The sequence below is a fragment of the Aliivibrio sifiae genome (assembly GCF_002954705.1).
Classification (GTDB): domain Bacteria; phylum Pseudomonadota; class Gammaproteobacteria; order Enterobacterales; family Vibrionaceae; genus Aliivibrio; species Aliivibrio sifiae_A.
This window is the reverse complement of the sequence record NZ_MSCO01000001.1, coordinates 1,616,978-1,674,648: the sequence shown is the minus strand read 5'-3', so window position 1 is coordinate 1,674,648 and position 57,671 is coordinate 1,616,978. Positions and strand designations below refer to the sequence as shown.

Annotated in this window: 39 protein-coding genes and 1 pseudogene (1 of these 40 cut by a window edge); 20 read left to right on the top strand and 20 right to left on the bottom strand. The window is 38.8% G+C overall.

The features are described from left to right. Together BTO22_RS07415 and udp are read left to right on the top strand one after the other, a co-directional pair. Window positions 1-1,196, top strand: partial view of a zinc/cadmium/mercury/lead-transporting ATPase gene (locus tag BTO22_RS07415; RefSeq protein ID WP_105054939.1) — the 3' portion only. Its footprint begins 1,117 nt before the window's first position; only the last 1,196 of its 2,313 coding nucleotides appear in the window; its start codon lies beyond the left edge, outside the window; it ends in the stop codon at window positions 1,194-1,196. A gap of 232 nt (window positions 1,197-1,428) precedes the next feature. After that, entirely contained in the window at window positions 1,429-2,187 is a 759-nt protein-coding gene (gene udp / locus BTO22_RS07410; RefSeq protein WP_105054938.1) for a uridine phosphorylase, read from the top strand. Window positions 2,188-2,316: 129 nt separating this feature from the next. Here udp and BTO22_RS07405 read toward each other — a convergent pair whose 3' ends face one another. Continuing rightward, entirely contained in the window at window positions 2,317-3,468 is a 1,152-nt protein-coding gene (locus BTO22_RS07405; protein ID WP_105054937.1) for a DUF1887 family protein, read from the bottom strand. A 244-nt stretch (window positions 3,469-3,712) separates the two neighbouring features. On the opposite strand from BTO22_RS07405, the gene BTO22_RS07400 reads away from it, so the two are divergent. Then, window positions 3,713-4,186 carry a DUF2947 domain-containing protein gene (locus BTO22_RS07400; protein ID WP_105054936.1) on the top strand — a complete coding sequence of 158 codons (474 nt, stop codon included), beginning with the start codon at window positions 3,713-3,715 and terminating at the stop codon, window positions 4,184-4,186. 75 nt (window positions 4,187-4,261) lie between these two features. On the opposite strand, the gene BTO22_RS07395 is transcribed toward BTO22_RS07400, so the two are convergent. From BTO22_RS07395 to BTO22_RS07380, 4 genes are all read right to left on the bottom strand, one after another. Then, window positions 4,262-4,564 (bottom strand): hypothetical protein, encoded by a 303-nt coding sequence (locus tag BTO22_RS07395; RefSeq protein WP_105054935.1) that lies wholly within the window; start codon window positions 4,562-4,564, stop codon window positions 4,262-4,264. Between the two features lie 119 nt (window positions 4,565-4,683). After that, window positions 4,684-7,500 carry an Hsp70 family protein gene (locus tag BTO22_RS07390; protein ID WP_105054934.1) on the bottom strand — a complete coding sequence of 939 codons (2,817 nt, stop codon included), beginning with the start codon at window positions 7,498-7,500 and terminating at the stop codon, window positions 4,684-4,686. A 155-nt stretch (window positions 7,501-7,655) separates the two neighbouring features. Beyond that, window positions 7,656-9,476 carry an Hsp70 family protein gene (locus BTO22_RS07385; RefSeq protein ID WP_105054933.1) on the bottom strand — a complete coding sequence of 607 codons (1,821 nt, stop codon included), beginning with the start codon at window positions 9,474-9,476 and terminating at the stop codon, window positions 7,656-7,658. Beyond that, the gene (locus BTO22_RS07380) at window positions 9,476-10,108 is read right to left on the bottom strand and encodes a DUF2760 domain-containing protein (protein WP_105054932.1); all 633 of its coding nucleotides are present in this window, start codon (window positions 10,106-10,108) and stop codon (window positions 9,476-9,478) included. Before BTO22_RS07380 ends, BTO22_RS07385 begins: the two co-directional genes overlap by 1 nt. Window positions 10,109-10,423: 315 nt before the next feature. Between BTO22_RS07380 and BTO22_RS20160 the strand changes: the two are divergent. The 3 genes and pseudogenes from BTO22_RS20160 to BTO22_RS07370 all read left to right on the top strand — a co-directional run. Then, a pseudogene (locus BTO22_RS20160) lies at window positions 10,424-11,089 on the top strand (CHASE domain-containing protein); the annotation flags it as partial. Window positions 11,090-11,496: 407 nt separating this feature from the next. Beyond that, window positions 11,497-11,880, top strand: coding sequence for a GGDEF domain-containing protein (locus BTO22_RS20155; RefSeq protein ID WP_258132502.1), 384 nt, complete (start codon window positions 11,497-11,499; stop codon window positions 11,878-11,880). Between the two features lie 90 nt (window positions 11,881-11,970). After that, the gene (locus tag BTO22_RS07370) at window positions 11,971-12,501 is read left to right on the top strand and encodes a 3'-5' exonuclease (RefSeq protein WP_105054931.1); all 531 of its coding nucleotides are present in this window, start codon (window positions 11,971-11,973) and stop codon (window positions 12,499-12,501) included. Window positions 12,502-12,888: 387 nt separating this feature from the next. Here BTO22_RS07370 and BTO22_RS07365 read toward each other — a convergent pair whose 3' ends face one another. Next, the gene (locus BTO22_RS07365; RefSeq protein ID WP_105054930.1) at window positions 12,889-14,259 is read right to left on the bottom strand and encodes an L-cystine transporter; all 1,371 of its coding nucleotides are present in this window, start codon (window positions 14,257-14,259) and stop codon (window positions 12,889-12,891) included. A 257-nt stretch (window positions 14,260-14,516) separates the two neighbouring features. Between BTO22_RS07365 and BTO22_RS07360 the strand changes: the two genes are divergently transcribed. Continuing rightward, window positions 14,517-15,158: a thiopurine S-methyltransferase gene (locus BTO22_RS07360; RefSeq protein ID WP_105054929.1), complete on the top strand. Its 642-nt coding sequence runs from the start codon at window positions 14,517-14,519 to the stop codon at window positions 15,156-15,158. 77 nt (window positions 15,159-15,235) lie between these two features. Here BTO22_RS07360 and BTO22_RS07355 read toward each other — a convergent pair whose 3' ends face one another. Further along, entirely contained in the window at window positions 15,236-16,330 is a 1,095-nt protein-coding gene (locus BTO22_RS07355) for a YdcF family protein (RefSeq protein WP_105054928.1), read from the bottom strand. A 325-nt stretch (window positions 16,331-16,655) separates the two neighbouring features. Between BTO22_RS07355 and glpT the strand changes: the two genes are divergently transcribed. Next, window positions 16,656-18,011 (top strand): glycerol-3-phosphate transporter, encoded by a 1,356-nt coding sequence (gene glpT / locus BTO22_RS07350; protein ID WP_105054927.1) that lies wholly within the window; start codon window positions 16,656-16,658, stop codon window positions 18,009-18,011. Window positions 18,012-18,073: 62 nt separating this feature from the next. Here glpT and BTO22_RS07345 read toward each other — a convergent pair whose 3' ends face one another. Next, a complete protein-coding gene (locus BTO22_RS07345; RefSeq protein ID WP_045102277.1) occupies window positions 18,074-18,424 on the bottom strand; it encodes a DUF2750 domain-containing protein in 351 nt (116 codons plus the stop codon). Window positions 18,425-18,644: 220 nt separating this feature from the next. On the opposite strand from BTO22_RS07345, the gene BTO22_RS07340 reads away from it, so the two are divergent. Continuing rightward, the gene (locus tag BTO22_RS07340) at window positions 18,645-31,910 is read left to right on the top strand and encodes a retention module-containing protein (protein ID WP_105054926.1); all 13,266 of its coding nucleotides are present in this window, start codon (window positions 18,645-18,647) and stop codon (window positions 31,908-31,910) included. Window positions 31,911-32,004: 94 nt separating this feature from the next. Here the strand turns inward: BTO22_RS07340 and BTO22_RS07335 are convergent, their stop codons facing one another. Together BTO22_RS07335 and BTO22_RS07330 are read right to left on the bottom strand one after the other, a co-directional pair. Beyond that, window positions 32,005-33,195 carry a class I SAM-dependent methyltransferase gene (locus BTO22_RS07335; protein ID WP_105054925.1) on the bottom strand — a complete coding sequence of 397 codons (1,191 nt, stop codon included), beginning with the start codon at window positions 33,193-33,195 and terminating at the stop codon, window positions 32,005-32,007. A gap of 179 nt (window positions 33,196-33,374) precedes the next feature. After that, on the bottom strand, window positions 33,375-34,778 hold the full coding sequence (locus BTO22_RS07330) for a methyl-accepting chemotaxis protein (protein WP_105054924.1): 1,404 nt from the start codon (window positions 34,776-34,778) through the stop codon (window positions 33,375-33,377). Between the two features lie 83 nt (window positions 34,779-34,861). Between BTO22_RS07330 and yccX the strand changes: the two genes are divergently transcribed. Continuing rightward, window positions 34,862-35,134, top strand: coding sequence for an acylphosphatase (yccX, locus tag BTO22_RS07325; RefSeq protein WP_105054923.1), 273 nt, complete (start codon window positions 34,862-34,864; stop codon window positions 35,132-35,134). A 17-nt stretch (window positions 35,135-35,151) separates the two neighbouring features. Here the strand turns inward: yccX and BTO22_RS07320 are convergent, their stop codons facing one another. After that, entirely contained in the window at window positions 35,152-35,478 is a 327-nt protein-coding gene (locus BTO22_RS07320; protein ID WP_105054922.1) for a TusE/DsrC/DsvC family sulfur relay protein, read from the bottom strand. Window positions 35,479-35,774: 296 nt separating this feature from the next. On the opposite strand from BTO22_RS07320, the gene hrpA reads away from it, so the two are divergent. Both hrpA and BTO22_RS07310 read left to right on the top strand, forming a co-directional pair. After that, window positions 35,775-39,611 carry an ATP-dependent RNA helicase HrpA gene (gene hrpA, locus BTO22_RS07315; RefSeq protein ID WP_258132557.1) on the top strand — a complete coding sequence of 1,279 codons (3,837 nt, stop codon included), beginning with the start codon at window positions 35,775-35,777 and terminating at the stop codon, window positions 39,609-39,611. Window positions 39,612-39,719: 108 nt separating this feature from the next. Then, entirely contained in the window at window positions 39,720-40,193 is a 474-nt protein-coding gene (locus BTO22_RS07310) for an outer membrane beta-barrel protein (protein WP_105054920.1), read from the top strand. A 72-nt stretch (window positions 40,194-40,265) separates the two neighbouring features. Here BTO22_RS07310 and BTO22_RS07305 read toward each other — a convergent pair whose 3' ends face one another. Beyond that, window positions 40,266-41,369: a phosphoribosylaminoimidazolesuccinocarboxamide synthase gene (locus tag BTO22_RS07305; RefSeq protein WP_105054919.1), complete on the bottom strand. Its 1,104-nt coding sequence runs from the start codon at window positions 41,367-41,369 to the stop codon at window positions 40,266-40,268. 175 nt (window positions 41,370-41,544) lie between these two features. On the opposite strand from BTO22_RS07305, the gene BTO22_RS07300 reads away from it, so the two are divergent. The 4 genes from BTO22_RS07300 (at window position 41,545) to BTO22_RS07285 (ending at window position 44,977) form a co-directional block, all read left to right on the top strand. Beyond that, entirely contained in the window at window positions 41,545-42,291 is a 747-nt protein-coding gene (locus tag BTO22_RS07300) for a YggN family protein (protein WP_105054918.1), read from the top strand. 24 nt (window positions 42,292-42,315) lie between these two features. Then, window positions 42,316-42,603: a glutaredoxin domain-containing protein gene (locus tag BTO22_RS07295; RefSeq protein ID WP_105054917.1), complete on the top strand. Its 288-nt coding sequence runs from the start codon at window positions 42,316-42,318 to the stop codon at window positions 42,601-42,603. A 68-nt stretch (window positions 42,604-42,671) separates the two neighbouring features. Then, window positions 42,672-44,351 carry a DUF342 domain-containing protein gene (locus tag BTO22_RS07290; RefSeq protein ID WP_105054916.1) on the top strand — a complete coding sequence of 560 codons (1,680 nt, stop codon included), beginning with the start codon at window positions 42,672-42,674 and terminating at the stop codon, window positions 44,349-44,351. Window positions 44,352-44,596: 245 nt separating this feature from the next. Further along, a complete protein-coding gene (locus BTO22_RS07285) occupies window positions 44,597-44,977 on the top strand; it encodes a transporter (protein ID WP_105054915.1) in 381 nt (126 codons plus the stop codon). Between the two features lie 33 nt (window positions 44,978-45,010). Here the strand turns inward: BTO22_RS07285 and BTO22_RS07280 are convergent, their stop codons facing one another. Further along, window positions 45,011-45,394: a hypothetical protein gene (locus BTO22_RS07280; RefSeq protein WP_105054914.1), complete on the bottom strand. Its 384-nt coding sequence runs from the start codon at window positions 45,392-45,394 to the stop codon at window positions 45,011-45,013. Window positions 45,395-45,620: 226 nt separating this feature from the next. Here BTO22_RS07280 and miaE point away from each other — a divergent pair, with 226 nt between their 5' ends. After that, on the top strand, window positions 45,621-46,406 hold the full coding sequence (gene miaE / locus BTO22_RS07275; protein ID WP_105054913.1) for a tRNA isopentenyl-2-thiomethyl-A-37 hydroxylase MiaE: 786 nt from the start codon (window positions 45,621-45,623) through the stop codon (window positions 46,404-46,406). Window positions 46,407-46,468: 62 nt separating this feature from the next. Here miaE and BTO22_RS07270 read toward each other — a convergent pair whose 3' ends face one another. Then, window positions 46,469-47,233 (bottom strand): DNA repair protein, encoded by a 765-nt coding sequence (locus tag BTO22_RS07270; RefSeq protein WP_105054912.1) that lies wholly within the window; start codon window positions 47,231-47,233, stop codon window positions 46,469-46,471. A 292-nt stretch (window positions 47,234-47,525) separates the two neighbouring features. Here BTO22_RS07270 and cysB point away from each other — a divergent pair, with 292 nt between their 5' ends. Continuing rightward, the gene (cysB, locus tag BTO22_RS07265) at window positions 47,526-48,500 is read left to right on the top strand and encodes an HTH-type transcriptional regulator CysB (protein WP_105054911.1); all 975 of its coding nucleotides are present in this window, start codon (window positions 47,526-47,528) and stop codon (window positions 48,498-48,500) included. 33 nt (window positions 48,501-48,533) lie between these two features. Beyond that, on the top strand, window positions 48,534-49,730 hold the full coding sequence (locus BTO22_RS07260; protein WP_105054910.1) for a methyltransferase: 1,197 nt from the start codon (window positions 48,534-48,536) through the stop codon (window positions 49,728-49,730). Between the two features lie 70 nt (window positions 49,731-49,800). On the opposite strand, the gene BTO22_RS07255 is transcribed toward BTO22_RS07260, so the two are convergent. Both BTO22_RS07255 and purT read right to left on the bottom strand, forming a co-directional pair. Next, window positions 49,801-50,991, bottom strand: coding sequence for an amino acid aminotransferase (locus BTO22_RS07255; RefSeq protein WP_105054909.1), 1,191 nt, complete (start codon window positions 50,989-50,991; stop codon window positions 49,801-49,803). A 199-nt stretch (window positions 50,992-51,190) separates the two neighbouring features. Beyond that, complete coding sequence (purT, locus tag BTO22_RS07250; protein ID WP_105054908.1) at window positions 51,191-52,366, bottom strand: formate-dependent phosphoribosylglycinamide formyltransferase; 1,176 nt, start codon at window positions 52,364-52,366, stop codon at window positions 51,191-51,193. 217 nt (window positions 52,367-52,583) lie between these two features. On the opposite strand from purT, the gene BTO22_RS07245 reads away from it, so the two are divergent. Then, complete coding sequence (locus BTO22_RS07245; RefSeq protein ID WP_105054907.1) at window positions 52,584-53,747, top strand: amidase family protein; 1,164 nt, start codon at window positions 52,584-52,586, stop codon at window positions 53,745-53,747. Between the two features lie 71 nt (window positions 53,748-53,818). Here BTO22_RS07245 and cdd read toward each other — a convergent pair whose 3' ends face one another. The 4 genes from cdd to sbcB form a co-directional block, all read right to left on the bottom strand. Continuing rightward, the gene (gene cdd / locus BTO22_RS07240; RefSeq protein WP_105054906.1) at window positions 53,819-54,727 is read right to left on the bottom strand and encodes a cytidine deaminase; all 909 of its coding nucleotides are present in this window, start codon (window positions 54,725-54,727) and stop codon (window positions 53,819-53,821) included. 150 nt (window positions 54,728-54,877) lie between these two features. Then, window positions 54,878-55,552: a CidB/LrgB family autolysis modulator gene (locus BTO22_RS07235; RefSeq protein WP_105054905.1), complete on the bottom strand. Its 675-nt coding sequence runs from the start codon at window positions 55,550-55,552 to the stop codon at window positions 54,878-54,880. Then, entirely contained in the window at window positions 55,552-55,902 is a 351-nt protein-coding gene (locus BTO22_RS07230) for a CidA/LrgA family protein (protein ID WP_105054904.1), read from the bottom strand. The genes BTO22_RS07235 and BTO22_RS07230 overlap by 1 nt, the downstream gene beginning before the upstream one ends. Next, entirely contained in the window at window positions 55,899-57,323 is a 1,425-nt protein-coding gene (gene sbcB, locus BTO22_RS07225; protein WP_105054903.1) for an exodeoxyribonuclease I, read from the bottom strand. The genes BTO22_RS07230 and sbcB overlap by 4 nt, the downstream gene beginning before the upstream one ends. Window positions 57,324-57,671: the final 348 nt, after the last annotated feature.

Here is a 57,671-nt window from a genome sequence, read left to right as displayed (position 1 = left end):
CACCGTTAGAACGTTTTCTTGATAAGTTTAGTCGTTGGTACACACCTGCGATGATGCTGCTTTCTTTATTAGTTATCATTATTCCACCATTGATGTTTGGTCAATCATGGGACACTTGGATTTACCGTGGTTTAGCTATGCTATTAATCGCATGTCCTTGTGCATTAGTAATATCAACACCAGCAGCGATTACTTCAGGTCTTGCGACTGCAGCAAAACGTGGAGCCTTAATTAAAGGTGGTGCAGCATTAGAAGAGTTAGGTCATATCCAAAATATTGCTTTTGATAAGACGGGGACCTTAACGCAAGGTAAACCGGTGTTAACTGATATTCGTGTTTTGGTGGAAGCAGAAACAGAAGAGAGTATTCTTTTCCAGTCAGCTGCAGTAGAAATGGGATCATCGCACCCACTAGCAAGAGCCGTTGTTATCAAGGCGCAAGAACAAGGCTTAACAGTAATTGAAGCGAGTGAGCGTGAAACAGTTGTAGGTAAAGGGATCAAAGGATTTGTTGATGAAAAACAAATCGCACTTTATGCACCTCAGCAGTTTGACGGTGAAGTTGTTCCTGAAATTGAAAGCCAAATTGCATTCTTAGAACAACAAGGAAAAACGGCGGTACTAGTACTAATTAATGAGCAGATATCAGGGTTACTTGCATGGCGTGATGAACTTCGTCCAGATGCGAAAATAGCCGTTGAGAAACTAGTTAAATTAGGTATCAAACCAATCATGCTGACAGGTGATAATGAGCGAGCAGCCAAAGCAATTGCAACAGAGTTAAATATTGATTATAAAGCAGGTTTATTGCCATCTGATAAAGTGAAGTATGTTGAGCAATTAACAGTGCAAGCTAAAACGGCAATGGTTGGTGATGGTATTAATGATGCACCGGCAATGAAAACGGCTTCTATTGGTATCGCGATGGGCGGAGGAACGGATGTTGCTCTTGAAACAGCAGATGCAGCATTAACTCATAACCGTTTAGAAGAGTTAGGGCCAATGATTGCGCTATCAAAAGCAACACTAAGTAATATTCGCCAGAACATTACGTTAGCTCTAGGTTTAAAAGCCGTCTTCTTAGTAACTAGTTTACTGGGTATTACAGGTTTATGGGTTGCAGTATTAGCAGATAGCGGTGCAACAGCTCTTGTGACTTTGAATGCACTTCGTTTGTTACGCTTTAAAGAGAAATAGGATAATTCGGGCGATAAATAAGTGAGTAAAGTCTAAAAAAGGTGTTCAGATATTGAACGCCTTTTCATTTTTATGTGATACCAATCGGTTTTATTTGCAAGAATGTAATTTATCAACATACCTTTCGGGATCTTAATCACACTAATAAATTGGGTGTTTGGGTAAAGTAACTCCATCGAATCAAATATAACTAATTAAATTAACGCGACCCTACAATCGCAAGGAGCTAACCATGACAGCAGCAGTATTCCATTTAGGCGTAACACAAGCAGATCTTCAAGGTGCAGAAATGGCGATCATTCCTGGTGACCCTGCGCGTGTTCAAAAAATCGCAGAGCAAATGGAAAACCCTAAATTTCTAGCAAGCCACCGTGAATACACAGTGTACCTAGCTGAGTTAGATGGCAAGAAAATTGTAGTATGTTCAACAGGTATTGGTGGTCCATCTACTTCTATTGCTGTTGAAGAGCTAGCGCAATTGGGTGTTCGTACTTTCCTACGTGTAGGTACAACAGGCGCAATTCAACCGCATGTAAATGTAGGTGACATGATTGTGACTACTGGTTCTGTTCGTTTAGATGGTGCAAGTCTTCACTTTGCTCCAATGGAATTTCCAGCCGTTGCTGACTTTGATGTTGCAACTGCAATGCGTAAAGCCGTTGTTGATCAAGGTGCTACTGTACATACAGGTGTTACAGCATCAAGTGATACTTTCTATCCAGGTCAAGAACGCTACGACACGTTCTCAGGTCGCGTTGTTAAGCGTTTCCAAGGCTCTATGCAAGAGTGGCAAGACATGGGCGTACTGAACTTTGAAATGGAATCAGCAACATTATTAACAATGTGTGCAAGTTCTGGTTTACGTGCGGGTTGTGTTGCGGGCGTAATTATCAACCGTACTCAAAAAGAAACACCAGATCACGCAACACTAAAAGAAACAGAAGCGCGTTCAATTAAAGTGGTAATTGAAGCTGCTCGTAATCTTCTATAATAGAAGAACATAAAAAGATACTAAGATGCCGTTGGTTCAAATGAATCAGCGGCATTTTTTGTTTGAAGCAGCCAATAAAAAGGCCAAATTAATGGCCCTTTTATTGTTTATTTATAATTTTGGTGGTGATTAATGACCACCAGCGGCTAAGAACCAATTTAGAAGATGCTTTTTAAGATCGCCTAATTCATCAGGGCCAATAATCGCTAAGCCTAAATCTTGCGCGCGCATAATGTCGTTATTACGTAGAGGACGGAAACTAACGAGCATAGCTCGGGCTTGTAAGCCACCTAACAAGTCACGTAACGATTCTAATTTATAAAGGGTATCATCGCCGTCATCACGCATGCCTTTTGTTTTACATTCAATGATATGTAGCTTGTTATTCACAATACTAACCACATCAAGCTCATTACGAACATCTTTATCGCCAATTTCACGGTGAACTTGTACGTTCAATGAATGATCTTGAAGCGTAGGTAAATATTGTTGAATATCGACCACGGTATTATGAACTAAGATCTCTAACCATTCACCGTTAGCTAAACGTCGTGCTTCTTCGCAATCAAAGGTTAATGTGCCATTTTCATAAGTAGCCAATCCCGTTTCAACAAGATCAGTGAGTAACATATTAAGTTCTTTATAACTCTGCTGCTTCTCTGTCACCTCAACATCAAGGCGCTGCTCTTTACGACAAGTTGTTGCTAAGTAGTTCAGTGTTGCTAAACCTGGACCTAATTCTAGTGCATTACTTGCCCAGCGTTGGCAAAGTTCACGCAGGCGCTTATCAATGTTCTCTGGGAGTTCAGATTCAGAAAACTCACAGCGTGCACCAAAAATAGCAAGGTAATCACTTAATCTAATATTATCAGCGACATGTCTTTGTTTACGTCCATCTGGGTATAACCAACATAATTTATCACTGAATGGTTCGACAACAAAAATTGGCCAATGATAAGAGCGAAAGACTTCATAGGCAGAAAGAAGACGGTGACGAAGACCACAGCTGGCGTTTAATTTTATATCACTAAAGTGAATTTTCATTTCAGCAGCAAGTGCTTGTAATGATTCTTTAATGATGTGGGTATCTACGATGTTTGGGATCTCAAAAAAATCAGAACTGATCCCTTTGTATTTAAGAATGTTCTCTAGTCGATGGAACATGTCTTTTTGCGTTTCATCACCAATAAAAACCATGTGTTCTCCTTTTACAGATAAATCTAAAAGGGGAGTAATGAGGCGAACGGGGTCTTGATCTAATATGCCAACATGCGTAATCATACAGTAATCCTTGTAATGGTGATTACACATAAATAGAAGTAGAAGGCATGTGTAACCAGATAATTATAGTTATGATAAATAAGACTAATCAGACTATTTTGTGCGATCAGTATAAGTTTCTTATTCAATACTAATGTAATGAGGGGTAAATGATAAAAATCAACCCACGATTAAATATTCTTATTTGGGCTTAATAATAAAAGACGATAGAATAGGGATACATGCCTTAAATACAGAATGAACTATGAGCTATTTACCGTTAGATGAATACAACCGCAAATGGATTTTTACTCATCAATCAATGCCCGTTGGTGATGCATTATTATCATTAATTAAACCATTTACCCAAGCAAAGTCAGCTCAAGTTTGGAATGATTTTATTAGTGCGAACAGTCCAACTGCAGATCATTTTGGTTCAAAAGAATGGCCTATGAAGAAAAGCTCATGGGAAAATGAAATTGATTGGCAGCACCGCTGGGATAGCGACAACGAAGAATTACCAGAAGAAGTGTTAGAGTTCATTGATTGGGCTGATGATGTTACGGTTTACTTTTGTTATGAGAAATACAATCTGATTGAAACTTCATGGGGTACGTTTAAGCAAACGTGGAAAAACTTCTTATTTTATGATGATTTGCCAATATTGATTGGTAAGAAAAAGTCACAAGCATTGTGGTTTAATTCAAAAGGCAAAGTAAAATTAGGGTCTCGAAGCTAATTTTATTCTGAAGTTAAAATAAAAAGGCTCATAGTCATTTACTATGAGCCTTTTTCAATTGGTGAGTGATAGCCATTAAGAATGAACTCTTGAGATTACATACTCGGGAGCGTGTATCTCAAGGTAGTGTGAAAAGCTATCTAGCTCTGCTTTTAAATCTTCAGTGCTTGCTCTATTTAAATGGATGATAAAACGTTGAAACTCATTGATATCCAATATCTGTTTATTATACATAATCCATTCAATAACTAGCTCTTGAGGAGCAGGAATTATTTCACTGAACCTTTTGGCTGCATTGCGTAACTCTCGAGTACCGAAGCGAGACCAACCAACAAAATAAAGTAACACCATAACCGCTAGAATAACGATATGGATCATTAATATTACCTTCAAATTGTGATGAATTTAGTATACCCAATTCAAATTCTTTTTGAAGGCAATTTTTCTATGTTTGCGAACCTCTGACAAAAATGGTTGAAAATTAGTCATCTATGATGTTAATTCAACAAACGTAATCCTGCAGGTAGCACATCTCCAAAGAGTCGTTTTGAATCTGCTTCTGTTAACGCCTGTTGATTGGATACCAGATCGATCCAACTTTGTGGAGAACGACTCTTTTTTAATTTATCTGTAATACTTTCTCGTAACTCATCAGAAACATCTAAGGTTCTATCACCAGTTAATCGTGCCATCATAACGGCGGCAAAACCAGCCATTGGTTGTGCTTTCCAATCTTGTTCTAGCAGTGTAGGTAGCCACTGAGCAATTTGGTTTGCAGGAATAAGGTTATGCTTACTTCCATAAAAAGGAGATCTCGAGCAAATACGCCCTAATGCCCACCAATGTACTTGCGGTTGGTTGTCATTTTTTGCATGGCCTAATACCCATGTTGAGATCAGAGTTTTGTCTTCGACATCTAAATGCTCTAAAGCTGCTGCTAAGCGAACCATTGCTTCATAGCTTTTGTTTGTCGCATCTTCTAGTGTTTTAGGGTTACGTAAAGATCCTGGATGTAAGTATTTCGCAATATCAGCCAAAATGGTTTCTTGCTGTTCTTGGTTTAATCCGCCTGAGATTCGACGCCAGAATGTCCACCAGTCGTTCCAAGATTGTTTTGATTCAAATTGAATGCCTTGTTGGTAGGTTTCCCATGCTTGGCTGATTTTCCACTCATCCGCTGGGTACCCAAAACCAGGACGCAGTGCAAAACCAGTCATTTTTAGCCAATTCTGTTCATGTTTTTCTGAGCGACGGCGACGTTTTTTACTGTCTAACAATGCAGTAGCTAACTCACGTGAGGTAATTAAATCCCATGACTCACGTTTACCTATTAGTTTCTCTATGTTTTTAGAAAAAGCTTTAATCGCATTGGGGTTTTGCTTGCTACCACCATAGGCCTCTTTAATGTTTTCAATCGCATTAGGAAGGCGGGGAGGTAAACTGATTTGGTCAGCAAGGTTGTCGCTTTTATTAGAGGCTTGGTTACGGACTTCAAATTCCACTAACCAACGTTGTGAATCGTCTTCTACAGAAACACATTCAATTTTAATCGTTCCGACTTCTGTAAACTGGCAAGCTAAGGTTACTTCAACACGATCTTTTTGATTGGCGTGTAATTCTTCTTTTGATTTGCTTGATTCAAGTGTTACGACATAAGGCGGTAAGCTAACAAAACTCGGATCGGCTAACTCAGTGATCATTCCAGAGGTAGCAAGTTGGTCTTTTGTCGTTGAGAGTAGGTTGAATCGAACTGGCTCACCTAAAGTTAACGAAAAACGGCGGCTTGTCATGCGAATCTCTTCACCTTCGTCGCTGCCTTTTGCCAATAAACATAAACCTTGTGGTTGTTTATTTTTCTCTTCTAACTGTAAATAGAATGAACGAGCAGAGCCACCACCGATTTTTAATTGAGCACCATGACGTGCTTTACCATAAGCTACGGCACCATAAGCAACCGCTAAATCTGGATGAGGATTAGATAGCTGAGTGACAGTGTCACTTTTCCAGCTATTCATTAATTCAAGTGAACGTTCAGCAAGGAGAGGACTGTTAAATACGCCACCGTTTAATAATAGCCCTACGGGAATTGCACGATCTTGATGAGCAGTTAAATCATTATCATCCCAACCTAATGCTTTTGCTGAGACTTCTTTATGATTATCTAAAAATTGCGCAAGATGCTTACTGATCGCAGGATCAGATACGTAAGGCAAGCCAAACTCAACAACAGCAGCTTGACGTTGATTTGGGCGTTCATTAAAACGGGTTAATGGCAAGAAACCATCAAGCGCAATTTGATGTACTTCTTCTTTAGTTAACTCAACTTTACGACTGCCACCTAATAATTTAGAGCCAGACCCTAATAGAGTGATATGGCCAGATTCTGGTGCATTAGCTGACAGTAAACGTTCTTTGGTTTTACGCGTTTGTTGAATAAGTTTAGTTAACGCGGCTGCCGTCATTTTCTTACCGCTGTCTAAGCGTTGCTCAGCTAAATGCGCTAAGGCTAAATCAATGTTGTCGCCACCTAACATTAGGTGATCACCAACGCCAATACGATCAAGTGCCAATTCGTCTTTATTAAAACGCGCTTGGATTAAACTTAAATCGGTAGTGCCGCCACCTACATCGCATACCACCATTAATGGTATGTTCTTTAGAATGTCTTTTGCAGTGTCTTGATGATGGTGATACCAGTCATAACAAACTGCTTGTGGTTCTTCTAATAGAATGACTTTATCAAGACCTGCTAGCTTTGCCGCTTGGATAGTAAATGAACGAGCACTCTCATCAAACGAAGCAGGAACAGTAACAACCACTTCTTGTAGTTCCATTGGAGCGTCTGGATGGTGGTAATTCCAAGACTGACGAACGTGGTTCAAATAACTTGCACTAGCAACAATCGGAGATACTTTTTCTACATCTTCTGCGCCTGCCCAAGGGAGAATATCAGAGGTGCGATCGACTTTAGTGTGAGATAACCAACTCTTAGCACTGACGACTTGGCGACCTTCGACTTTTGATCCCAATTCACGCGCCCATTCGCCAATGATTGCGTTCTTTATCTCGCCATCAATTGCTTTTACATTCCAAGGCAAAGTTAAATCATTATCACTGATCTGACTTTGAGATGCATGATAACGAAACGAAGGAAGTAGGGGCTTACGAGCGACTTCTCCCGGTCCAATTAACTGGTCAATATTGAAGATCTCTATTGGGCTGATTTCAATACCAAGAGATATATCGGTATAAGCAACAACGGTATGGGTAGTACCAAGATCGATACCAATTAAATAACGATTAGAATAACTCATCAAAACTCCAACGTGATTTTAATATTGTTGTGAAAGAATCGCTGTAAAATAGAAGGCAACAGCCTAGAAATACAAAGGCACATAGTAAAAGAGTTCAGCCGCCATAACGGTGACTGAACTCTTAAAGAAGTGATTAGCGAAGAATAATGTTCAAATTATGCTTCACGAACATCGAACTCGACATGCCATTTCTCACCGCTATCGGCAGCAATGGCTTCAAGATAAAGAGTACCAAGTTCAGTGACTTTAGAGGCTAAACGAACAGGAACAACTTCACCTGCAGAGCGACCTTCAGTAACCGGAAGTGTTACTTGAATTGCAGGAAGTTCTTCTAGCTCTTCTGGCATCCAGAAATCAAGGTGTGTACCTGCTTGGTCATCACGACGAGTGGTAGAACCGTAGAACTTAAACTGTACTGGTTGGCCAATTACCAAGCCAAACTGTTGGCTAGGAACATCCGCATGAGAGCCTTCTTCCATACCAAATGGAGCAACACATAGCGCTTCCATTGGTGGTTCCATTCCTGGGATCGCAGGCATAGAGCTTTCGATACCTACGTAATAGCTTGATGCGATACCACCACGGATACGAACGCCTTTACCTGTGCGAACAGAACCGTAGTAAGACGCGCCAGAAGCAACAGCTAAGTCAAGGTCTAACCCTTCAAGCAGTTTTGCATCTTCTGCTTCAGCATCAATTAACCAGTCATTAATAATACCCAGTAAACGTTCAGCAAGAAGGTTTGATTTTAGAACGCCACCGTTTAAAAGGATCGCAGTAGGCTTAATAAAATCAGATTCGTTTTGTTGGCCAAATACATCATCAGTTGCTGCTTGTTGACGAGTTAAGAAGCTAGCTAGATGACGAGTTACCGCCGCATCTTGTGCGTAAGGTAGACCCATTTGAGTCAGTGCGCCACGAGCAGATTGAACAGGGTGCTCAGTAACAGGAATAACAGGGAAGAAACCTTCTACTAATGTTTGCTGTACTTCTTCTTGAGTCAGTTCTGTTTGCAGTGTGCTACCTAACAATTTTGACCCACGGCTAGGAACCACAATTGGAACTGCACGTAATTCAGAATCGTTAAGAAGCGCCTCTTTAGCATCACGGCAAGCATGAGTCATCACTTGGATTTGCCAAGGTTGAAGTTGCTTACCTTCTTGCGCTAGCTTCATCTTTAATCGATAAGCCAGAGCTAAATCCATATTGTCGCCACCAAGAAGAATATGATCACCTACCGCAACACGGTTTAGGCTTAAATTGCCTTCTTCTTCAGTCACTGCAACTAATGATAAATCGGTAGTACCACCACCAATATCAACCACTAAAATTACATCACCAACAGAAACTTGGTCACGCCAAGAGTCGCCGTTGTTTTTAATCCAACTATAAACCGCAGCTTGTGGTTCTTCTAATAATGTAAGATTACGGAAACCAAGATTATTTGCAGCTTCTGCTGTTAAATCACGCGCTGCTGGATCAAACGATGCAGGGACGGTAATCGTAATGTCTTGTTCATTTAGAGGATGCTCAGGGTTTTGAAAATCCCACGCATTTTGAAGGTGCTCTAAATAACGCTTAGTCACTTCAAGAGGTGATGCTTTGATCACTTCTTCAGGACTATTTAATGGTAAAAAAGCTTCACGACGGTTTACGCCACCGTGACATAACCAGCTTTTTGCACTAGCGATTAAACGAATAGGGGTTTTGCTACCAAGATTACGAGCAATGTTACCCACAATCGCATTTGGCTTAGTTGTCCAAGGAAGACTTGTATCACCTTCAAGCAATTCTGCTTCATGTGCTTGATACATAAATGATGGTAGTTGTGATTTCTCTTCAACTTGACCAGGAGCGGTTAGTTGAGGGATTGGCATCACTTGAACGCTTGCATCTTCATCATGTAAATCAACGTATGAAAGTACAGAGTGAGTTGTGCCTAAATCGATACCAATGCTGAATTTAGCTTGTTCCATTACAGTTCAACCTCTGCTGGAGCAACGATTGTTGCGTCATAACCATCAGCTAATTTTGGTAACTTCACTTCTGTTATTTTCCAACCACGGTGGATAAGTGTGCCGTTAAACGGAGCTTCGCCAACCACGTTACCTGTTAGGCGAACTTCTGATGGGTTAAAACCAGCAGGAATAGTTAAGCGAGATTCTTCTTCTTCAGTACGAACTGGAGTAAGAGTGAAGTATTCAGATAATACTTTTTGGCCACCTTCATGAATCACTCGTGCTGCTGCGCCAACTTCTGCATCTGCAAAGCCTTTAAGGTCTTCTTGCATAAAGTCGATAAAACGCGCTTCTTTTTGTAAAAGAGATAATAATTGCAGAGCAGATTCAGGTGTTGAGGCTTTTACTTTTGGTTCAACTTCGATGATTTTCTCAATGATCTTTTCTACTTCAACCACTTTTTCGATTTCGACAATCTTCTCAACTGGTTTTTCAACGATCTTTTCTTTTTCAATTTCAACAATCTTTTCAACTTCTACAGTTTTGCCTTTTTTCATAGCATAAAGTAATACGAATAAAGCAGATGTTCCGAATAGGACGATATGACCTAAATCGAAGGTAGAAGGAATAGCATTTACGTCAAAATTCATAATTAATTCTCTATATTTTGGGGTGTAATACACCAAACGTTTTTAACTAAATTGTGGTGAATAGTAGCATATTCAAGGGATAAGAGAGAAAAAGAAGCGCTTTCTAGTTAAGGAATAGAGGCTAAATGATGTAATTTTGAGCATAATCGACTAAATTTATGTAATAAAAATAAATTGGAGTCTTTTAGTTTCGTTAGTTTTAAAATTTGATTAGAATTAAACAGTTATCAATGAGTGGGGAAGAAAGTGTTTAAGAGTAATTACTTTTATGTAATAACCAGTTTTTTACTGGCCCTATCTCTAGGTTTATTAAGTATGAGGTTCGTTTATTTATCTGATTTGGATAATAACCAGAAGAACTTCTATAAAGAGGCTGATAGACAATCAGCCTTGCTTTCTTTATTGATAGAAAAAGATGTCGACTTTATTGGTGCTGGAGCAAACTTCTACCAAGTTAGTAATAAAAAAGATTGGGCTCAGTTTCCACTATTTGCAGGCTCCTTATTATTAAGAACGAATAGTTTGGTTTCTCTCCAGTGGATGGAAAAAGTTGAAAAAAGCGGCATTAAAAAGCATCTAATTGAAATTAATAAAAACTATCCTTTAGCAAAGCTTTACACTGTTCCTGAAGGCCGAACTAAAACCTACGGCTATATCATGCCTCAAAATGAACCAATTTATATTGCGACAGATATTTTCCCCAGAAACCCTAAGAATATTCCACTTATCGGCTTTTATTCATCAAGAGAGCGTTTTCAACACGTGGTTAATGAATTCTTGAAAACGGGCCAACCAAGCGTCTCTGATAAAGTTCGTTTATTACAAGACAGTCTAATAGATCAAGATAGCCCTAAAACAGGTATGTTAGTTTATCATCCCGTATTCACTGACGATAAGGTATCATTAAAAGGTGTCATGGTTGGGGTAATCAGAATTACCAGTTACTTTGAGCGTTTAGTGGATACAACATCGTTAGGTGAAGAGCTTGTTGTTCGCATTGTTGATACTGGATTTGATACAGAAGATGACCCTGTTATGTACGAAAGTGCAACGTGGAACGACTTTAGTGGTATTGATTACACGACGAGTATCGATATTGAAGGGCGCATTTGGAAAATTGAATATAAAACGAATAACACATTAACCGAATATCAACGACTCACTTTAGTTTGGATGTTCTTTGGGGTATTCACTATTTCGGTTTTAATAGCGACACTAACTTCAATTGTTACTCGTGATAGACGTCGTATAGAAAATTTATTAGAAATAAGAACCAAAGAACTACATTACATGGCGATGCATGATGACCTTTCAGGTTTATTAAATCGAAGAGCAATACGAGATGTAATGAATCGTTATATTGCAGAAAACACACCGTTTGCTTTGCTTTGCTTTGTTTTGATATTGATGAATTTAAGCAAATCAATGATTCTTATGGGCACCCTGAAGGAGACGAAGTGTTGTGCCACATTAGCCAACTGGTTACTGATATGTTGGGGAATACTGCTCATATTTCTCGTCTTGGTGGCGATGAGTTTTCTATTGTGATTAAGAATAAAAATATAGAAGAGCTAACTAAAATATCAAATGAGATTCATATACTTGTCGCTCAATCGCCGACTCAACTTGATGGTTATGAAATTAATCAAACGATCAGCCTTGGTGCCTCTATTTGGAAGGGGGAAACATTGGAAGCGTTATTAAAAGTGACGGATCAGGCTTTGTATAAAAGTAAAGGGATGGGGCGTAATCAAGTCACAATCAACGAATAAATTTTCAGCAGTTAAATTTTATAGTATCGCGCTCTTCTCTTTGATTAGGTAGAATAGCGCTCCCGTTTTATTTGAGTACCAAGGATCTCCATGAACTTTAATCGTATCGTCTGTTTTGATTTAGAAATGTGTTGTTGGAATGTCGACGGTAAAGGAACAACAGGGGAGATTATTGAAGTTGGGTTAGCTGAGATTGATTTAACTAAAGGTGAAGTTGTTAGACGTGCTCAATATTATGTAAAACCAGAGTATGATGAAATTTCTCTTTTCTGTGTAGAGCTAACGGGTATTACACCGCGTAAAATTGAAAAGCAAGGCCGTCCATTAGCTGGTGTATTGAAGTCTATGATTAAAAACTTTGGTGGCACAAATAAAATTTATGCGGCTTGGGGTCATGATGAACTGATCTTAAAAGCTGAATGTGAAGCGAAAGATATTGAGTTTCCATTTGTTGAATTTATTAACTTAGCGACGATTTATCGAATTAAATCACGTAAGAGAAATGAAAGAATGGGTCAGCGAAAAGCAATGGAAGAGCTTAATATTGAGTGGGAAGGAAGACAGCATTCAGGTTATGTTGATGCATATAACCTTGCGCAATTAGCATTAAAAATATTATAGATTGTAATAGGTTATTTAATAGAGACATTAAAAAGGAGCTGATTAGCTCCTTTTTTCGTTTGATTCAATCGACTTTATTTATTATCGCGCTTGTATAGTTCAACAAATGAACGCTGATAAGCAGTTGCGATTTTAGTTATGATTTTTTTAGCCATAGCAGCGTCACCCTTTAATTTAGTAATAAGACGAGGTATTTCGTCTTTGTATGGCGCGCATTATAGGTAATTTTTTTATTATTTCTAGCAAGTAAAATTGTTTTTTAAGATTAGTTTATCTAATGCTTATTTCATTATCTTTGGTATGAATGAAAATGAAGTATTCATTTTTTACAGAATAAAAAGGAAGTCATGTTGACTTCCTTTTTACGATTAGAACATGTATTTTTATTTACGCTTGTGCACTTTCTACCTGTTCATCCGTGCTTTTCTCACCAAGCACTCGACTTGTAATTGTACCTGCGGTCATTGCACCGCTGACATTTAGTGCCGTACGAGCCATATCAATTAATGGTTCGATAGAGATAAGTAGAGCTGCAATTGTTACAGGTAAGCCCATTGCAGGAAGTACAATAAGAGCTGCGAATGTTGCACCGCCACCGACACCTGCAATACCAAATGAACTCACCGTGATAATGGCAACTAAAGACAGAATAAAGTGAGCATCAATTGGGATCCCCATTGTTGGCGCAACCATTACTGCTAGCATTGCAGGGTAAATACCTGCACAACCGTTTTGACCAATTGTAGCACCAAATGTTGCTGATAAGTTTGCAATTGCAGGTGGAACGCGAAGTTTTGTAATTTGCGCTTCAACGTTTAGTGGGATTGTTGCAGCAGAGCTACGAGAGCTAAATGCAAACGTCAATACAGGCCAAATTTTCTTAAAGTAATCAATCGGGTTCACACCAACAAATGAAACCAATAAACCGTGAACCACAAACATAAGAAGAATAGCGACATAAGAAGCAATAATAAAACCAAGTAGATTTAAAATATCCGCCGCATTTGAGGTTGCGACTACTTTTGTTAATAACGCCAAGATACCGTAAGGGGTTAGTGCCATGATCATTTTAACTAAACGCATCACAATAGATTGAGCTACGTCTACAAAAGTATTAATTGGGCCTGCTAACTCTTCTTTCTCTTGGCTTACTTTACGAGCAGCGATACCAGCAAGAATAGCAAAGATGACTACCGCAATAATAGACGTTGAACGAGTACCTGTTAAATCAGCAAATGGATTTGTAGGAATAAAGCTGACAAGCATTTGAGGAATGGTTAAATCACTAACCGTGCTGATACGAGATTCTAACACCGCAACACGAGCCGTTTCACGAGCGCCTTCAGTTAGGCCTTCTGCTGTTAAACCAAAGGTATGAGTTACTGCAATACCTATCAGGGCTGAGATCATAGTTGTCACTAGCAGTACACTAATAGTAACGCCGCTAATCTTTCCTAAAGAGCCTGATTTATCCAGTTTTACTACAGCTGAAAACATAGACACTAATACTAATGGCATGATGACCATTTTTAATAAGCCAACGTAACCGCTGCCAACGATATTTACCCAATCAAGCGTCGCCTTAATAACATCGCTGCCTTCTCCGTGAAGCAGTTGAAGTGCTAAGCCATAAATACTACCAGCAATTAAGCCGATAAGAACAAGTCTAGATAGGGTATAAGTTTTACGTTGTTGCGTATTAAGAAAGAAAATAAGACTGATAAAAACGATCAAATTGATGATAACGGCTAATGACATACTGCTTTTCCTGTTTATGTTAGTGCGCTCGTTATTGTATTTATTTGAAACAAGCCCTTTGTATTTAAAGGCATAATAACGGTAAGGCTATTGGTAAGATAAGTAATAAAAGTTATCATATATAATAAAATGGAATAACGGTTGTATTTTAGGTTATAGATAAATCAGTTCGGTGCTAATTTGAGTATTTGTAGAACAGAATAAGGGGATGAGGTACCATTTCTAAATAATAAAAGTTAATCAGAAAGGAAAATGAAATGGATCATGAATTTTGGGAAAAGAAATGGGCAAGTAACGTTATAGGTTTTCATCTATCGGACATAAACCCAACCTTGACTCAGTATTGGTCGGCGTTGAAACCAAGTCGTAATGAGAGTGTTTTTGTTCCTTTATGTGGTAAATCAATGGATTTAGATTGGCTTGCAGAGAAGCATAATTCAGTCACGGGTGTTGAGTTAAGTAAAATAGCAGTGCGTGCTTTTTTTGCTGAGCGTCTGTACACACCAACAGTCACTGCATTAACTAGCAGTCTTGAATTGTATGAGTTTGATGAATTTACCATTTATTCTGGTGATTACTTTACTGCGCCTATTGAAGCCACCGACCTTATTTATGATCGCGCAGCCCTTGTTGCCCTGCCTAAAGAGATGCGAGTAGAGTATGTGCAAGTTTTACGCACTCGTTTAAAAGAGGGCGGACGTATCTTATTAGTGACATTAGATTACGCTCAAGATGAAATGGCAGGACCTCCATTCTCAGTGCCAGAAGAGGAAGTTCGTTCACTATTTTCAGGTATGACGATCACTCGCTTACTGCGTGATGAAGCCGATGCAAATCATCCCAGAATTAAAAAAGGATTATCACGCTTTGCGGAAGAAGTGTGGTTGATTGAGAATTAATAAATAGTCAGAATATAAAAGGTGACGATATAGATTAGTCACCTTTTGCTTACTTATCATGTAGAAAGTAAATGAAATTATCGTTGTTCTAAAGGATACGAACGGTAGCTCCACATACCATAAACACGTAATGCATCACGATAAATACCTAATAACTCACCATCTGTCGGGATTTTCAATTCTTCTAATGGACGATCGTTAGCGGCATACGTATCAAACGTGATCCCTTTAGGGCCAGTCTGCCAGCTAGCCACTTCAAATAATGCTTGCCCACGGCGAACATGGCTTGCCGAACTAATAATTGTAGCGTGGTCAATATCATGACGAGCTAATGCGTAGCTGCTGTATAATGCGTTTTCTACCGTACTTCTGGCGTAGTTGTCTTCAATAATACGAGATTTATCTATGCCATTTTTCACTAACCAATCAGCCATTAATTTACCTTCGGTTTTGTGATTTTTAGGTACACCGCCAGTCACTACGATGTAAGTGTTAGGGTTCTTCTTCGCCATCGTTAGCGTTGCATTTAATCGATCAATTAAGATGTCGTTCATGCTGCCATCTGGATTTAAGGCATACCCTAGGGTGATGATTGCATTATTACCTTTGGCTGGTTTTTTGATTGTATTACTTAATGGCGTATCAACGATTCTATCAATGGTCGACATGATTTTTTTCAAATCAGCAACACGTCCTTTATTTAGTTGTTCTAGAGCATTTAAATGTTTGGTTACTTCGCTTTTGTTGCCTTTAAAATTTTGCCAAATTACAAGATATGAATGAGCATCTACGTCATCAGGAGCCACATCTAAAATTTGAGAAAATAGCTCAATTGCTCGGTCTACATTGCTGTTATAAATCTGAGCATTAGCGGCAGAAAACAATAAATCGACACGATAGGGTTCAAGTTTATAAGCATCAAGTAAGTTGTTAGTGATCATCTCCATGTTGCTTGGCATTTTAGCCGTAAAACCTGCATGAGAGATACGAGCCGGGTTTTTAAAGGTTTGATAAGCATCATTAAGTAATTGGTCGACTACCTGACGCTGAGAGGTCATTTCTGTGTAATTAATCTGTGGTTGAACCGCATCTAATGCAGCAATGCTTGGCGTCGAGTAAAAAGAACTAGAAAGGATAGCCGCCAAAGAAAGGGTTAAGAGTGTGCGTTTCATAATGATTCCAAAGTTAGCAACAAGAAGAAGCTATCCTACGATTTGATAAAATGGTGTACTGTGAGCGCAATCGTATTTATTTTTATTTATCAGACTCAAATGTTAATTGTATGAACTAGCGTCACAAGCAGGAAAAATCAAACATAAATTAAATCAATTGATCTCTAATTTTTACTTATTAATTTTGATAATTCTTTAACTTGTAAGATTAGTCACAGAAACCAATCCTTTTGGACATCACAATGCGCGCACTTTCGAACGAATATTTATTTTTTCTTCGTTCGAGCTTTAGTCTCCCATCGAAAATATAATAATGGAGTTAACTATGTTTGGTATATTCAAACCCCAAGCGCATATAGACCGTCTCGCTTCCGACCGGATCGATGGCACGTACACACGATTACGTTGGCAATTGTTTATCAGTATTTTTGTTGGTTACGCTGGTTACTATCTTGTCCGTAAAAACTTTAGCTTGGCAATGCCATATTTAATCGATCAAGGCTTTAGTCGTGGTGATCTTGGTGTCGCTTTGGCTGCGGTATCTATTGCTTATGGCCTTTCGAAATTCTTAATGGGTAGCGTATCTGATCGTTCTAATCCTAGGTATTTTTTAAGTGCTGGCTTATTAATGTCTGCCGCTGTTATGTTTTGTTTCGGCTTTATGCCATGGGCAACAAATAGCATTGCAGCCATGTTTATTCTGCTGTTTTTGAACGGTTGGTTCCAAGGTATGGGGTGGTCAGCTTGTGGTCGAACGATGGTACATTGGTGGTCACGTAAAGAACGTGGTGAGCTAGTTTCGGTTTGGAACGTAGCACACAATGTGGGTGGTGGCTTGATTGGCCCTCTTTTCTTATTAGGTTTATGGGCATTTAACGACGACTGGCGCTCAGCATTTTATGTTCCTGCCATTTTTGCCACGTTAGTTGCTGTCTTTATATGGATAACTCTGCGTGACACTCCTCAATCTTGTGGGCTCCCTGCGATTGAAGAGTACAAAAATGACTACCCAGATGATTATGATAAATCTCATGAAACAGAGATGACAGCGAAAGAGATTTTCTTTAAGTACGTATTTAATAATAAGTTACTTTGGTCTATCGCGATTGCAAATGCCTTTGTTTATCTTATTCGTTACGGTGTGCTTGATTGGGCTCCAGTATATTTAAAAGAAGCGAAAGACTTTACGGTTGATAAATCGTCTTGGGCATATTTCTTATACGAGTGGGCAGGGATACCGGGCACATTATTGTGTGGTTGGATTTCTGATAAAGTATTTAAAGGACGTCGTGCTCCTGCGGGTATTTTATTTATGGCTCTTGTTACTATTGCTGTGTTGGTTTACTGGTTTAACCCAGCAGGTAATCCAACGATTGATATGATTGCTTTGGTTGCTATTGGCTTCTTGATTTACGGTCCTGTAATGCTTATTGGCCTTTATGCACTTGAACTTGTTCCTAAAAAAGCGGCAGGTACAGCAGCAGGATTAACGGGATTATTCGGTTATCTTGGTGGCGCTGTTACAGCCAATATCATTCTTGGTTATACGGTTGACCACTTTGGTTGGGATGGCGGTTTTATGATCTTAGTCGCGTCTTGTGTGCTGTCCATAATATGTTTGTCATATGCTTTCTTAGGTGAAAAGGCACATCATAAAGCAAAAGAGCAAGCCACTGTGTAATTAGAAAATAAAAAGGGCTGTAATAATTACAGCCCTTTAGTATTTTTATTTAAGACGGGATCTTATAGGTAAAGTTTCACAAGATCACTTGCTTCTACTTCTTTACCTTCAAGTTGTTGGTTCCAGTTAGTACCAACTAAAACACCATCTTCAGATAACGTTACTAGCCAGTCTTCTGCGAAGATATCTAGTGGAATTTCGGTTACTTCAAAATCAGCCCACTCTTCAACATTATGAAATGCTGCGTCTTCTTTATTAGACCAGAATGGCATTACTTCAGAGTTTTCAAATTCAGTTGACTCAACAGAGATCCAACCTTCTTCGTTATAAAGACTCCAAACTAGCTGCGTTTCTTTCGTTTCAGCGATGAAAAGATCTAGGTTTGCTTGAGTATCTGACGTTAATTTGCTCATGATGATGTCTCGATTAAAATAAACATGGTGAATAATAAAGGATTATGCGGATTATGATACTTAAATTTGGAAAAAATTATGTTATAAAACTATCAGATAATAATTTTATAACAACAAATTAACGGTTTTTCATTTTGTGTATTGACGCATTTTTATTCTATGCTTAAAACACACATGAAAATTAATTTATTATACCGCTAAATGGATTGTAGGTGATTGCATGAAAGAAACAATAATTCCTTCTCAAATAGAAATAAAAAAAATTGAAGGTGACGCCTATACATTAAACCAGTCTGGTGTACCTACAAAAGTAAGTGTAGGCCAAAATATTGGGCGTGATTCCGTGCTGTTTACTGGATACGACGCCAAAGTGGTTGTTCAAATTAACGGTAAGTTAGTGACGGTTGATAAAAACTGTTTGGGTTGTCTTGATGAAACCAAAGCGGATGACCCACTGCAAGTACAGCCAATAGATGGGAAGGTAACTCTTGATCCTACACAATCAACAGATGAGCTTGATATCGCCGCGATTCAAGATGCCATTTTAGCGGGAGAGGATCCAACTGAGATCCTTGAAGCTTCTGCTGCTGGTGAAGGCGGTGGCTCAGCAAACGGTGGTTTTGTTGTGATTGAGTACGGCTATTATTCAGATATCGCAACAACAAACTTCACTACTTCGGATGTATTCTCCTATGATAATCAAGATGATATCGATAATTTAAGTGGTAATGATCCAACGAATGCCCCTGCGACACCAATTATTACACCAAATAATTCAGGTTTAACAAAAGAAGATGAACTTTTTGAGTCTGAAGGTCAATTAGCTGTTACTAATCCTCAAAGTAACTTTTCGTACACTTGGTCGATTAATGGCTCTCCTACAAGTGAATTTGGTACGTTAACTTTAAACCCAATTACGGGTGAGTGGGAATACATTCTTGATAATAGTGCTTTATCAGTTCAGTCATTAGCTAATGGTCAGATTATTACTGATGTGTTTGAGGTTTCAGTTTCTGCTGGTGGAAATCTAACATCAACTCAGCAGGTTACAGTAGTTATTGTAGGTACTAATGATGAACCTGTGATTTCAGGTATTTCTGTTGGTGAGCTGACTGAGGGGGATGTTGATGATACTGATCCAACCGTCAGTGAGACATTAACAGTTGCAGATGTAGATACATTAGATACTCATACTTGGACAATTGTTGAAGGTGGTAATGCAACTTATGGTGTATTAACCATAAATAATGGTGTGTGGGAATACACATTAGATAATTCTAGAGATGAGACTCAAGCTCTGGGGAAAGGCGATGTTGTTACTGAAACATTTACCATTCAAGTTGATGATGGTAATGGCGGTATTGCCGAACAAGAAGTGGTTATTACGATTAATGGTACCAATGATGAACCCATCATTAGTGGTACAAGTACAGGGCGTGTTGTTGAGGATTTAATTGACTCTGCTGATGGGCAATTAATAGCTGTTGATGTCGACGCAGGAGATTCAGTGTCATGGTCGGTGACAGCTCCAAATCTAGGTTCGTATGGTTCGCTTGTAATTGATAGTACAGGTAAATGGACTTATAGCATTGATAATAACTTATCTGCGACTCAAGCGTTATCACAAGGTGAAACTCAAACTGAAACGTTTGAAGTGATTGCTGATGATGGCAATGGTGGACAAGTAACGCACACCATTACTATTGATGTAACGGGTACGAATGATAATCCAGAAATCACTGATACTTCAGTTATTGCAGGTGCAGTTGAGCATCGTGTTATAGAAAGTGCAACTGGCGATCTGACTTTTGAAGATGTTGATACTTTAGATACTCATACATGGACTGTTCAACCAAATTCAAATGATGACCTTGGTACCTTCTCTGTTGATGCAACAGGTAAATGGACGTTTAATTTGAACTCAGCATCTATCGCCGTGATTGGGTTAGGTGCGGGCGAAACACTAGATATCATATACAGAGTAGAAGTGGCAGATAACCACGGTGGCACTGATCTTCAAGATGTAACTATTACTGTTACAGGTTCAAATGATGGCCCTGTTATTAGTGGTTCTGATACAGGCTCTGTTGTTGAAGATGTATTGGGAAGTGCTACTGGGGAGTTAATTGCAACAGATGCTGATGTTAATGACTCGGTATCATGGTCTGTTACTAACGGTACTGGGGTATTTGGTTCTTTAAGCGTAGATAGTGCCGGTAAGTGGACCTACACCCTAGATAATGGCTTAGATGTTACTCAAGCTATTTCTAAAGATGAAATTAAAACTGAAACATTTGAGATCGTTGCCGACGATGGCAATGGCGGTACGGTGGCGCACACAGTGATTGTTGAAGTTACCGGCACCAATGATATTCCTGAAATTACAGATTCATCGGTTGTGACTGGTGATGTTGCAGAAGTGAGTGTTTCTGCTATTGGTGATTTAGTATTAGAAGATATTGATGGATTAGATACTCACCTTTGGACAGTAGAACCAAACGATAACTCCGAGTTAGGTTCATTTAGTGTCGATTCAAACGGCCGATGGAATTTTGACTTAAATACAAATGCAGCGGTTTTCCTTGCGTTAGGTGCAGGAGAAACCTTAGATGTAATTTATGTCGTTCAAGTTGACGATCAAAATGGCGGTCTTGATACTAAAGAAGTGACTATTACTATAACAGGTTCTAATAATGGCCCTGTTATTGGTGGAACAAGCACTGGCTCTGTAGTGGAAGATACGGTTGCTACCGCATCTGGTGTATTGGTTTCTGCTGATTTAGATACAACTGATACTGCAACATGGTCAGTACAAGCTCCGAGTACGGGTTTATATGGTGAGATAACAGTAGATGCTAACGGTAAGTGGACATACTCGATAGATAATGCGCTTTCTGCAACTCAATCATTATCAGAAGGCCAAACCGAAACGGAAACATTTACGGTTATTGTTACGGATGGAAGCGGTGCACAAGTAACACAAGTGATTACAATTGAAGTCACCGGTACCAATGACATTCCAGAAATTACAGACACATCCGTGATTGTGGGTGCGGTAGAGCACCGAGCAACAGAAAGTGCGACCGGTGATTTAGTCCTTGAAGATGTCGATACATTAGACACGCACACGTGGACTGTGGAATCGAACAGTAATGACGAATTGGGTACGTTCAGCGTTGACGCTAATGGTAAGTGGACATTTGATTTAAACACCGCGTCAGCAAGTGTGATTGCGTTGGGTGTTGGCGAGACGATGGACATCGTCTATGTGGTTCAAGTTGAAGACAACCACGGTGGTATCGATACACAAGAAGTCACTATTACGATGACGGGCTCAAACGATGGCCCAACTATCAGCGGTACGGATACTGGGGCAGTTGTTGAAGACAGCGTAGGGATTGCAGAAGGTCAATTAGAAGCAACCGATGCAGATATCACCGATACGCATGCATGGTCAGTGACCGATGGTGCAGGCACGTATGGCGCATTAACTGTCGATGCAACGGGTAAGTGGACTTACACCCTAGATAATAGCTTGGATGTGACTCAAGCCATTTCTAATGGCGAAGTGAAAACCGAAACGTTTGAGATCGTTGCCGATGATGGCAATGGCGGTACGGTGACGCATACAGTGACTGTTGAAGTCACCGGTACCAATGACATTCCAGAAATTACAGACACATCCGTGATTGTGGGTGCGGTAGAGCACCGAGCAACAGAAAGTGCGACCGGTGATTTAGCCCTTGAAGATGTCGATACATTAGACACGCACACGTGGACTGTGGAATCGAACAGTAATGACGAATTGGGTACGTTCAGCGTTGACGCTAATGGTAAGTGGACGTTTGATTTAAACACCGCGTCAGCAAGTGTGATTGCGTTGGGCGTTGGCGAGACGATGGACATCGTCTATGTGGTTCAAGTTGAAGATAACCACGGTGGCATCGATACACAAGAAGTGACTATTACGGTGACGGGCTCAAATGATGGCCCAACCATCAGTGGCACGGATACTGGCGCGGTTGTTGAAGACAGCGTAGGGATTGCAGAAGGTCAATTAGAAGCAACCGATGCAGATATCACCGATACGCATGCGTGGTCAGTGACCGATGGTGCAGGCACGTATGGCGCATTAACTGTCGATGCAACGGGTAAGTGGACTTACACCCTAGATAATAGCTTGGATGTGACTCAAGCCATTTCTAATGGCGAAGTGAAAACCGAAACGTTTGAGATCGTTGCCGATGATGGCAATGGCGGTACGGTGACGCACACAGTGACTGTTCAAGTAACTGGTACCAATGATCTGCCTAGCGTTGCAGGTAGCTCTGTGTTATCAGGCAGCGTGACAGAAGAAACCGTATTGACTACTACGGGAGATCTATTTGTTGATGATGTAGACACATTAGACTCACATACATGGACACTGCTTTCTTCAAATACCGATCCATACGGTTCAATTGTTGTTTCTACTAATGCCGATGGTTCAGGTAAATGGGAATACACTCTTAATAATACCGCTGCACAAGTCCAAGCACTGGCTAATGGTGAAACACACACTGTTGAATACCAAATTCAAGTGGATGATGGTGAAGGTGGATTAACGACTGAAATGGTTTCTATTGAAATAACAGGTACAAACGATGAACCGACAGTATCAGGTCAATCAACAGGATTAGTCAAAGAAGATACCGCTACTCAATCAGAGGCAGAAGGTCAACTGACTGTTGATGATGTTGACTTAATCGATGTTCACGCTTGGAGTGTAGACAGCAATAATGGTACTTACGGTTCTATTGCAATTGATCCTGCTACGGGTAAGTGGATTTACACCATAGATAATACGTTAGATGCCACTCAAGCTTTAACCGAAGGGCAAAGTGTAGAAGATAAATTCATTGTTACTGTAGATGACAACCAAGGTGGTACAGACACCATCGAAATCGTGATCACGGTTGTTGGTACGAATGGTGTACCAGTGATCGGAGGCGATGTTGTCGGTGCAGTAACAGAAGATACGACACTAACGACAACGGGAACATTAACCGCGTTAGATGAAGATACGACGAGTGCGTTTAATTGGGATATCGTTGGTTCAGATACTGGGACTTATGGCAAATTCACATTAGATGCAAGTACAGGAACTTGGATATACACATTAGATAATGATGCCGCTCAATCTCTTGGTGCTGGTGATGACCCAATAAAAGAATACTATACCGTAGAACTCAGTGATGGTGCAGGTGGTGTTATTACAGAAACCGTTGAGATTACTATTACTGGTACTAATGATGATCCAGAATTATCAGGTCAATCATCGGGGTCAGTAAAAGAAGATGCGATTGAAACAACAGAAGGCCAATTAATTGTAGATGATGTAGATCTTTCAGATACTCACACATGGGACGTTCAACCAGCTGCAGGTTCTTATGGTTCGATCACTGTTGATGCCAATGGAAAATGGATTTACACCATAAATAATGCCTTAGATGCAACTCAGCAGCTTGCCGAAGGTGAGACTGCAGAAGATCGTTTTATAGTTACGGTTGATGATGGGCAAGGCGGTACGGATCAAAAAGAAATCATCATCTCTTTAGAAGGAACCAATGATTTACCCAGTATCGTAGACAGTAATGATACAGGTATTGTTAAAGAAGATGAGACGGTAACCATTTCAGATACCTTATCTGTTGATGATGTTGATGTATCTGATACTCATAATTGGTTTGTTATTGGAGCTTCAGAGTCTAAATTAGGCAGTTTTTCAATTGATGCCAACACTGGAGAATGGACATATACACTTAAAGATACTGAGTCTCAAGTATTGTCTGCTGGTGAAAGTGTCGTTGAAAGTTTTGTTGTTGTTGTTGGTGATGGTAATAATGGTTATGCACAACATACTGTTGAAATAACGATTAATGGTACTAATGACCGGCCTGTAATTACTGGACGAACAACAGGTACAGCTGTCGAAGACATCATACCTACAGCGACAGGTGCATTAACAGCTGTCGATATTGATTTTAATGACACTCACACATGGACTGTTGATGGTGGTGGTGCCGGTAAATATGGCAATATGACTGTCGATGCCGATGGTAATTGGTTATATACCATAGACCCCTTGAATAGTGATACTCAAGCATTAGCAGAGAACCAACAAGAGTTTGAAACGTTTATCATTCATGTCGATGATGGTAATGGTGGGATGAATTCTATTATTATTACTGTCGAAGTTTTGGGTACAAATGATATCCCTGAAATTGGTGGGCAAACAACTAAAACAATTACGGAAGATGGAAATAAAGCGTCTGTTTCAGGTGAGTTAACCGATGGTGATGTTGATACAACAGATGCACATGAATGGACCTTATTAACCGATGCACAAGGCTTATATGGTTCATTGTCATTAGATGCTAGTGGAAAGTGGACATACACAATTGACAACTCTTTAGCAGCTACTCAAGGTTTATTGTCAGGTCAAACAGAAAAAGAGAAGTTTGTCATTCAAGTTGAAGATCAATATGGCGCTATTGATACAGTTACTGTCACTGTAAAAGTCAAAGGGACAAATGATATCCCTGAATTATCGGGTGAGTTAAGTGGACTTGTTGAAGAAGACTCAGCTATCACGGTAGTCCATGGTCAACTTGAACCAGATGATAAAGATATTGGTGACTCTTATACTTGGACGCTTGACTCTAACACAGGTTCATACGGAACATTGACATTAAGTGCTGATGGACATTGGATTTATAATTTAGATAATGATAAAGCTTCAGTTCAAAGTCTATCTGAAGGTGAAAATGCACAGGATAGCTTTACGGTAACAGTTACGGACAGTTTTGGTGCATCAACATCAAAAGAAATCGTCATTGATATTATTGGTGATAATGATCAACCTTCGATTAGCGGTGCAACAACTGGTAGTGCTATTGAAGGAACAACAGGAAAAGACGTAGCAACTGGTGAGTTAACTGCTGTTGATATAGATAGCTTAGATGATCATACATGGTCAGTTCTCACTCCGGATGGTGTTTACGGAACACTAAGTATTGATCCTAATACTGGCAAATGGACTTATCAACTAGATAACTCTAGACCAGCTACAATAGGGATTTCTTCTGGCCAAACGGTTCAAGATAAGTTTGTTGTTGAAGTTGATGATGGTGAAGGTGGTACTAATCAAATAGAAGTGATTATTGATATTGCGGGTACAAACAGTTCTCCTGGCATTATTGGTGATACTACTGGTGAAATAAAAGAAGATGCGAATCCGAATGAAATCTCAGGCGATTTACGGTCTGGTGATTTAGATTCAATGGATACCCTTGAATGGGAAATTGTTGGTTCTGCAGGGCAGTACGGGACGTTTACTCTCGATAATAACGGGCATTGGACCTATGTTCTTAACAATAATAACAGTACTGTTAATGGCTTAAAAGAAGGTGTAGAGCTTGTTGATACTATTACAGTAAAAGTAACGGATTCATTTGGTGAAGTCTCTGAAAAAGAAGTTGAAATTACGATTGAAGGGACAAATGATGCACCATCTTTAAGTGGTGCTTTAACCGGAACAGTAATAGAAGACCAAACAACAACAATTGAGGGGCGGTTAAACAGTTCAGACCCTGATGTGGGTGATATTCATGCTTGGAATTTATTAAACGGTGTTGGTCAATATGGTTCATTAACGATGAATTCTAATGGCCGTTGGACATATACACTAATGAATTCTCTTGCTGCCATTCAAGCGCTTGGACCTAATGATACATTTACTGAGACATTTACCGTAACGGTAACTGATTCTATGGGGTTAGAATCAACTGATGATATCGTTATTACTATTCAAGGAACTAATGATCTACCTGAAATTACAGGCGGAGCAACTGGAGAGTATAAAGAAGATCAAGCGACAGATATTGTTACTGGTCAATTGATTGCCACAGATGTAGATGCTGGAGATACAACGTCTTTTGAAGTTCGAACCTATGTAGGTAACTATGGTACGTTTTATCTTGAAGCTAATGGTTCATGGCGTTATGAAATTGATAAAAATTCGACCGCGATTCAGTCTTTAAATGAAGGGGAAACCATCTCTGAGACTTTTGCCGCTGTTGCGCATGATTCTAATGGTGGTTTTACTACAGAACAAATCGATTTTACTATTGTGGGCACCAATGATAAACCTGTCGTTTCTGGTGATAGTTCTGCAACAGTCATTGAAGATGCACAGGATTTCTTACCTGCAGGTGAAGCGTTTAATGGACAATTTACTAAAGTAACAGGCAACGTAATTGCAGATGATATTGATTTAGGTGATGAGGTAGTTAGCTGGCAGGTTCAAGATGGGGCGGGAATATACGGAATATTAACCATTGATGAACATGGGCAATGGACCTATTTGTTAGATAACTTTGATCCAGATACTAATGCACTTAATTTTGATGAAATTGGGATTGATTCTTTCTGGGTCACGGCTACGGATAAGCACGGTGGTGTATCTGAACCGTTTGAAGTCAAAGTTACCGTAAAAGGAAATACGGATCCTGATGGCGGTGGTGGTGGTTCGTATGATGAAATTATTGACATTGAAGCGAAAGAAGAAGGTGTAGATGAAAATGGAGTCCTTGTTGGTGGTGATGGAAGTGGTTCAATAACTGCTGGTGACTTAGGGTTACCCTCAGGCTGTACGATTACTAGTGTATCTGGTGCATCTTCTGTTAATGGTGGTTTATTTGGGGATCTTGTTGTTAATCCTGATGGTACTTGGGTTTACGATGTTGATGACTCTCAGCCCTATGTAGACTCATTGTGCGAAGGAGAGAGTGTCACCGAAAAATGGACAGTAACCGTTGTTGATAGTTGTGGAACGACTTCTAGCGTATTAGTTAATGTAACTATTTTAGGAACAAATGATACTCCGGGAATTATAGTTGATTCTCCATTGTTCGGTGAACAAGGAGAAGTAATTGAAGATGATATTCTTGAAGTCTCAGGTCAGCTAGAAGTGAGCGATCCAGATAGCTGTGATACGCACACTTGGTACTTAGTGGATATATTCGGCAATAAACGTACAGATGAAGATGGTGATACAACTAACGGTTCTATAACCGTTAAAGGCACTTATGGTTGGTTAACGTTAGATGAAGCGACAGGACAATGGACTTACGTATTAGATAATGCAGATCCTACGGTACAAGCGCTCACACCAGAACAAATTGAACGTGATTTCTTTAGAGTTGTTGTCGAAGATAACCATGGGGCTAAGAGTACAGATTCTCTCATCACCATTAAAATTATAGGTGTTGCCGATGATGTCGAAACGGTTTTAATTATTGAAGAAATAGATTTCATAGAGGATGGAAGTCCATTAGAACAAACGGGTAAACTAGACGATGTTGATGGTTTAACGCCTAACCTTACTTGGAATTTAGTTTCTGGTGATGGGACGTACGGTACACTGGTTTTAGATAATGATGGCAATTGGACCTATGTACTTGATAATGACGCTTTAGAAGTTCAGCAGTTAAATAAAAATGAGCTGGTTACTGATACATTTAGCCTTACCGTTGTAGATAAGTTTGGTAAGACAGTTGTTGATGAGCACGGCAATCCCGTGATGATGATCTTTAAAGTTGATGTTACCGGTACAAATGATGTTCCAGATATTTCAGGATCATTAACTGGCAGTATTTCAAATACAGATTCTGATAGCCAAATTTCAGGTAACTTAAATGATGGTGACGTTGATGCTGGTGATTTTCATGTATGGTCAATTACTGATAATGGAGGGACTGTCGATCTTGGTAATACAGAAGTAGGAACCTATGGTGAATTAGTTCTTAATGAAAACACTGGACGATGGACATATAAGTTAAACACTTCGCTAGATGCTGTGAAATTCCTTGGGGTTGGTGAGACATTATCAGACACTTTTGAAGTGACTGTTACGGACCTTTATGGTGCTACCTCAACAGAAACAGTGACAGTCACCATTGATGGCTCAAACTTACCACCAGAAATAGTTCAAAATGATCAAATCATTATGGAGTTAAAAGAAGATGAAACAATTACCGACTCTAAGGCATTAGTCGCAACGGATCCAAACGGTGATACGGTTACCTTTAGCGCAAAAACTCTCACTGGTACCTACGGTACGTTCACTATTGATGAAAATGGTGTATGGACTTATACCTTAGATAATAATGAAGCTCATATCCAAGGGTTAAAAGAAGGTGAGATGGTTTCTGAGGTCTTTACCGTATTTGCGGTTGATGTTCACGGAGCAAAAACAGCACAAGAAGTAACGGTAAATATCACTGGTACCAATGATATCCCGCAAATTTCAGGAATGGATACTGGTGTCGTACAAGAAACAGATGGCAGTACTACATCAGGTAACTTTGTAACTAATGTAACTGATATTGGGGATAGCATCAGTGTTAGTGCTGGTATGCAAGGAAGCTATGGTGTCGTTAGTGTAGATGAAGCTACAGGTAAGTGGATCTATACAGTTGATGGTAACGATCCTACAGTAAATAGTTTATCAAAAGGTGAAACACTGACCGATACCGTCACAATTACAGCAACAGATGAGTTTGGTGCTTCTACGGATATGACAATAACTATCATCATCAATGGTGAAAATGATGCCCCAAGTCTAGTCGTTACCATACCAACTGAATTAACAGAGGATAGTGGTGTAACAGTATCGAATACTATTGAAGTCACAGGTAATTGGGACGATGGTGATCCTGATACTGCAGATACTCACATATGGGAAGTTCTAAGTGGTGATAGCCTTGGAATATTAACCTTTGAACCAAATGGTGACTATAAATTAGTTGTTGATAATTCAGTATTAGAAATTCAACAACTTGGTGTAGGTGAAAAACTAGAATTAACTTATACCGTTCAAGTCACTGATGAACATGGTTTAAGTAGTACGCAAGATATTACCTTTACGGTCAATGGTACTAATGATGATCCAGAAGTCGTTAATACAAGTATTACTTCTGTCGATGTTGCAGAAGACGGAACGTTAAGTCAGTCTGGACAGCTAGATATTACAGATATTGATATCACCGATACGACCTTTGATTTTAGTGTGACTAATTCACCATCGGATGCTTATGGCGTTGTTACTGTTGATGAGTTTGGTCAATGGACTTATGTATTAGATAACGATAAAGCTCAAGATATCGGTGATGAAACAATTACAGAAACGTTTACTATCCAAATTGATGATGGAAATGGTGGGGTAATTACACAAGATGTTACTGTGAATATTACAGGTACGGATGATGACCCGATTATTGACACAGGAATAACCCAAGTAACGGAAGGCATTGTTGTAGAAGATGGAACCTCGACAGCTACTGGGCAGGTTGCTTATGTGGATCCAGAAGGTGATCTCATTGATTACAATGTGATTAATCCACCGACTTCACCTTATGGCACTTTCACCGTCGATGCGAATGGTGTGTGGACGTATGAATTAAATAATGCCTTAGCTCAAGAGATTGGCGCTACAGGTACTCAAGAAACATATACCATCGAAGTAAAAGACCAAACTGGTGGAACAATACAGCAAGTTATCACCATTAATATTACAGGTGAAAATGATGCGCCAACGATTGATGCATCGAGCGTAATCATTGGTAGTGTTGATGAAGACGGTACAGCAACGGCTACAGGTCAATTAAATGTATCCGATGTTGATCTTACCGATACAAGTTTCACTTATTCAGTGATTTCTGGGCCTAACACCGCAGGCACGCCAGGAGATTTATCTGGTTTATATGGTGCTTTAACTGTTGATGGCAATGGTGAGTGGACCTATTTACTTGATAACAATAAAGCTCAAGTGTTGGGTGATACTGTAGCGACAGAAAAATTCACGATTGAAGTGGCTGATGGTAATGGAGGCACAATAACTCAAGAAATTACTGTTAGTGTCACAGGTAATGATGACCAACCAATTGTCGATGCAGGGACTACTCAAGAAACGACAGGAGCTGTTGTTGAAGACGGAGCGCTGCATGCAGAAGGTACCATTGCTTATCTAGACCCAGAAGGTACAGATATAGGTTATACCGTATCAACATCATCGACACCTTTGTATGGGACATTTATTGTTGACCCAATAACAGGTAAGTGGGAATACGATTTAGATAGTGGACTTTCACAAGCGATAGGTATTGATGGCGCTCAAGAGTCTTTAGTTATTGATGTAACTGATGCCTCTGGACAAGTTACACAACAAGTAATCACGATAGATATTACTGGTGATAATGATTCTCCAGTAATTACAGGAAGCAGTACTGCTGATGTAAAAGAAGGCGTTGTAGAAACAGTTACGGGTCAGTTGAATGCAGTCGATGTAGAAAATGATCCAATTGGATGGCAAATAGCATCGACCTCATCAGCTACTGGGATTTATGGTACATTAAGCATCAATGCCGCTGGATTATGGACATATATTCTTCTTGAAGACAGTACATTAGCATTAGCCGCAGATACAACGGACGAGTTTACAGTCGAGGCTTCTGATGGAAAAGGAGGCGTTACTCAGCAAGTAATTTCCGTGGTGGTTGCCGCTCCAACCATAATTCAAGGTGCTGTTGGTTCAGATATTTTAAACGGAACAACAAACGATGAACTTCTATTTGGTAATCCATTAGATCTTTCTGATACAGGTACTGCAGATACCTTCACTTGGACTAATGCCTCTATTGGTGGTGACTTAGCTCGTGATGTGATTAAAGATTTTGATCTTGATAGTGACAAAATTGATTTGAGTGATATTACAAATATCACAACAGTTTGGGATTCTGCCGTATTAGCGTCTCAAATCCAAATTGGTGAAGTAGATGGTAGTACTGAGATTTATATAAATGAAGCAGGGACAACGGTTCAAACTATTATTGTCGATGGTATAACATTAGATGAATTAGCTGGAGAACCAACGGCTACAATGACTGATGAAGAGAAGTTGAATGCATTAACTAATTCTGGTCATCTTGTTGTTTCAGATACGTTTGGTAACGAAAGGGACAATGTTTTATATGCATCAGGTGAGAATGATATTTTAACTGGTGGTGCAGGTAATGATATCTTCTATTTTGCTGAAGATATTGGAGGAAGTCCTGCGATTCCATCTCAAACCTCAATTGCTGACTTTGCTGTTGATGGCGTAGCCGCTAATGGTGAAGCTGATATTTTAGATTTGGCTGACCTGTTACCTGATTCAATTCAAGCAAGCTCGACAATGGATGATATGTTACAGCATATTGATGTAAATATTGATGATGGTAATGCACAAACAGTATTGTCTGTCACTGATGAGTTGGGTAATAAAACCGATATAACGCTAGAAGGCGTAGATAGTACCACTCTTGGGATCAGTGATTTAGGCTCAATGAGTGATCAAGATATTTTGAGTACAATATATAATGATTTCAACATGTTTAAAGTGGATTAGTACTATTTATAACATTTAGTTGATGTAAATAAAAAGGCGAGAAGGGTTAACCTTCTCGCCTTTTTTAATACTTTAAAGCGTGCTTAATTTCGTTTTATACAACGCGACAAGCAAAGCCTTTCAGGTAGAAACCTTCAGGGTAAGCTGAATCAAGAGGGTGATCCGCTGCTTGCTCAAAACGCTCAATAAACTGAACGGTACGCTTAGCATCAAGAGCTGCATCCGCAACGATTTTTTGGAATAAGCCCGTATCCATAAGACCAGAACAAGAATACGTTAATAACGTACCGCCTGGGTTTAGGATCTGCATCGCAAGCATATTTATGTCTTTATAACCACGGCATGCACCAGTAAGCTGATTTTTAGATTCAGCAAATTTTGGTGGATCCATGATCACAACATCAAATTTAGTGCCGTTATCACGGTATTCACGAAGCAGCTTAAATACATCAGCGTTTAAGAATTCAGCTTTAGATAAATCAAAACCATTAATTTCAGTGTTGTTTTTCGCATTATCAAGCGCTAGTTGAGAAACATCAGCATTGATAACGTGTTTAGCACCACCTTTAAGTGAATACAGGCCAAAACCACCGGTGTAAGAGAAACAGTTAAGTACTGTTTTGTCTTTTACGTATTTACATGAACGCTCACGGCTATCACGTTGATCAAGATAGAAGCCTGTTTTGTGGCCATTGACGATATCAACGCTAATTTTAACGCCGTTCTCTTCAATGATTACAGACTCTGGTGGCTCTTCACCGTGTAGAACGCCAGTACGTTGTTTTAGACCTTCTTTTTTACGAACAGAAACATCAGAACGCTCATAAATATTACAGTCCGGGTAGCATTCAATTAATGCTTCCACTAATAAATCTTTAGTTGCTTCAGCACCAGCACTTAATAACTGACACACAAAATAGTTTTGGTAACGGTCAATAGTGATACCAGGTAAACCATCTGATTCAGCAGCGATTAAACGATAGCCAGTTAAGCCTTCACGTTCAGCAAGAACATCACGTAAGCCTTGCGCTTGATTTAAACGACGAACAAAGAAGTCTTTATCAATCGCTTCATTTTTATCAAACGTCCAAACACGAGCACGGATTTGAGATTGCGGAGAAAACGCACCACGAGCTAGCCATTCGCCATTGTTTGAATAAATTTCAACTGTTTCACCTAGCTCTGCTTTTCCATCAATGCGGTCAATACCACGAGAAAAGATCCAAGGGTGACGGCGACGCAATGCTTTATCACGTCCTTTTACTAAATAGATTGAAACAGTCATATTGATGCTCTGATGAGTTAATTAGGGGGCTATTCTCTTTGATGTGACAAGGAAAAGCAAACTAAGAAGGAGTGAAGGGAAGATTAATCTAAGAGAGAGGAGTGAGAAATTAAAAATGCAGTAATAAAATGAATTATTACTGCATGAATTAGGCTATTGAAATTTTAAATAGGAAAGGACTATGCTTTTAATCCATTAAGCAGTAATTCTAAATCTTGACCCTTTAATCTAAGTTGTTCGATATTAGATTCAGAATCTTTAATCATTTGGTGCACTTGATTCGATTGAGTACGAACATCTTCAACCGTTGAAGCAATACTTACCGCAACCTCACCTTGCTGACTAGCCGCTGTAGCAATTTCATTGTTACTTTGTGCAATGGTATTGTTACGATCGGCAATATTTGAAATATCGTTATTTACTTGTTGCATCAATTCTTGGCCAGTTTCTGCATTACTTACCGTATTTGATGTGAGTGTTAATAATGACTTGCTGTTTGTTTGCAGAGCTTCGATCATAGCTTGGATCTCAACGGTGGCTTGCTGAGTTCGGCTGGCTAGCGTTCTAACTTCATCTGCAACTACAGCAAATCCACGGCCCTGCTCACCAGCTCGTGCGGCTTCAATCGCTGCATTTAACGCTAATAAGTTAGTTTGTTGAGAAATACCATTGATAGTCGCGACAGCATCATCAATTTTTGCTGCATTGTCATCTAATTCTTGAACCGCATGCGCTGCTTGGTTGATTTCTTCTGATAAATGTCGAATGGCTTGTACCGCTGAATTCACTTGAGATTGCCCTTCACGGGCTGAATCCATGGCATCTATAGATTGAGATGAGGCTTCGTGAGTGTAATTAGCCACTTCTTGAATTGAGGTCGCCATCTCCTCAGTTGCACTTGATAGTAAATCGAGTTGTGCAAGTTGCTTATCCGAAGCATCTGAACTTTTATGACTATTTTGACTTAGCTCAGAGCTCATTTGTTGAATTAACGCGACAGATTCTTGCATAGCTAAAACAAGTTGTTGTTCACGTTCAGCCAATTTATCAATAGTAATTGCAATAACGCTGAATTCATCTCTTACAGGGAAGAAGTTCATACGCTGAGTTAAATCACCAGATTCAAGTGTCTCTAAAGCTTTATTCATAGTGAACATCGCGCCACCAATGAAAGTCATTATGTAATAAACACCGACAGCCATTAATAATAGAACAGCAGCAATTAAAGATATTTGTAAGCCAGATAAAGTAGACCAAAGCGTAACATTTGAATTTGCACTGATGCTGTAATTACCAGAATTAACAAATGCACTATGTTCGCCAGAACCCACTGAAAATTCAGTTGATTTAGAAAGAAGGCTTACAGCATTTTGTTGTGAAATATTTTGTTGCTCTAACATTGAGGCCACAAACTGAACTTCATGATCTAATATTTCAGCCATCATGCTATCAGCGGCAGAATCCATAATTGCTGTTAGACTTAAAAGGGCGATAATTGGAAGTAAGAAAAGTAGATAAAATTTTTCTTGAATTTTTAGATGGATAAGGTATTTATCAATCCAACGAAATGCTGACTCTTTCATATGAGATCCGTATATATGATGGGGGGGTGATAATATCTCATGATTAAGAATTGTTTATCATAAATTACAGTTATAGGTGAGTTGTGTCACAAAAATCAGTTAAGTTCACTGTAAAGGGAAAAGTACAGCGCGTAGGCTTTCGTTTTCATACCGCGCATACGGCACTCAAACTTGGTTTAACAGGGTATGCTCGAAATCAAGCAGATGGTTCTGTGGAAGTATTAGCGTGTGGAGAAGAGAGTAATGTTAAAAAACTAGCAGAATGGTTGAAAACTGGACCTCAACTGGCTCGGGTTGATTCTATTGAGCAAGTTGAAACCCAGTGGCAAACGCTATCTGATTTTAAAATGTATTAAATTTATAACTCTTTAATTTAAAGACATTTTGCAGGTTTTGGTAAACCCGCCAGTTTTGTGGCTTGTTTGGCTGGACCTAATTTGAACAGCGTAAATAGGTATTTGCTGTTGCCTTTTTCTTGGCCATGCTCTTTTTCCATGGCTTTTACCAACATACGAACCGCAGGCGATGTTTTGAACTCCTCATAAAAAGAACGAACAAAACGAACAACTTCCCAATGAGCATCGGTCAGTTCGATGTTTTCTTCTTGCGCTAATAGCGGAACTAACTCTTCACACCAATCGGTATGATTCATTAAATACCCTTGAGCGTCGCGTTCAATGTGCTTACCGTTAAACTCCATACAGCCATCTTAATGATTAGGATTAATACATTAAGTTTAGCAAAGGGATCTCTATTCGAGCAATCGAATACCCAAATAACCGTATAGTTTGGTTGTTTATCAAGCGAGTTTTAGGTTTTTAGGCTATGGATTATTACAATAAAGTAAAACAGATTTTTATCTCGCTAAGGTAGATAGAGCCAAGAATGTGATAGAATCCTTGCAGTTAATGAATAATAAAAAATTCAGTAGGATATATTTTGAGTCAATCAAATCAAAATTCAGCAGCAACACTTAGAAAAGCCCTAAGTGAATGTATGCTGCGTGACCGTTTTCGCCTAAGTAAACGCATTCATGGCGCATCACGCATTAAAAAAGAAGAATCAAGAAACGCCGTGTTTGATGAAATCGCATTAGACATCGCACAATCTATGCAGGTTGCTAATAATCGTGAAATGGATCGTCCGACGATTAAGTATCCAGATCTACCAGTTAGCCAAAAGAAAGATGACATCGCAGAAGCCATTGCTAATAACCAAGTCGTTATTGTTGCCGGTGAAACTGGTTCAGGTAAGACCACACAGCTACCAAAAATTTGTTTGGAATTAGGTCGTGGTAAGTTCGGTAATATCGGTCATACACAACCACGTCGTCTTGCTGCACGTTCGGTTGCCGATCGTATTGCTGAAGAGATGGAAACACAGCTTGGTAGTCACGTCGGTTATAAAGTTCGATTTAACGATCAAGTATCAGAGCGAACACAAGTTAAATTGATGACGGATGGTATCTTACTTGCTGAGATCCAAAACGACAGATACTTAAATCAATACGACACAATTATTATCGATGAAGCGCATGAACGTAGTTTAAACATCGATTTTATCATGGGTTACTTACGTGAGTTATTACCAAAACGCCCTGATTTAAAAATTATCATTACTTCGGCAACCATAGATCCTGAGCGCTTTTCTAAACACTTTAATAATGCACCGATTATTGAAGTATCAGGTAGAACCTTCCCTGTAGAAACGCGCTACCGTCCAATTGTTGAAGATGGCGATGATACCGATAGAGATCAACTTGAAGCCATTTTTGATGCAGTTGATGAGCTATGTGAAGAGGGCTTAGGGGACATTCTGCTGTTTATGACGGGTGAGCGAGAAATTCGTGATACCGCAGAAGCACTAGAAAAACGTAACTTACGAGACACTGAAATTGTGCCTCTGTATGCACGTTTGTCGTCTCAAGAACAAAACCGCGTGTTCCAACCTCATGCTGGTCGTCGAATTGTATTGGCAACCAACGTGGCAGAAACGTCGTTAACCGTTCCTGGAATCAAATACGTTATTGATCCGGGTACTGCGCGTATTAGTCGCTATAGTTACCGAACTAAAGTACAACGTCTTCCAATTGAAGCGATCTCACAAGCGAGTGCCAATCAGCGTATGGGCCGTTGTGGTCGTGTATCTGAAGGTGTGTGTATTCGTCTGTACTCAGAAGAAGACTTTGTTGCGCGCCCTGAATTTACCGATCCTGAAATTTTACGTACTAACTTGGCATCTGTTATTTTACAAATGACCGCGTTAGGTTTAGGTGATATTCAAGCCTTCCCATTTGTAGAAGCGCCAGATAATCGTAACATTCAAGACGGTGTTAAACTGCTTGAAGAGTTGGGGGCTATTAACCCTAATGCGAAAGATTCGAAGAAAAGCTTAACGAAAGTTGGACGTGAGTTGGCTCGTTTGCCAATCGATCCACGTTTGGCTCGTATGGTTCTAGAAGCGCCAAATTACAATGCATTGCAAGAAGTGATGATCATTGCGGCAGCACTATCGATTCAAGATCCTCGTGAACGTCCAAGTGACAAAAAACAACAGTCTGATGATAAGCATAAACGCTTTAACCATGAAGACTCGGATTTCTTGACCTTTGTGAACCTATGGCAGCACGTGAAAGAGCAGCAAAAGGCACTTTCAAGTAACCAATTTAGAAAGCAATGTCGTAAAGACTTCTTAAATTACTTACGTGTTCGTGAGTGGCAAGATGTTCATTATCAATTAAGCCAAGTAATGAAAGAACTTAATTATAAAGTGAACCAAGAAGCCGCAGGTTATCAAGGTGTTCATACTGCTATTTTAGCCGGTATGCTTTCTCATATTGGTCAAAAAGATCAAGAAAAAAACGAATACGAAGGTGCACGTAATGCGCGTTACCATATTTTCCCTGCGTCTGGTCTATTTAAGAAACAACCTAAATGGATAATGGTGGCCGAGCTGGTTGAAACCTCGAAATTATGGGGTCGTATTGTTGCGAAAATTCAACCAGAATGGATTGAACCATTAGCAGGACACTTGATTAAGCGTAGTTACAGTGAGCCACACTGGTCTAAAAAATCAGCAGCGGTAATGGCATACGAAAAAGTCACTATTTATGGCATTCCAATTGTAGCTAAACGTCAAATTAACTACGGTTCAATCGATGCTCCAGTGTGTCGTGAGATATTTATTCGTTCTGCATTAGTTGAAGGTGATTGGAATACCAATCATAAATTCTTCAAAGAGAACCGAAAGCTATTGCAAGAGGTTGAAGAGTTAGAGCATAAATCACGTCGTCGTGACATCTTGATTGATGATGATCAGCTTGCTGAGTTTTATGATCAACGCGTAAATACTGAGGTTGTATCAGGTCGCCACTTTGATTCTTGGTGGAAGAAAGTACAGAAAGAAACGCCGGATTTACTGAGCTTTGAAAAAGAGATGTTATTCCGTAATGATGCAAGTCATGTAACGGATCTTGATTATCCTAACTTCTGGCATCAAGGCAGTTTAAAACTTAAACTAAGTTATCAATTCGAACCGGGGCAAGACAGTGACGGGGTAACAGTACACGTACCATTGCCAATCTTAAACCAAGTGACAATGGATGGGTTTGATTGGCAGATCCCAGGTTTACGTCATGAATTAGTCGTGGCGTTGATTAAGTCATTACCAAAAACAATTCGTCGTAATTTTGTACCAGCACCTAATTATGCAGATGCGTTTTTATCTCGAGCAACACCATTTGATGCGCCGTTATTAGACAGTCTTGAAAAAGAGCTACGTCGTATGACTGGGGTAGAGGTGTTGCGTGAAGATTGGAAGTTAGAGCAAATTCCAGATCATTTAAAAGTAACTTACCGAGTGGTTGATCACCGTAGTCGTAAATTAAAAGAAAGCCGCGATCTGTTTGACTTGAAAGATGGTTTAAAAGACAAAGTTCAAGAGACGTTATCTCAAGTTGCAGATGATGATATTGAGCAAAAAGGGCTTAAAACGTGGAGTTTTGGTGAGCTACCTGCACTTTACAAGCAAAAACGTGGTGGTTTTGAAGTTAAAGCGTACCCGGCGATTGTAGATGGTAAAGACAGTGTTGAAATTAAACTGTTTGAGACAGAAGAAGAGCAACACAATGCAATGAAAGCAGGTCAACGTCGTTTGATTCTTCTTAATGTTCCGTCTCCTATTAAGTATTTACATAGCAACTTACCAAACAAGTCGAAATTAGGCTTGTACTTTAATCAATACGGTCGAGTGTTAGATTTAATTGATGACTGTATCGCTTGTGGTATTGATAAGTTGATTGAAGAGAAGGGGGGCTTAGTTTGGGAGCCTGAAGCTTTTGAACAAATGAAAGAACATATTCGAGCAGAGCTTGGAGATACGGTTGTAGAGATAGCTAAATTAGTTGAAACGATTTTGACTACGGCTTTCCAAATACAGAAAAAATTAAAAGGTCGTGTTGATTTAAGCATGGCGTTTGCACTGTCTGACATTAAAGCTCAAATCGAGAATCTAATCTTTAAAGGGTTTGCAACAGAGTGTGGTTGGAAGCGATTAGCAGATATTCATCGCTACATGAAAGCGATTGAGCGTCGAATGGAAAAATTACCAATAGATCCAAATCGAGACCGTGTACACTTATTGAAAGTGGAAAGTATTAATAATGAATATAAAGAATTGCTGAATAAAATCCCCAAAGGGCAGCCAATTCCTGACAGTGTAAAAGACATTCGTTGGATGATAGAAGAGTTACGTGTTAGCTATTTTGCTCAACAATTAGGTACTCCATATCCGGTTTCTGATAAACGAGTGAAAAATGCCATTGCCGATTGTTAAGGTATCACCTAAACTAAAGATAATTTCGGCATATTAATTGCTTTACTATAAATAAGATTAAAAAAAGCGGCAAAGATTGCCGCTTCCTTTAAATAAATAGGATTGAAAATGAAAAAGACACTTTTAGCGTTAGCTTTAGCAAGCGTATCAGTAACTGCTGCTGCTGATTCATGGATTTATGGCGGTGCGCAAGTAGGTTCTGCTGATTATAGAGGCGAAAGCTCAACGGTATATGGTGCTCATATTGGTACAGGTATTCTTCCTTTTATTGGCTTAGAAATGGGTGCGTGGAACCTGGGTTCTTATGACGTTGCAGGCCAAACTACAGACGTTACTTCTGTTAACTTTGCGGTTAAACCAAGCATCGACTTTGGTCCATTACACGTTTACGGTAAAGCGGGCATGCACAGTTGGGAAGAGAAGGGCGGAATTAAAGATGACGGTGTTGATCCATTCTTTGGTTTGGGTGTTGAATACAAGATTATCCCAATGTTTACTATCGGTGCGGGTTATAACAACTTTACTGTTGGCAATGAAAACATCGATTTTGCATCAGTTAACCTAACGGTTCATTTCCTATAATCTTGTGATTATCTGAATACAAAAATGGCGACCAATCGGTCGCCATTTTATTAATAAGATAAAAGTAAAAAATTAATCAACTAATTGATATTCTTCTTTTAATACTTTAATGATCTCTGCTTTTGGGTTATCACTTAGTGTAATGGGTGCCCCAGTAATTTTGGCTGCGATTTCTAAATAAGTTTTAGACAAGTCCATCATCGCTTCTAATGGTAATGCATTCTTCTCAGCTAAAGAAAAGCGCTCATCCATACGGTTTTTATTTAAAAGAATATCTGGTTCAGAGAAATGATTAAGTAAAAACTGACGGAAACCTTCTTTTGAGTTTTCAATGATATGGCCAGAGCGATATGCTTCTTTATCCCAAATACGTGATGAATCAGGTGTGCCCACTTCATCCATATAGATCAGTTTTTCATTACCTTGTGCATCATTCACATAACCAAATTCAAATTTAGTATCGACAAAGATTTGATCAACTTTATTTAATGCTTTAGAAATAACGGCAAAGCCTTCTTTTAATAATTTCTCATATAATGCGATGTCTTCTTCGCAAGAAAAGTTAAACTTAGCATAGTTATCTTCGATGTTTTTACGGGTGATGTTAACATCATCAACTTCAGGAACGCAGTCAATGCCTTTCAACACTCCTTTGGTTGATGGTGTTAATAGCAGTTCAGGTAATTGCTCATCTTTTTCTAGACGTTCTGGAATTTGAATACCACAAAATTCACGCTCGCCATTAGTATAAGCACGCCACATTGAGCCTGTAATATACTGACGGCAAATAGCCTCAATCATTACAGGCTTGGCTTTTTGAACGATCCATACGAATGGGTGAGGGATATCTAGAATATGGCTGTCTGCTAAATCATTATCCTTAAATAGTTGAAACCAGTGGTTAGAAATCGCATTTAATGCAGCACCTTTACCTGGAATACCTTTAAGTCCACCTTCACCATGCCAAATACAATCAAATGCCGAAATACGATCACTAATAACCATGATCGCTAAAGGTGCATCAGAAGCAACATTGTAGCCTTTTTCTTTGATTAGACGGCGGCTGTCTTCCTCTGTTAACCAATAGACAGAACGAACTTTACCGCTGTGTACTGGTTTATCAGTACGGATAGGGAGATCGTCATTAACAGCAAGCACTTGATCGGAAAGACTCATGATAGAATTCCTATATAAACTATGTAAAAACTGAAAGCATCATACCAGAACTATTTATGACTACCAGAACAAAAAGCAAACGTTTGCTATTTTTTTGTTTAAAAACCGTGTTGAGCTAGGGAGCAGCAATCAGTTAAACTAACGTACACAAAAAAATGACTGAAATAGGGCACTTATGCGATCTAAAAAAATCATCGCTTTAGCTATGTTAATGGTTTCAAGTAACAGCTGGGCAAACATGTGTCCAGTTAACGTTAAAAACGATGTATTACTGACTCCAACAGGAGAAGTAAAAGTAGACAAAGCTCAAGACAAATTGAGAATTGATCACGATGGTCGTGTGTATGTTAATGGTCAAGAGCTTGATTTAACTGCAAAACAAAAGCAAGCAGTTGAAAAATATCAGCAACAAATCTCTAGCTATATTCCAACGGTTGTTGATTTTACTGATAAAGGGATTACTGCCGCGAATGATTTTGTTAGTGAGATTGAAACGTCTTTTGATGCACAAGGTTCGTTTGATGCTGTAAAAATCAAGATCGATGAATATGGTGTGACAGCAAAACAAAAGTTTTATCAAGGTAAAGACCTCATTTTAGAGCAAGATTTCTTTAAAGAAGTGAATACGACTTGGAAGCAAGATTTTGAAGTAATGATCAAGAGCCTTGATAAAGAGATATTTGCAAGCGTATTCAATTCATTATCAAACAAAATGCAGGAAGGTGAGCTTAACTTTTCTGAACTGCAGCAACAATTTGCTGATGCCCAGACAGCAATGAAGTCAAAGATGGAAGAGCACCGAGTCGAAGTAAAAAAAGAAGCTCAAGAATTGTGTGATTCAGCAAAAGATATTGCAGAAGAAGAGCAAGATTTACATCAACTTGTACCAGAATTACAACCGTACCCAGTATTCACCATTTAATTATATAAAAAGAGATAGCTTACGATGTTCAGCACAGTAGAAACAATTATTTTTTCAAAAACAGTATGCCCATTTTGTGTTAAAGCAAAAGCAATTTTGGACGATAAAAACATAGCCTATAAAGTATTTACATTAGACGTAGATTTAAGCAAAGAAGAAATGGTTGCTTTAATTCAAGAAAAAGAAGGGATTGTTGTTAATACAGTGCCTCAAATTTATCTAGATGGAAAATACATAGGTGGACATGACGATTTAGTGGCGTTTTTTGAACGTCAAGATACTGGCATGGATCTTGGCGATTTTGAGCTGTAGAATATAATTAACAAATACTAATTATACCGTTTATTTGGTAACTGATAATAAATAAGAGTAATAAAAATATGTGGAAATCTCTTCTAACATTAATGGATGATTCAGTAGTTGTACTGCGTTTTCCTGATGAGTTTCAGCCGGATGAAGAACCGACATTAAAAAACTTTAAAGATCGTTTAGAAGAGATTAATGCGCATAATTTTCATTTTGATGAAAAAATAATTACATCAGTCATACAAGATGTTAAGAACGGCATGAGCGCCCATCATCAAGACCGTACGGTTGCAGAACGTCGTGATGCTGAAGTTATCATAGCTTTAGAAGAGCGTGATATGAAAGCAACGATGGCGGTCGTTGGTGCTTATGGTGGGCAAGATATTCAAAGTGGCGATATTATATCGGCTTTGACTAGCATGGAAATCACTCGCGGTATTAGTAAAAATGCATTAAAGAAAATTATGGTGTTAAGCCGTAATTTAGAGGCAGGAGAGAAAATATCTCTTCTTGTAGCTAAAGGCAAAGAGCCTATTGATGGTGAGAACGCGAGCTTTACCCCTTTAGTTGAAGATTTTCGTGAACAAGCACTACAGCCTCAAGAGAAAGAGGATGACGAAGATAAAGTTGATATGCGTGATCTAGGAGAGACCATTACAGTAGTGGAAGGAGATGAATTAATCCGACGCATTCCACCAACGAAAGGCGTAGAAGGTTATACAGTTAAAGGGGAAATAATTCCTGCAACACCAGGTAAGAATAGTAAGCTTCGTGCAGGTAAAGGTGCGGCTATTTCACCAAGAGATCCTGAATTAGTTATTGCAACCATTTCAGGTATGCCATGGATTAATAAAGATGGTGCAGATGTAGATAATGCGTTGTGCCTTAATGCCGTTGATATTTCTACAGGGCATGTGAAATTTAAAGGCAGTGTTATTGTCAGTGGTGATATTGCGGCAGATATGATCGTAAAAGCGACTGGTAGTGTGACTGTTGGTGGCTTTATTGAATCTGCAAATGTTCAGGCTCATGGTGATGTCATTGCTATGAAAGGGATCATTGGGCACCACGTTGAAGAGGGTGAAGAGCACACGTGTTTTGTTAAAGCGGGTGGTAAAATCACGGCTAAATTCGTGCAATCAGCAAACTTACAAGCCTCTGGAGATATTGAGTTAGGCTTACACTCTATTCAAAGTTTTGTGAAAAGTAAAAATGCAGTCACGGTTATGGACAAATCTGGTCGAACAGGTTCGATTGTTGGTGGTGAAGTTTATGCGGGCTCTACTATTACAACCGTTAATCTAGGTGCAACTGCAGGTACTCAAACTTTAGTTAAAGCGTTTACTCGTTTTGATAAATATAAAGAAAACATTGCAGACTTGAATGCTAAATATAAAGCAGCTCAAGAAAACACAATGAAGATAGTTCGAGCAGAAATGGATTTGGCTAAAGTGCCAAAAGCAGATCGTACATCTGAGCAAATTGAACGTGTTCAAACAATGAAAGAAGAGTCAAACAAAGAAATTACACTTTCAATGACGCGATTTCAATTAGCAGAAGAAGAACTAAGAAAGCAGCTTAATGAGAATGTTGTTAAAGTAACAGAAAGAATGTACCCAAAAGTGACTATTCAATACTCTGATGAACAAGTAACCACAAAGCGTGAGCACAGCCCATGTAAGATTTATTTTAATGAGTATGAAATTAAAATTGACCCAATAATTACCAAAAATACTAATCTAATAAATGACTAATTTATAGACGATAATTTGAATTTAAACCGCTCTTAGTAGCGGTTTTTTGTTATTAAAATGTACTTGTGTAAATGATGTGTTAGCGCAATGATAAGGTTCAGAGTTAAGAACTCTTAAGTGTGATCAGTAATTGATTTTAAACTTGCGGAGCTTCCAATATTCGCGATACTAAATACCTGTAGTAAAACATTTGTGCTTTTCAATAGGATGTTGAAAGTAGATGTCGGAATTATATCGAGGCAAATATGAGTAATATAATTGAGTTTGATTACAGTGCATTTCTTGTCGACTCAAGTAAACAAAAATGGACTTTTTCTCAAGCATTAAAAAGTATCATTCCCACGTTTGGAACCATTTGGAATGCGTCTGTTCATGACTCGACTCCGACTAAAGAAAGACTTCGTAAAGAAGCTCTACAGGTGCTCTCTTCTCATATTAATGATGAGTCTAATATGATTCGTCTTATCCGCTTGGCACGTATTGAAGGCATTACTGATTTAGAAATCAAATTGCCTTATATACTGGACAAAGATCAAGTTGATTATATTTTAGAAAATACTTATACAGATATATCTCAATCAAATGATGATATTGACTTGTTATATGTTCATTTAAAAGAAAGGTAATTTATTTAGCTGTCTTCATGGTTTGATTTCATATTAGTGTAATACTGTTATTTTTCGATTTAGTGTTAACCATTGTGAGTCAGAAAAATAGTAACAGCTAGAATTACAAATAATAGCGCTAGCGGTACCAAATTGTTTTGCCTTTTCTATCGTTTCTTTCTCTGTAAGATGATTAGATGCTTTTAATCGAACTAATCTATTTAATTCAATTCCATATTTCAATAATGTTTCACAACTTGGCATTGATGTATTCGCCGTGATGAAAATCCACTTATCTTGTTTGGATAGGCTCTTTAATATCTGTATGAAATGAGCTTCACATTGTGCATTCACTTGGCTTGCAGCGCTAGTGATACGTTGTGGAATAGAGTGATTAAATGAGTTTGAGTACGTTGTTAGTGCCATTGCGCTGTTCATAATAAAATACCTGTTCATCTATACAGTGTGTATTTATACAGTACTTTTTGTTTGGTTAATGATCAAGCTGTTTTTTCTTTTATATATGGTCTTTCATACCTTTAAATGAAGATTTTTTAATGCAAGACATTGATATTAATTGAATTGAGATTATATAAAGGAAATCCTGAACTGTCAGAGATAGGTTTGGTATAATTCATTTAGAATTTTTTGATGATAAAAAAGCATGTACGATAAATCATTATTAGAACCAATTTACTCTTTTCTACAGTGTGAAACACCAGATGAATGGATTTATGAAGCCAAAAAACCACAGAACTTAGCGGTGATCCTCAAAGATCATTTGTTGTGTGAGCTGAAAGCGGCACAAAGTGCGATGTATTTAATTCGTAAGTATGCGGTAGATAAAGAAAGTGCAGCGACTTTATTAGAATGGTTCAAACCCTATGAAGAGTTTGCTTATAAAAAAGTAGGATCTTTAGAGACGTTAAAAGGCAAAAGTAATATTTCTAAAAAGATTACTGCCCGTAAAGATGCGAAATACAGTCAAGAGTTGATAGATAAAATGGTCTTGCTAATAAAAGAAGAATTACATCATTTTTATCAAGTACTCGAAATAATGGAAGAGAGAAATATTCCTTATGAAGGTATTAAAGCAAGTCGTTATGCAAAAGGTATGTTGAGTAATATCATTACTCATGAACCTCATACACTGATTGATAAGCTTATTATCGGCGCTTTTATTGAGGCTCGCTCTTGTGAACGCTTTGCTAAACTTGCTCCGTATTTAGAAGAAGATTTAGCGAAATTCTATATTTCTTTATTACGTTCAGAGTCTAGACATTATCAAGATTATATTACATTAGCAGAGCAGGTGGCTGGTGGGGATGTGAGTGAACGAGTAGCGCACTTTGCAAAGGTAGAAGTTAATTTAATCCAATCAGATGATGATGATTTTAAATTCCATAGTGGTAAACCCTCTACGAAATATCTTCAGTCTAACTTAGGCTAGATAGAAATAAAAAAGGTCGCGATGAGCGACCTTTTTTAGTTGTTTTTAATTGAATCAGATCATTACCATTTTTTCTTTGGCTGGAATAAAACGTCAATATCATCATCTTTATTTTTATCTAATTGATCTTGGAGTTCTTGATCTTGTTTTTTCTTAGTTTTGTTGTTTAGTTCATCAAGCATGTCTTGCAGTTGATTACGTGCTTTGTTCGAGTAGCCATCATTCTTACTGGATAAAGCATCGATGCCTTTTTTAAGCAGTTGACGAGCTGTGCCGGCTTGACCACGTTGTGTTGCTTCTTTAGCGCGCTTAACTACATTTTCAATATTAATTCGAACTTGAATTGATTCAAGGCGTGCATTCTCAGCAACAAATACTTGTGTATTTACTCGGCCTTTTTTGTGTTCTGCTCGTAATGTATCACGAAGACGTTTTACTAGCCTCAACATGATAAGAGCTTGTTTATCATTACTTGGCACTTTGAAATTGGTACTGTCGCCGGCAGTATAGTTTGTTTTTAACTGTTGCAGTTGTTGTTCCATATTCTCAATACGAGCAGGGTAAGAGCGCTCACTTGGTTCAAGCTCTGAAATTGCACGTAATGCATCAAGAATTCGTTGATTTAAACAAACTAATAGTTCTTTACTGTATGGAAGATGATGAGCATTACCTATAAGTTCTTCGGTTGAGTCAATAATAACCATATGTTTTGCAGATTCTTGTTTTTTGGCTGATTCGATCTTTGTTCTGTACTGAACAATGACGTTATAGCCAATAATCAAGGTAAGTAGAATCGCAAAAAGTCCAATAATTAGAGCAATATTCATAGTTTATAACATACATCCATTAGTAATGATTTCCAGTGTAACACCTTGTAAACTAAATGAATAGCAAGGGGTGGTTCCTACGAGTAAATTACCCGAAAGGAAGTAATGCTACTTGGCCTTAATTAACGTTATCGACAAGTGTTCACATTTCTTTAATGTATTTAATTTTAATTTTAATTTTAACAATTTATAGATATTAACGATAAGACTTTGAAAATAGATAGGAATAGGTATATAACTGTATCGTATAAGTATAATAAATTTTTATGTAAAGGATTACAGGTAAATTAATATGAAATTACAACAACTAAGATATATTGTCGAAGTGGTTAATCATAGTCTAAATGTCTCTTCAACCGCAGAGTCACTATACACTTCACAACCTGGTATTAGTAAGCAAGTACGTTTGCTAGAAGATGAACTGGGTGTACAAATTTTTGAACGTAGTGGTAAGCACTTAACAAGAGTTACGCCATCAGGTGAAGAGATAATTAAGATATCTCGTGAAATATTATCTCGTGTTGAAAGTATTAAATCTGTCGCAGGTGAGCACACTCATCCAGAAAGAGGCACATTGAATATTACAACCACACATACTCAAGCGCGTTATGCCTTGCCTGATGTGATTAAAGGTTTTATTACTCGTTATCCTGATGTGTCTTTACACATGCATCAAGGGACGCCTGCTCAAATGTCAGATGCCATTGCAAAAGGGACGGCGGATTTTGCAATAGCAACAGAAGCGCTTCATTTGTATCAAGATGCGATTATGCTTCCTTGTTATCATTGGAATCGCTCTATTGTCGTCACTAAAGATCATCCATTAGCGAAAAAAACAACCATTACTATCGAAGACCTAGCTGCTTATGAGCTAGTGACTTATGTTTTTGGTTTTACTGGTCGTTCTGCATTAGACAGTGCTTTCAATAAAGCCGGACTCAAACCTAAGATTGTCTTTACTGCAACCGATGCTGATGTCATTAAAACATATGTACGTTTAGGAATTGGCGTTGGGGTTATTGCAAGTATGGCAATGGATGAAGAAAGAGATTCAGATCTTGTTGCATTAGATGCGAGTCATATATTTGATGCAAGTACGACAACGATTGGCTTTAAACGTGGCTCATTCTTAAAGAGTTACATGTTTGATTTCATGGAGCGTTTTGCACCTCATTTAACTCGCCCAATTGTTGAACAGGCAACAATGCTTAAAAATAATCACGAAATTGAAGAGATGTTTAAAGACATTAATCTTCCTGTCCGTTAAGATCGCCCTGATACTATTTTCAGGGCCATTTTCATGCATTCTCAGCAATTTTTAAACATAGACCGTTTGTTAGCTCAGACGGTCTTTTTTTGGCAATTTTCTGCGTTTCACAGTTCAGATTATTCATGGCGTGAAACCCACACTGAGTTAAGTCATTGGCTTGATGGATTATCACTTCAAGAAGTTCAGCGTTTAAAATTAAATCCTGAAGAACTCGCCATTAAACTTTCTGTCTATATTCCAGAATTACTAGAACTCTACTTTTTAGCTCAATTACCAGGTTTTACGGTAGCTGTACCTGCATTTCCTAAAGGGTTAGATTCAGGAATTAATGGGCGTAAATGGCAGCAAATAACTAAGTTAAGTGCGCTAGGTGCTGAATTCCATAAACCAGAAAATGGTTGGTTAGAGTGGTGTGGCGGTAAAGGGTATTTAGGGCGAGTATTAGCCGTAACTACTGGAAAGTCAGTTACAACACTAGAGTGGCAACAGTCTTTATGTGACAGCGGCCAAACCTATGCGAATAACCATCAATTAAACATGACCTTTATACAAGGCGATGCTCTCTCTTCACAAAGTGATAAGTTGATACAAGATAAACAACACGCGATAGCTTTGCATGCCTGTGGTGATCTACATATAAATTTATTGACGAAAGGCATTTCAAATAATATTGATGCCATCACTATTTCTCCTTGTTGCTTTCATTTAACGCAATCAACAAATTACTTGGGCCTCTCTTCACTATCACAAAAATCAGTTTTAGAATTATCGAAAGATGATCTGCGTTTACCTCTACAAGAAACTGTTGTTGCGGGATTGCGAACTCAACATCACCGTGAACTAGAAATGTGTTTTCGTTTAGGGTTTAAAGCATTACAACAATCATTAAGTGAAAGTAAGACGTATCTTTCTATTCCAAGTATTAAAAAGTCATTATTAAGTGATGGCTTTGAAGCATTTTGTCTTTGGGCTGCTGAGAAGAAAGGACTGATATTGCCCGATGATATGGATTATGAACTCTGGTTAAAAAAAGGTGAAGCAGCATTTATTGTTATGGAAAAATGTGATTTAGTGCAGCACTTATTTAAAAGACCATTAGAAGTATGGCTGTGTTTAGATCGTGCTTTATTGATGGAAGAGGCGGGTTATAATGTACGAATTGGAGAGTTTTGTTTAAAAGAAGACACTCCTAGAAACATTGTTATTCAAGCGAAAAAACAGAAATAACGATTCGATGGTTGAAGTAATAAAGGCGCTTAAATTAGCGCCTTTATTGGTTTATGTGATTAGCTGAGAGTTAAAGAACCGCTGCAATTCCTTTACATAAAGGAAGCATGTTGTCTTTTGTCATACCAGCGACACTGATACGGCCAGAGCCAACAATGTAGATAGCAAATTCGTCTTTTAGGCGATTTACTTGTTCTTTAGAAAGACCAGAGAAAGAGAACATGCCGTTTTGACCTTCAATAAAGCTAAAATCAGCAGTAACACCTTGCTCTTTTAGTGTTGCAACAAAAAGAGTACGCATTTCTTGGATACGGTCACGCATCTCAGCTACTTCTTGTTCCCACTCTGTGCGTAGTGCGTCATCATTTAAGATGTGTGTAACAACAGCTGCGCCATGAGCTGGAGGGTTAGAGTAGATAGAACGGATAATCGCTTTAACTTGAGAGAAAGCATCGGCAGCAACAGCAGCATCTTTTGCTACCAAAGTGAAAGCTCCAACACGTTCGTTATATAAACCAAAGTTTTTCGAGAATGAGCTTGCTACTAGTAATTCTGGGCAATATTTAGCGAAAGTACGAAGACCAGAAGCATCTTCTTCTACACCTTTAGCAAAGCCTTGGTATGCAAAGTCAAATAGAGGCAGTAAACCTTTATTTGAACAAAGTTTAGCTAGCTCTTCCCATTCTTCAGCTGTTGGGTCGATACCTGTTGGGTTATGGCAGCAACCATGAAGTAAAACGACATCGCCTTCGCTTGCTTGTTGTAAATCAGTGAGCATTGCAGTGAAGTCTTTTGATTTAGTTTCAGCGTTATAGTAGCTATATTGTGCCGTTTCAATTCCTGCTGCGGTAAATACGCCAATGTGGTTTGCCCACGTAGGGTTACTGATCCAGATTTTCACATCGCCAAGTTGACGTTTAATGAATTCACCAGCAACACGTAATGCACCAGTACCACCAGGAGCTTGAGCCGTTTGAGCTCGTTTTTCTGTAATTACTTCAGCATCGCTACCAAATAACAATTTTTGAACGGCTAGGCCGTATTCTGCTGTACCTTGGATGGTTAAGTATGACTTTGTTTTTTCAGTATCAAGCAATACTGCTTCTGCTTTTTTTACCGTTTTTAATACAGGTGTTTGACCTGCTTCGTTCTTATAAATACCAACACCAAGGTTGATTTTTTCAGCACGAGGGTCATTTTTAAATTCATCAGTAAGACCTAAAATTGGGTCAGCTGGTGCAGCAGATATTTTTTCAAACATAGTCATCATCCATGGTGAGATTAAAATAAAAAGTTAACGAGCAATTTAGTTATTTATACCTGCTAACCTTGTAAGTTTGCAACGGTTAGATAACGAAAAAGCCAAAATTTATTGATTAAAGAATGAAATCAGATAAAAAGTGGTAAAAAACCCATCAGAATGGCATTCATTCACCATTATGATAGGTTGGTTTGGTGTTTTAGTACGTGATCTTAATTTTGTTCGATGCAGAGATAGCATCTTTAATTGCCGCTTCAAGATTATCACGACGAGTAATTGTAACCCCTAAGCGGCGGCGACCATCAATTTCTGGTTTACCAAACAATTTCACCTGAGTTTGTGGTTGGCTTAATGCGTCAGTGAGCCCATCAAAACGAATATTAATTGATGTTCCCTGGCCTAAAATTACAGAAGAAGCAGAAGGACCATACTGAGTTATGCTATTAATTGGCATACCAGTAAAGGCACGTACATGAAGAGCAAACTCAGACATTTCTTGAGAGATAAGCGTTACCAAACCAGTATCATGCGGACGAGGTGATACTTCATTAAAGTAAATATTGTTACCTTTAATAAAGAGTTCAACACCAAATAAACCATATCCACCAAGTGCATTTACTACTTTTTCAGCGGCTTGTTGCGCTTGTTTTAATGCGGCTTCTGTCATTATCTGTGGTTGCCAAGATTCACGATAGTCACCATCTTCTTGTCTATGACCGATTGGAGCACAGAAATGTACACCATCGACAGCGCGAATGGTTAATAAAGAAATCTCATAATCAAAATCAACAAACCCTTCAACAATGACACGTCCAGCCCCGGTACGGCCGCCATCTTGTGCGTAATCCCACGATGTTTTGATATCAGCTTCTGTTTTTATCACACTTTGACCTTTACCCGATGAACTCATCACAGGTTTGATAACACAAGGCATGCCAACAAATTTAACCGCTTCAACTAATTCATCATAGGTATCTACAAAACGGTAAGGAGACGTCGGAAGCTTTAATTCTTCTGCAGCTAAACGACGAATACCTTCACGGTTCATGGTTAGTTTTGTTGCGTTAGCCGTAGGGACTACATTAAGCCCTTGTTTTTCTAATTCAACTAACTTGTCTGTTGCAATGGCTTCAATTTCTGGCACTACATAATCTGGTTGCTCTTTTTTGATAATTTCTTCTAGTGCATCAGCATCTAACATATCAATCGCATAACTACGGTGAGCCACTTGCATTGCAGGGGCATTTAAGTATCGGTCAACCGCAATGACTTCTAGACCAAGGCGTTGACATTCAATTGCTACTTCTTTACCGAGTTCACCAGAACCAAGCAATAATACTTTTGTTGCAGAAGAAGATAGAGCAGTACCAAACATAATAAATTCTCATGTAGTAGTGAAATATGGCGGTATCATACTAAAATTTAATAAATACGCAAACGTTTGCCTTTGATTTTATTTCTTTAGCTAGCTTATGACACTGGAACATAGATCACACTACTGAGTAAATTGTAGACAGAGTGAATGTGTTGATTTGTATTCAATGCCATGACTGGTATTCTATTTTTTTTGAATTAAGTAGTAGTACTAAATTATGGATGATCAAACCACCTGCGTACCTCATTCAGGGGAGACACAACAATGGGCGTTTTATGGTCTTTTAGAAAATAAGAAGTTTGTTGTAAGTGATTGTATTGATATAAAAGATACTCCAAATGGATTAGGCAATCCTACGTGGTTATTACAACAAAAAATGGCGAAAGCGAACGCGCCTGTTGTCGATCTGATATTAAAAAAAGGTGCTATCTTTGTTGGTAAAACTCAAATGGATGAGTTTGGTTTTGGTCTTCATGGTAATAACTCTCATTATGAAGCGATTTTAAATCCAAACAGTGAAGGGCGATTTATAGGCGGTTCTTCTTGCGGTGCAGTTGCCGCTGTTGCAAATGGTTTTGCTGATATTGGTTTAGGAACAGACCTAAACGGTGGCATTCGGATCCCTGCGTTATATGCAGGTTTATATGGATTTAAATCGTCGACTTGTGGCGTCAATATGGATGGTGTATTTAGCATTGCAAAAGAAGACACTTCGCTTGGTTGGATTGCTAAAAATTTATCGGATATAAGAAAGGTTGCTGCAACCTTAACACCAATGTCACCACTCGTGATGATTGAGCGTATTGTGGTATTGGATAGTTTATTTCTTGATGTACCAGATGAAGCAAAAGAAAAATTAGAAAAATTGCTCGCATCATCTCCGTATAAAGTAGTTCGTAGTAAAGCGATCAGTAAGATTATTACCACAAAGGCTGCAGAGAGTTTCAAAGTTATTTCTGCGACAAGAGGGCTACGCAATATTGAGCCTTGGATTGAAAAAAATAATTCTGTTATTAATAATGAAATTAAGATGCAGATGAAGTGGCTCGCTTCATTAAAATATAAAGATGAACGCATCGCTTTAGAGCAAAGAGAGTTGGTTCAATCGGTTCTAGAATCTATTTTAGATGAAAAGACGTTAATATTAATGCCAACAACTGCGAATACTGCACCACCAAGAACCGCTTCAGATGAACAGCTATATAAGCTTAATACTCAAATATTGAAATATACGTCATTGGCCAGTTTAGCTGATTTACCACAATTACATCTTCCGTGGTTCTCAGTAAAAAATTCACCGTGGGGCATTTCATTAATTGGTCAAAAAGGAATGGATAGACAGCTTATTGATGCGGCTATTCGTTGGAAGAGTAATCAATAGATCTATTGCTCTTGATAAGTAAACCGTAAATAAAAATAGAGGAGGGCATGACCCCCTCTATTTACTCTTCATTACAAAGAAATGTATTCTAGCACCATGTTAGGGCTTAGGTCTTTTAGCGTACATGTTGTAATTGCTAAATGACTAATCGCACCTTTATGATCTTCAATCAATGCTGCTTTTTTGATTTCAGATAACGCTTCACGAGACATGTTTGCGTGTACTAAAGCGACTTGTAATGGTGGTAAGCTAGGGTTAAACGCGGCATTTTCTGCATACATACCTGAGTAAATATTGCCGTTGTTCATTTCTAATGCCACACCACTAAAGTTTTTAGAATAAGGCGCATGACTGCGATTTGCAGCTTCGAATGCTTTAAGTAGCAATGGGGAATCAGATTCAAAAGTCAGCTCATGAGATACTTTCGCAAGTAATCCCCCTTCAATGCCCAAATCCTTAGGACCAAAAGATTCTGGTAAATACTCTTGTAGTGATTTTTCATCACGCTCAGGAAGTTGAACCATCAAGCTATTTGCAGTCGTTAATTCATTCATAAATTGACGACAGTGACCACAAGGGCTGAAATTAATCGTGATGTCTAAAATGCCCGTTTCACCATGGATCCAAGCATGACTAATTGCCGATTGTTCTGCGTGAATTGTTTGGCCTAACTGAACATTACTGAATTCCATATTAGCGCCAAAGTATAAATCACCAGAAACACCACGAGCGATTGCACCAACATAGAAATTTGAGATAGGGGCAACAGAAAATGCAGCGGCTAAAGGAAGAAGTGCCAATCTTAATTCTTTATCACTTAATTCACTGTGAGAAAGTAAAGAAAGGAATTGTTCTTTGGTGATTACACCAGTGAATTGCTCGTTAATTAAAGGAGTAATAGTAGATTGCAATGCAGAAGGCAGTGTTTTCATGCTTTCTTCTAAGCGTTGTTGCAGAGAGTCTTTATGTAGGGTGGTCATCTATATGATCCTTTTTAAATATTATGAGATCATTTTAGAGGGAATTTGAAACGAAACATAGACCAAACTCACACTCAATGATGCAAATGTACATTAATTACATCATTGAGAGAGAGGTCACACCGTGTTTGATGCTCTTTTATCCAATAATTATTTAATCAATAGCATTAAAGAATAAATAATGGGAGCAACCAAAGAGGTAATAATGCCGCAAATTACGAGGGCTAATGAACTAAAAGCGGCATCTTGAGGGTTCACTTCAGCGGCTTGAGCTGTACCTAAAGCGTGAGAGACATTACCCATAGTTAAGCCGCGAGCTAACGAACTTTTTATTCCTAGCATATTGTAAATCGGGTACGCACAAATTGCTCCCATTAACCCAGCAAGTAACACTAAGATAGCCGCAATTGCTGCTTTACCTTCAAGTTGTGATGAAATTGCCATTGCAATAGGCGTTGTCACTGATTTTGGCAAGATACTCGCAACGAGTTGCATATCAGCTCCCATCCATACCGCTAGGAATGCGCCAGACAACATCGAGAATAAAGACCCAACACTGCAAGCCAGTAAGATAATCTTCCAGTTAGCACGTATATGAGGCAATTGTTCGTACAATGGGTAGGCCAATGCAACGACGGCAGGCTGCAATAAATAACTTAAAAATGCATTATCGGCATAGTAAGTTTCATAAGGCACTTTGCATAACATTAAAATAGGAATGACGATAAAAACACTTAATAACAATGGATTATTGAGTGGGTGAGGAAAGCGTTTTGCAAACCAACGAGCAGAATAAAAAACAATAACCGTTAGAATTACCCACATTATTTATTACCTCTATCAAGACGATCGATAAATAATGACAGACAAACTAAGACTAATAATGACCCGCCCGCAGTACTGACAATAATAGGAATAGCATTAGTAAGTAATAAATCAAAATGCGTCATTAAACCGACCGAAATTGGGATAAATAAAATCAGCATATTACGCATGAAAAATTGGCAACCTGTTGCTGCCCAATCCGACCTACATACGCCGATAACCATCGCGGAGAATAAAATAAGCATTCCAAGAATACTGCCCGGTACTGAGAGATTTAACCAAGATTGAATACCGTTTCCAGCAAACAATGAGGCAAAAATCCATGCGAAAGAGTAAAGATATTTAATCATGATACTAACTGTTGTACGTAATTATAAACGGCGCGAAGAATCGCAGTCTTTTTCTCATTGCCTTCTGATTCAAGGTATAGGTTTTCAAAACTTGATTCATATTCTGGCAAATTAGTTTGGAAATAATCTTGCAGGTGAGCTTGCCACTTTAATTGCTCAGTCTCGTTTAGCGTGTGTGGGAAATTACGCGCACGGTAACGGAACAACAACGGCTTAATACGAGGATCTGTCACATTTGGTTCAAAATCGATAAGCTGCTCAGGCGTTGATTGACGGATAATATCAATCGTCGTTTTATCAGCATGAGAGAAGAAACCATCATATAGAAGGGTATCTACATTGGTTGATTTCTCATAGTTAGGTTCAATGCTGTAAAGCGCAATTAGTTTCTGTCTGATTTCTGAATTATCGCGGATCACTTTAAGATTTTTTAAACAAGCCGCTCTGTCCACATTTAAGTTTTCAGCATTTTCAGCGGTCAGTGTTTTAGCCGGTGCAAGAATAGGGCATTTGTTTAAATGAACTAATTTAACAGGAACCGGTAATTCATTAGGCGCAAGATCTGCACGCTTGGTGTACATGCGTTGATGTAACTGCTCTGCATCTAACTCTAGGAATACGCTTGGGTCTAACGCTAAATCAATCGTAATGACGGCGTTGTTGTTAGTAGGGTGCCAAGCAACAGGCACAATCCAACTGATGTTACCTCTACCTACGCCAAACATACCAGATACGTGCATTAATGGCGTCATTTCAACGATGTCGATTAATGTCGCCGCTTTCTTTTTATGACGCATAGAAAGCAAGTAGTTAAACATTTTTGGTTGTGCTTTTTTAACGACTTTAGCTAACTCAATAGTCGCAATAACATCGGCCATCGCATCGTGGGCGTTTTCATGTTCAATGCCGTTTGCTTGAGAGAGTTTTTCTAATCTAAAGCTTGGTTTGCCTTCTTCGTCTTTTGGCCACTCAATACCTTCAGGACGTAGGGCATAAACCGCGCGCATCACATCTAATAAATCCCAACGTGAGTTACCGTTCTGCCAGCTCCAACCATACGGTTCAAAGAAGTTACGATATAAGGTGTAGCGAGAGACTTCATCATCAAAACGAATATTGTTGTAGCCTAATGAACACGTATTTGGCTGTGATAATTCATGATGAATTTTGGCGATAAACTCAGGCTCAGATAACCCCTTGCTTACTGCAGTTTGTGGTGTGATACCCGTAATTAAACACGCTTCAGGTGAAGGTAAGTAATCAATTGGAGGGCGGCAGTAAATGACTAATGGCTCACCAATGATATTGAAATCTTGATCGGTACGAACCCCAGCAAATTGGCATGGGCGATCGAGAGATGGGCTAGTTCCCCATGTTTCATAATCAAAGAAGAAGAAACTTGGTGCGTTATCCTGCGGCATAAGTGTGTCCAATTAAGAGCAATACATTAATTATCAGAGATCTATCACATAATCGCAAGGCATTAGAAAGAGAAGGCGAAGAAAAATGAGTATAGATTTTGTATTTTATGGATTAGTGGTAGAAATTGATTAATGACTTTATCAACAAGGAACAAATACATTCGTCGTTTACGTGTAACTTTAAATCTTGAGTATTGGCGAACGCATGACTTCAGGCGTTTGTTATCAACAGGCGCTTCAGAGCTTGGTGTTATGCCTCATGTGGTAGAGAAAATGTCGGACAGTTATTTCAAGTTGGCCGAGTTAAATATAGGTGTATGAAATATTATTCTAGATAATATGAATAGT

Excerpts from the sequence above, each read along its gene's own strand:
- udp (WP_105054938.1), top strand. The coding sequence starts at position 1,429 with ATGACAGCAGCAGTATTCCATTTAGGCGTAACACAAGCAGATCTTCAA.
- BTO22_RS07405 (WP_105054937.1), bottom strand. The coding sequence starts at position 3,468 with ATGATTACGCATGTTGGCATATTAGATCAAGACCCCGTTCGCCTCATT.
- BTO22_RS07400 (WP_105054936.1), top strand. The coding sequence starts at position 3,713 with ATGAGCTATTTACCGTTAGATGAATACAACCGCAAATGGATTTTTACT.
- BTO22_RS07395 (WP_105054935.1), bottom strand. The coding sequence starts at position 4,564 with ATGATCCATATCGTTATTCTAGCGGTTATGGTGTTACTTTATTTTGTT.
- BTO22_RS07390 (WP_105054934.1), bottom strand. The coding sequence starts at position 7,500 with ATGAGTTATTCTAATCGTTATTTAATTGGTATCGATCTTGGTACTACC.
- BTO22_RS07385 (WP_105054933.1), bottom strand. The coding sequence starts at position 9,476 with ATGGAACAAGCTAAATTCAGCATTGGTATCGATTTAGGCACAACTCAC.
- BTO22_RS07380 (WP_105054932.1), bottom strand. The coding sequence starts at position 10,108 with ATGAATTTTGACGTAAATGCTATTCCTTCTACCTTCGATTTAGGTCAT.
- BTO22_RS07370 (WP_105054931.1), top strand. The coding sequence starts at position 11,971 with ATGAACTTTAATCGTATCGTCTGTTTTGATTTAGAAATGTGTTGTTGG.
- BTO22_RS07365 (WP_105054930.1), bottom strand. The coding sequence starts at position 14,259 with ATGTCATTAGCCGTTATCATCAATTTGATCGTTTTTATCAGTCTTATT.
- BTO22_RS07360 (WP_105054929.1), top strand. The coding sequence starts at position 14,517 with ATGGATCATGAATTTTGGGAAAAGAAATGGGCAAGTAACGTTATAGGT.
- BTO22_RS07355 (WP_105054928.1), bottom strand. The coding sequence starts at position 16,330 with ATGAAACGCACACTCTTAACCCTTTCTTTGGCGGCTATCCTTTCTAGT.
- glpT (WP_105054927.1), top strand. The coding sequence starts at position 16,656 with ATGTTTGGTATATTCAAACCCCAAGCGCATATAGACCGTCTCGCTTCC.
- BTO22_RS07345 (WP_045102277.1), bottom strand. The coding sequence starts at position 18,424 with ATGAGCAAATTAACGTCAGATACTCAAGCAAACCTAGATCTTTTCATC.
- BTO22_RS07340 (WP_105054926.1), top strand. The coding sequence starts at position 18,645 with ATGAAAGAAACAATAATTCCTTCTCAAATAGAAATAAAAAAAATTGAA.
- BTO22_RS07335 (WP_105054925.1), bottom strand. The coding sequence starts at position 33,195 with ATGACTGTTTCAATCTATTTAGTAAAAGGACGTGATAAAGCATTGCGT.
- BTO22_RS07330 (WP_105054924.1), bottom strand. The coding sequence starts at position 34,778 with ATGAAAGAGTCAGCATTTCGTTGGATTGATAAATACCTTATCCATCTA.
- BTO22_RS07320 (WP_105054922.1), bottom strand. The coding sequence starts at position 35,478 with ATGGAGTTTAACGGTAAGCACATTGAACGCGACGCTCAAGGGTATTTA.
- hrpA (WP_258132557.1), top strand. The coding sequence starts at position 35,775 with ATGCTGCGTGACCGTTTTCGCCTAAGTAAACGCATTCATGGCGCATCA.
- BTO22_RS07310 (WP_105054920.1), top strand. The coding sequence starts at position 39,720 with ATGAAAAAGACACTTTTAGCGTTAGCTTTAGCAAGCGTATCAGTAACT.
- BTO22_RS07305 (WP_105054919.1), bottom strand. The coding sequence starts at position 41,369 with ATGAGTCTTTCCGATCAAGTGCTTGCTGTTAATGACGATCTCCCTATC.
- BTO22_RS07300 (WP_105054918.1), top strand. The coding sequence starts at position 41,545 with ATGCGATCTAAAAAAATCATCGCTTTAGCTATGTTAATGGTTTCAAGT.
- BTO22_RS07295 (WP_105054917.1), top strand. The coding sequence starts at position 42,316 with ATGTTCAGCACAGTAGAAACAATTATTTTTTCAAAAACAGTATGCCCA.
- BTO22_RS07290 (WP_105054916.1), top strand. The coding sequence starts at position 42,672 with ATGTGGAAATCTCTTCTAACATTAATGGATGATTCAGTAGTTGTACTG.
- BTO22_RS07285 (WP_105054915.1), top strand. The coding sequence starts at position 44,597 with ATGAGTAATATAATTGAGTTTGATTACAGTGCATTTCTTGTCGACTCA.
- BTO22_RS07280 (WP_105054914.1), bottom strand. The coding sequence starts at position 45,394 with ATGAACAGCGCAATGGCACTAACAACGTACTCAAACTCATTTAATCAC.
- miaE (WP_105054913.1), top strand. The coding sequence starts at position 45,621 with ATGTACGATAAATCATTATTAGAACCAATTTACTCTTTTCTACAGTGT.
- BTO22_RS07270 (WP_105054912.1), bottom strand. The coding sequence starts at position 47,233 with ATGAATATTGCTCTAATTATTGGACTTTTTGCGATTCTACTTACCTTG.
- cysB (WP_105054911.1), top strand. The coding sequence starts at position 47,526 with ATGAAATTACAACAACTAAGATATATTGTCGAAGTGGTTAATCATAGT.
- BTO22_RS07260 (WP_105054910.1), top strand. The coding sequence starts at position 48,534 with ATGCATTCTCAGCAATTTTTAAACATAGACCGTTTGTTAGCTCAGACG.
- BTO22_RS07255 (WP_105054909.1), bottom strand. The coding sequence starts at position 50,991 with ATGTTTGAAAAAATATCTGCTGCACCAGCTGACCCAATTTTAGGTCTT.
- purT (WP_105054908.1), bottom strand. The coding sequence starts at position 52,366 with ATGTTTGGTACTGCTCTATCTTCTTCTGCAACAAAAGTATTATTGCTT.
- BTO22_RS07245 (WP_105054907.1), top strand. The coding sequence starts at position 52,584 with ATGGATGATCAAACCACCTGCGTACCTCATTCAGGGGAGACACAACAA.
- cdd (WP_105054906.1), bottom strand. The coding sequence starts at position 54,727 with ATGACCACCCTACATAAAGACTCTCTGCAACAACGCTTAGAAGAAAGC.
- BTO22_RS07235 (WP_105054905.1), bottom strand. The coding sequence starts at position 55,552 with ATGTGGGTAATTCTAACGGTTATTGTTTTTTATTCTGCTCGTTGGTTT.
- BTO22_RS07230 (WP_105054904.1), bottom strand. The coding sequence starts at position 55,902 with ATGATTAAATATCTTTACTCTTTCGCATGGATTTTTGCCTCATTGTTT.
- sbcB (WP_105054903.1), bottom strand. The coding sequence starts at position 57,323 with ATGCCGCAGGATAACGCACCAAGTTTCTTCTTCTTTGATTATGAAACA.